49 protein-coding genes and 3 pseudogenes (1 of these 52 running past the window's edge) are annotated in these 57,671 nt (G+C 63.4%); 27 read left to right on the top strand and 25 right to left on the bottom strand.

Annotated features, from left to right (window positions below; genetic code table 11):
* A protein-coding gene (locus K7H91_RS16530; protein ID WP_230721359.1) for a PhoX family protein crosses the window boundary here: on the bottom strand, positions 1-1,675 show its 5' portion. 218 nt of this gene lie to the left of the window's left edge; only the first 1,675 of its 1,893 coding nucleotides appear in the window; its start codon is at positions 1,673-1,675; its stop codon lies beyond the left edge, outside the window.
* A 483-nt stretch (positions 1,676-2,158) separates the two neighbouring features.
* Between K7H91_RS16530 and K7H91_RS16525 the strand changes: the two are divergent.
* From K7H91_RS16525 to K7H91_RS16500, 6 genes and pseudogenes are all read left to right on the top strand, one after another.
* Positions 2,159-2,269 (top strand): annotated as a pseudogene (locus K7H91_RS16525) (metal ABC transporter substrate-binding protein); the annotation flags it as partial.
* A gap of 1,266 nt (positions 2,270-3,535) precedes the next feature.
* Positions 3,536-4,138 carry a ZinT family metal-binding protein gene (locus K7H91_RS25720; protein ID WP_419197487.1) on the top strand — a complete coding sequence of 201 codons (603 nt, stop codon included), beginning with the start codon at positions 3,536-3,538 and terminating at the stop codon, positions 4,136-4,138.
* A gap of 100 nt (positions 4,139-4,238) precedes the next feature.
* Complete coding sequence (locus tag K7H91_RS16515; protein WP_230721357.1) at positions 4,239-5,309, top strand: CobW family GTP-binding protein; 1,071 nt, start codon at positions 4,239-4,241, stop codon at positions 5,307-5,309.
* Positions 5,306-5,593: a hypothetical protein gene (locus K7H91_RS16510; protein ID WP_230721356.1), complete on the top strand. Its 288-nt coding sequence runs from the start codon at positions 5,306-5,308 to the stop codon at positions 5,591-5,593. The genes K7H91_RS16515 and K7H91_RS16510 overlap by 4 nt, the downstream gene beginning before the upstream one ends.
* Before the next feature lie 152 nt (positions 5,594-5,745).
* Positions 5,746-6,087, top strand: coding sequence for a hypothetical protein (locus K7H91_RS16505; RefSeq protein WP_230721355.1), 342 nt, complete (start codon positions 5,746-5,748; stop codon positions 6,085-6,087).
* Between the two features lie 62 nt (positions 6,088-6,149).
* Entirely contained in the window at positions 6,150-7,160 is a 1,011-nt protein-coding gene (locus K7H91_RS16500; RefSeq protein WP_230721354.1) for a DUF1775 domain-containing protein, read from the top strand.
* A 69-nt stretch (positions 7,161-7,229) separates the two neighbouring features.
* On the opposite strand, the gene K7H91_RS16495 is transcribed toward K7H91_RS16500, so the two are convergent.
* Genes K7H91_RS16495 through K7H91_RS16475 form a run of 5 tightly spaced genes read right to left on the bottom strand, consistent with a single transcriptional unit; the run spans position 7,230 to position 12,441 of the window.
* Positions 7,230-7,973 carry an amino acid ABC transporter ATP-binding protein gene (locus tag K7H91_RS16495; protein ID WP_230721353.1) on the bottom strand — a complete coding sequence of 248 codons (744 nt, stop codon included), beginning with the start codon at positions 7,971-7,973 and terminating at the stop codon, positions 7,230-7,232.
* Positions 7,970-9,058: an amino acid ABC transporter permease gene (locus K7H91_RS16490; RefSeq protein WP_230721352.1), complete on the bottom strand. Its 1,089-nt coding sequence runs from the start codon at positions 9,056-9,058 to the stop codon at positions 7,970-7,972. The genes K7H91_RS16495 and K7H91_RS16490 overlap by 4 nt, the downstream gene beginning before the upstream one ends.
* The gene (locus tag K7H91_RS16485; RefSeq protein WP_230721351.1) at positions 9,058-10,164 is read right to left on the bottom strand and encodes an amino acid ABC transporter permease; all 1,107 of its coding nucleotides are present in this window, start codon (positions 10,162-10,164) and stop codon (positions 9,058-9,060) included. Before K7H91_RS16485 ends, K7H91_RS16490 begins: the two co-directional genes overlap by 1 nt.
* A gap of 50 nt (positions 10,165-10,214) precedes the next feature.
* Positions 10,215-11,237, bottom strand: a complete 1,023-nt coding sequence (locus K7H91_RS16480) for an amino acid ABC transporter substrate-binding protein (protein WP_230721350.1) — start codon at positions 11,235-11,237, stop codon at positions 10,215-10,217.
* A 22-nt stretch (positions 11,238-11,259) separates the two neighbouring features.
* The gene (locus K7H91_RS16475; RefSeq protein ID WP_230721349.1) at positions 11,260-12,441 is read right to left on the bottom strand and encodes a trans-sulfuration enzyme family protein; all 1,182 of its coding nucleotides are present in this window, start codon (positions 12,439-12,441) and stop codon (positions 11,260-11,262) included.
* Positions 12,442-12,534: 93 nt separating this feature from the next.
* On the opposite strand from K7H91_RS16475, the gene K7H91_RS16470 reads away from it, so the two are divergent.
* On the top strand, positions 12,535-13,434 hold the full coding sequence (locus K7H91_RS16470; protein ID WP_230721348.1) for a LysR substrate-binding domain-containing protein: 900 nt from the start codon (positions 12,535-12,537) through the stop codon (positions 13,432-13,434).
* Positions 13,435-13,516: 82 nt separating this feature from the next.
* On the opposite strand, the gene K7H91_RS16465 is transcribed toward K7H91_RS16470, so the two are convergent.
* The 5 genes from K7H91_RS16465 to K7H91_RS16445 are packed head-to-tail and all read right to left on the bottom strand — an operon-like array spanning position 13,517 to position 17,781.
* Complete coding sequence (locus tag K7H91_RS16465; protein WP_230721347.1) at positions 13,517-14,290, bottom strand: ABC transporter ATP-binding protein; 774 nt, start codon at positions 14,288-14,290, stop codon at positions 13,517-13,519.
* Positions 14,287-14,973 (bottom strand): ABC transporter permease, encoded by a 687-nt coding sequence (locus K7H91_RS16460; RefSeq protein ID WP_230721346.1) that lies wholly within the window; start codon positions 14,971-14,973, stop codon positions 14,287-14,289. Before K7H91_RS16460 ends, K7H91_RS16465 begins: the two co-directional genes overlap by 4 nt.
* Positions 14,973-15,692 carry an ABC transporter permease gene (locus K7H91_RS16455; protein WP_230721345.1) on the bottom strand — a complete coding sequence of 240 codons (720 nt, stop codon included), beginning with the start codon at positions 15,690-15,692 and terminating at the stop codon, positions 14,973-14,975. Before K7H91_RS16455 ends, K7H91_RS16460 begins: the two co-directional genes overlap by 1 nt.
* A 7-nt stretch (positions 15,693-15,699) precedes the next feature.
* On the bottom strand, positions 15,700-16,554 hold the full coding sequence (locus K7H91_RS16450) for a transporter substrate-binding domain-containing protein (protein ID WP_230721344.1): 855 nt from the start codon (positions 16,552-16,554) through the stop codon (positions 15,700-15,702).
* A gap of 39 nt (positions 16,555-16,593) precedes the next feature.
* Entirely contained in the window at positions 16,594-17,781 is a 1,188-nt protein-coding gene (locus tag K7H91_RS16445; protein ID WP_230721343.1) for a M20 metallopeptidase family protein, read from the bottom strand.
* A gap of 256 nt (positions 17,782-18,037) precedes the next feature.
* Between K7H91_RS16445 and K7H91_RS16440 the strand changes: the two genes are divergently transcribed.
* Entirely contained in the window at positions 18,038-18,685 is a 648-nt protein-coding gene (locus tag K7H91_RS16440; protein WP_230721342.1) for a TetR family transcriptional regulator C-terminal domain-containing protein, read from the top strand.
* Positions 18,686-18,700: 15 nt separating this feature from the next.
* Complete coding sequence (locus K7H91_RS16435) at positions 18,701-19,900, top strand: pyridoxal phosphate-dependent aminotransferase (protein WP_230721341.1); 1,200 nt, start codon at positions 18,701-18,703, stop codon at positions 19,898-19,900.
* Positions 19,901-19,961: 61 nt separating this feature from the next.
* On the opposite strand, the gene K7H91_RS16430 is transcribed toward K7H91_RS16435, so the two are convergent.
* The 3 genes from K7H91_RS16430 to K7H91_RS16420 all read right to left on the bottom strand — a co-directional run bounded on the left by K7H91_RS16430 (position 19,962) and on the right by K7H91_RS16420 (position 22,720).
* Positions 19,962-20,696 carry a class II aldolase/adducin family protein gene (locus K7H91_RS16430; protein ID WP_230721398.1) on the bottom strand — a complete coding sequence of 245 codons (735 nt, stop codon included), beginning with the start codon at positions 20,694-20,696 and terminating at the stop codon, positions 19,962-19,964.
* A 52-nt stretch (positions 20,697-20,748) separates the two neighbouring features.
* Positions 20,749-21,663, bottom strand: a complete 915-nt coding sequence (locus K7H91_RS16425) for an NAD(P)-dependent oxidoreductase (protein ID WP_230721340.1) — start codon at positions 21,661-21,663, stop codon at positions 20,749-20,751.
* 535 nt (positions 21,664-22,198) lie between these two features.
* Positions 22,199-22,720, bottom strand: a complete 522-nt coding sequence (locus tag K7H91_RS16420) for a DUF6653 family protein (protein ID WP_230721339.1) — start codon at positions 22,718-22,720, stop codon at positions 22,199-22,201.
* A gap of 445 nt (positions 22,721-23,165) precedes the next feature.
* Between K7H91_RS16420 and K7H91_RS16415 the strand changes: the two genes are divergently transcribed.
* Entirely contained in the window at positions 23,166-24,509 is a 1,344-nt protein-coding gene (locus K7H91_RS16415) for an efflux RND transporter periplasmic adaptor subunit (protein WP_230721338.1), read from the top strand.
* Complete coding sequence (locus K7H91_RS16410; protein ID WP_230721337.1) at positions 24,506-27,640, top strand: efflux RND transporter permease subunit; 3,135 nt, start codon at positions 24,506-24,508, stop codon at positions 27,638-27,640. Before K7H91_RS16415 ends, K7H91_RS16410 begins: the two co-directional genes overlap by 4 nt.
* A 173-nt stretch (positions 27,641-27,813) precedes the next feature.
* Here the strand turns inward: K7H91_RS16410 and K7H91_RS16405 are convergent, their stop codons facing one another.
* Both K7H91_RS16405 and K7H91_RS16400 read right to left on the bottom strand, forming a co-directional pair.
* Positions 27,814-30,369 carry a membrane-bound PQQ-dependent dehydrogenase, glucose/quinate/shikimate family gene (locus tag K7H91_RS16405; protein ID WP_230721336.1) on the bottom strand — a complete coding sequence of 852 codons (2,556 nt, stop codon included), beginning with the start codon at positions 30,367-30,369 and terminating at the stop codon, positions 27,814-27,816.
* A gap of 283 nt (positions 30,370-30,652) precedes the next feature.
* The gene (locus tag K7H91_RS16400; RefSeq protein ID WP_230721335.1) at positions 30,653-31,486 is read right to left on the bottom strand and encodes a PRC-barrel domain-containing protein; all 834 of its coding nucleotides are present in this window, start codon (positions 31,484-31,486) and stop codon (positions 30,653-30,655) included.
* Between the two features lie 497 nt (positions 31,487-31,983).
* On the opposite strand from K7H91_RS16400, the gene K7H91_RS16395 reads away from it, so the two are divergent.
* The 4 genes from K7H91_RS16395 (at position 31,984) to K7H91_RS25715 (ending at position 36,843) form a co-directional block, all read left to right on the top strand.
* Positions 31,984-32,811, top strand: a complete 828-nt coding sequence (locus K7H91_RS16395) for a response regulator transcription factor (RefSeq protein WP_230721334.1) — start codon at positions 31,984-31,986, stop codon at positions 32,809-32,811.
* Positions 32,812-32,915: 104 nt separating this feature from the next.
* Complete coding sequence (locus K7H91_RS16390) at positions 32,916-34,712, top strand: ShlB/FhaC/HecB family hemolysin secretion/activation protein (protein WP_230721333.1); 1,797 nt, start codon at positions 32,916-32,918, stop codon at positions 34,710-34,712.
* Between the two features lie 77 nt (positions 34,713-34,789).
* On the top strand, positions 34,790-36,364 hold the full coding sequence (locus K7H91_RS16385) for a serine hydrolase domain-containing protein (protein ID WP_230721332.1): 1,575 nt from the start codon (positions 34,790-34,792) through the stop codon (positions 36,362-36,364).
* A gap of 170 nt (positions 36,365-36,534) precedes the next feature.
* Entirely contained in the window at positions 36,535-36,843 is a 309-nt protein-coding gene (locus tag K7H91_RS25715) for a transposase (RefSeq protein WP_330166014.1), read from the top strand.
* Positions 36,844-37,046: 203 nt separating this feature from the next.
* On the opposite strand, the gene K7H91_RS16375 is transcribed toward K7H91_RS25715, so the two are convergent.
* The 6 genes from K7H91_RS16375 to dsbD all read right to left on the bottom strand — a co-directional run bounded on the left by K7H91_RS16375 (position 37,047) and on the right by dsbD (position 44,578).
* Complete coding sequence (locus K7H91_RS16375) at positions 37,047-38,954, bottom strand: heavy metal translocating P-type ATPase (RefSeq protein WP_230721331.1); 1,908 nt, start codon at positions 38,952-38,954, stop codon at positions 37,047-37,049.
* Positions 38,955-39,186: 232 nt separating this feature from the next.
* Entirely contained in the window at positions 39,187-40,017 is an 831-nt protein-coding gene (locus K7H91_RS16370; protein ID WP_230721330.1) for a universal stress protein, read from the bottom strand.
* A 106-nt stretch (positions 40,018-40,123) separates the two neighbouring features.
* A complete protein-coding gene (locus K7H91_RS16365; RefSeq protein WP_230721329.1) occupies positions 40,124-41,107 on the bottom strand; it encodes a zinc-dependent alcohol dehydrogenase family protein in 984 nt (327 codons plus the stop codon).
* A 289-nt stretch (positions 41,108-41,396) separates the two neighbouring features.
* Positions 41,397-42,125, bottom strand: coding sequence for a L,D-transpeptidase (locus K7H91_RS16360; RefSeq protein ID WP_230721328.1), 729 nt, complete (start codon positions 42,123-42,125; stop codon positions 41,397-41,399).
* A complete protein-coding gene (locus K7H91_RS16355; RefSeq protein ID WP_230721327.1) occupies positions 42,122-42,751 on the bottom strand; it encodes a DsbA family protein in 630 nt (209 codons plus the stop codon). Before K7H91_RS16355 ends, K7H91_RS16360 begins: the two co-directional genes overlap by 4 nt.
* Positions 42,752-42,772: 21 nt before the next feature.
* A complete protein-coding gene (dsbD, locus tag K7H91_RS16350; RefSeq protein WP_230721326.1) occupies positions 42,773-44,578 on the bottom strand; it encodes a protein-disulfide reductase DsbD in 1,806 nt (601 codons plus the stop codon).
* A 106-nt stretch (positions 44,579-44,684) separates the two neighbouring features.
* On the opposite strand from dsbD, the gene K7H91_RS16345 reads away from it, so the two are divergent.
* Positions 44,685-45,347, top strand: a complete 663-nt coding sequence (locus K7H91_RS16345; protein ID WP_230721325.1) for a response regulator — start codon at positions 44,685-44,687, stop codon at positions 45,345-45,347.
* Positions 45,344-46,678 carry an ATP-binding protein gene (locus tag K7H91_RS16340; RefSeq protein WP_230721324.1) on the top strand — a complete coding sequence of 445 codons (1,335 nt, stop codon included), beginning with the start codon at positions 45,344-45,346 and terminating at the stop codon, positions 46,676-46,678. Before K7H91_RS16345 ends, K7H91_RS16340 begins: the two co-directional genes overlap by 4 nt.
* An 18-nt stretch (positions 46,679-46,696) precedes the next feature.
* Here the strand turns inward: K7H91_RS16340 and K7H91_RS16335 are convergent, their stop codons facing one another.
* Complete coding sequence (locus K7H91_RS16335; protein ID WP_230721323.1) at positions 46,697-47,473, bottom strand: SDR family oxidoreductase; 777 nt, start codon at positions 47,471-47,473, stop codon at positions 46,697-46,699.
* A gap of 209 nt (positions 47,474-47,682) precedes the next feature.
* Positions 47,683-49,872: a putative bifunctional diguanylate cyclase/phosphodiesterase gene (locus tag K7H91_RS16330; protein WP_230721322.1), complete on the bottom strand. Its 2,190-nt coding sequence runs from the start codon at positions 49,870-49,872 to the stop codon at positions 47,683-47,685.
* A 446-nt stretch (positions 49,873-50,318) separates the two neighbouring features.
* Between K7H91_RS16330 and K7H91_RS16325 the strand changes: the two genes are divergently transcribed.
* From K7H91_RS16325 to K7H91_RS16300, 6 genes and pseudogenes are all read left to right on the top strand, one after another.
* On the top strand, positions 50,319-50,951 hold the full coding sequence (locus K7H91_RS16325) for a TetR/AcrR family transcriptional regulator (RefSeq protein WP_230721321.1): 633 nt from the start codon (positions 50,319-50,321) through the stop codon (positions 50,949-50,951).
* Positions 50,952-50,964: 13 nt separating this feature from the next.
* A complete protein-coding gene (locus tag K7H91_RS16320; RefSeq protein ID WP_230721320.1) occupies positions 50,965-51,654 on the top strand; it encodes a DUF899 domain-containing protein in 690 nt (229 codons plus the stop codon).
* A pseudogene (locus K7H91_RS16315) lies at positions 51,596-51,871 on the top strand (hypothetical protein); the annotation flags it as partial. The gene K7H91_RS16320 and the pseudogene K7H91_RS16315, both read left to right, overlap by 59 nt.
* A gap of 50 nt (positions 51,872-51,921) precedes the next feature.
* Complete coding sequence (locus K7H91_RS16310) at positions 51,922-52,344, top strand: VOC family protein (protein WP_230721319.1); 423 nt, start codon at positions 51,922-51,924, stop codon at positions 52,342-52,344.
* Between the two features lie 32 nt (positions 52,345-52,376).
* A complete protein-coding gene (locus K7H91_RS16305; protein WP_230721318.1) occupies positions 52,377-53,240 on the top strand; it encodes an alpha/beta fold hydrolase in 864 nt (287 codons plus the stop codon).
* A gap of 62 nt (positions 53,241-53,302) precedes the next feature.
* On the top strand, positions 53,303-53,425 hold the full coding sequence (locus K7H91_RS16300; RefSeq protein ID WP_419197486.1) for a VOC family protein: 123 nt from the start codon (positions 53,303-53,305) through the stop codon (positions 53,423-53,425).
* Between the two features lie 105 nt (positions 53,426-53,530).
* Here the strand turns inward: K7H91_RS16300 and K7H91_RS16295 are convergent, their stop codons facing one another.
* Positions 53,531-54,946 (bottom strand): PLP-dependent aminotransferase family protein, encoded by a 1,416-nt coding sequence (locus tag K7H91_RS16295; protein ID WP_230721317.1) that lies wholly within the window; start codon positions 54,944-54,946, stop codon positions 53,531-53,533.
* A gap of 88 nt (positions 54,947-55,034) precedes the next feature.
* Between K7H91_RS16295 and K7H91_RS16290 the strand changes: the two genes are divergently transcribed.
* The 4 genes and pseudogenes from K7H91_RS16290 to K7H91_RS16275 form a co-directional block, all read left to right on the top strand.
* Positions 55,035-55,733, top strand: a complete 699-nt coding sequence (locus K7H91_RS16290; RefSeq protein WP_230721316.1) for a glutamine amidotransferase — start codon at positions 55,035-55,037, stop codon at positions 55,731-55,733.
* Positions 55,730-56,410 (top strand): MOSC domain-containing protein, encoded by a 681-nt coding sequence (locus K7H91_RS16285; RefSeq protein WP_419197485.1) that lies wholly within the window; start codon positions 55,730-55,732, stop codon positions 56,408-56,410. The genes K7H91_RS16290 and K7H91_RS16285 overlap by 4 nt, the downstream gene beginning before the upstream one ends.
* Complete coding sequence (pdxY, locus tag K7H91_RS16280) at positions 56,407-57,252, top strand: pyridoxal kinase (RefSeq protein ID WP_230721315.1); 846 nt, start codon at positions 56,407-56,409, stop codon at positions 57,250-57,252. Before K7H91_RS16285 ends, pdxY begins: the two co-directional genes overlap by 4 nt.
* A 128-nt stretch (positions 57,253-57,380) precedes the next feature.
* Positions 57,381-57,671 (top strand): annotated as a pseudogene (locus K7H91_RS16275) (substrate-binding domain-containing protein); the annotation flags it as partial.

The following is a 57,671-nucleotide window of genomic DNA, read 5'->3' as shown; positions in this document are numbered from 1 at the left end:
TGCCCATGCCGGCGAAATCGCCCTCATTGCTGTCCTCGCCGTCGGTCTGGATCCAGACGAGGCCGCTCGTGTCGAAGGCCATGCCGTCGGGCGAGTTGAACAGATTGCCGCTGTTGATGTTGGACGAGCCGGCATAGGCGTCCGAATGGACCTCCGGATTGCCGGCCATGACGAACAGGTCCCAACGGAACGTGTCGGCGGCATGGTCGTCGCCATCGGGATACCAGCGCACGATCTGGCCGTAATTATTGGCCTCGCGCGGGTTGGGCCCGCCGACCGGGGTGGCGTCGCCACCGGCATTGGCCTTGACGCCGCGGTTCTTGTTGTTGGTGAGACAGCAATAGGCCTCGACGGCATAGGGGTTGACGGCGACCCATTCGGGCCGGTCCATGGTCGTGGCGCCGACCTTTGACCCAGCCATACGGGCGAAGATCAGGATATCGGCGGGTTCCATGCCGGTGGTTTCCGGCGTCAGCGCCAGCCATTCGCCGGTCTGGTCGTCGTTGAACTTCGCGACATAGAGCGTGCCGTCATCGAGCAGGCCATCGGTATCGCCGCCGGCGACATAGGGATGGGTCGAGACGAAGCGGTACAGGAATTCGCCGCGCTCGTCATCGCCAAGATAGACCACGACGCGGCCATCGGGAGCGAGCGTCACTTCGGCGTTTTCATGCTTGAAGCGGCCGAGCCCGGTGCGCTTGACCGGCGTACTGTCAGGATCGGTCGGGTCGATCTCGACCACCCAGCCGAAGCGGTGCGGCTCGTTGGGGTTCTTCGACGTGTCGAAGCGCGGATCGAACTTTTCGTAGCCGTACTGGCTTTCGGCAGCCATGCCATAGCGCTCGTAGCCGGCGGCGACGTCATCGCTGTAGCTCGTCTCTTCGGTCGCGCCGAAATAGCCGTTGAAGTTCTCTTCGCAGGTCAGATAGGTGCCCCAGGGCGTCTTGCCGGCGCCGCAATTGCCGAGCGTACCGAGGACGGCGCGACCATCAGGGTCGGCTTCGGTTTTCAGCAGGGGATGGCCGGCAGCCGGACCCGAAATCGCCATCGGCGCATTGTGGTGCAGGCGGCGGTTGAAGGGGCTGGAACGCACCACGGACCAGCCGTCCGCGCCTTCCGCGATCTCGACCACGGTCACGCCCTGCAGGTTCTGCAGCTTCAGAACATCGGCCGCGCTCTGCGGCACGCCGTCTTCGGTGTGCGGCAGATTGATATCGCTGTTCACATATTCGTTGTTGACCGCGAGAATCTGGTGACCACCGATCTCGAAGGTTTCCATGCCATCGGTGTTTTCACCGAAGACCTTGTCAGATTCCTCGACCGAGCCGCCGGTCTCGTGGTTGAATTCGGCCACGCCGTCATAAAGCGGATCGCCCCAGCTCACCAGAACCCTGGCTTTATAGCCTTCGGGCACGTGAAAGGCGTAATCGGTCTGGGCGGCGATCGGCGTGAACGGAAAACGCGATTGCGGCGCTGCCGCTTCCGCCGCGCCGCCCGGCAGCAGGCCGGCGCTCATGGCTACGGCGCCCGAGCCGAAGGCAACAACGCCGCCGAGGAAGCCGCGGCGCGAGATCGCGCGTTCGACAACGCGGTCAAAATCGTTTTCTTCGGGCCGGGGAAAATTGAGTTCATCCCACGCGTCGGCGGGCATCTTGATGGGCGGTATCTTGGTCATGAAAGGTCCTCGTAATTTAATAGCATTACAGGATCGACCCTACAGGGCTTTCTTGACGGCGGCATGAATGTCCCCAGCGATGGCAGCCTAAAAAAGCGGGTGTTCGGCTCCGGGAAACGCTGCGATGGCCGAGACAGAGATGCGGCGTGGGAGCCGGCATGCGGAAGGGTGCGCGGAAATTTCCGCAGTGAAGCAAATCCACACGGCCGGCGCCCCTATTTTCGGGCGCGACTCTGAAACCCGAGGCAGGTTTTCAACAAGGCGGAAAAAGCGGTTGCCTTCGCATCGTCGCTTCGATAATCGTAATGATATTACATTACTTATTTGCCGCACCGGAGTGAGAGGCTTTCGATGACCGAGGCTTGCCTGAACTTTTGCGATCTTGCGCCTGGATATGCCCGACATACGGCCGTGCATGACCTGACCGGGGATGTCGGCAAGGGCGGCCTGATAGCAGTCATCGGCGGTAGAGAACGGAAATCCGGAACACTTTATTCGGATGCGTTGTCTTCAGCCAACGGTCCCGCGCCGAGTTATCTCGACATGCTGCAACACAAAGTCGAAACGCTCGCCGCCGCCATCAACAAGGGCTGACACAAATAAACAAGGCAAGGCCGAACCTTGCCGTTCGATGTTATGTTATACCATCAAGGAGAGACGGATATGAAACAATGGATCCTGGGTGCATCCGCACTCGCGATTTCGCTCGGTGCATCGGCGGCCTTCGCCGAGGACCACGAGGACAGCGTCACCCTCTACAGGGTTTTCGTCGGGGACCATGCTGACGCCAAGGTCACGGCCTTCGACCTTGCCGAACCCGACCATCGCTGGTCCTTCGACACCGCCGGCCAGAACAAGCTCTACGCGGTCGATGACGGCGCGGCCATTGTCGCCGTGCAGTCGGACAGCGATGCGGTTCACTTCATCGACAGCGGAATCTCGCTGCATTCCCATGGCGATCACACCGATATCGACATTGAAGAGCCGGGCGCCATCGAGGGCAGCCTCACCGGCCCGCGCCCGTTCCATCTCATCGATCATGACGGCAAGGTCGTCATCAATTTCGACAAGGGCGGCTATGCCGCAATCGTCGATGCCCATGAACTCTCCCATGGCGAGATTGAAACCAGCGAACTGAAACAGGACCGCGCCCATCACGGTTTTGCCGCCCCCGTCGGCCAGTACTGGGTCACGACCGTCGCCACCGATACGCCGGTCGACGGCACCCGCATCGGCCTGCGCGCCGTCACCGAAGACGGCGAGCCGACCGGCGATGTCGCCACCTGCACCGGCATTCACGGCGAAGCTTTCTCCGGCGCCTTTCTTGCCGCCGGTTGCCAGGAAGGCGTGCTGACCGTAACCCCGGGCGAAGACGGCCCCGTCTTCGAGATGCTCACTTACCCCGACGATCTTCCGGAAGGCGAGACCACGGGCACCCTGCTTGGCGCGAAAAGCATGCAGGTGTTTCTCGGCAATTACGGCAAGGATGGCCTCGTCGTCATCGACCCGGCCGGCGAACCGCATTTCAGCTATATCGAGCTGCCCTTCCGCCGCGTCGACTTCGCGCTCGATCCGGCCAATGCGCGCTTCGGCTATGTCCTTACCGAAGACGGCAGCCTGCACCAGATCGACATTCTGGCCGGTAGCCTCACGACAAGCGCCAAGGTCACCGAGCCCTATTCGATGGACGGTCACTGGAACGACCCGCGTCCGCGCATCGCCATGGCCGGCGATGAAATCGTGATGAGCGACCCGAATGCCGGTCTCGTCCGCCGCATCGCCAAGGAGGACCTGACGGAAGTCGGTACGATCGACGTCGGCGGCATGCCCTACAACATCGCCGTTGCCGGCGGCAGCGGCATGATGCATGAAGGCGAGCACGATGATCACGCCCATGCCCACGAAGCGCATGCCCACGATCATGGCGATCCGCAGATCTACAAGGGCTATTTCGAGGACAGCCAGATCGCGGACCGTCCGCTTTCCGACTGGGAAGGCGACTGGCAGTCGGTCTATCCCTATCTTCAGGACGGCACGCTCGACCCGGTAATGGAGCACAAGGCCGAGACCGGCAGCATGACCGCCGAAGAATACAAGGCCTATTACGACACCGGCTACAAGACCGATGTCGGGCGCATCACCATCGACGGCGACATGGTCACCTTTTATAGGGATAGCGCGGCCGTTGAAGGCCGCTACGAAAGCGACGGCTATGAAATCCTGACCTATGCCAAGGGTAACAGGGGCGTCCGCTTCATCTTCGAAAAGGCCGGCGGCGACGAAGCCGCGCCGCAGTTCATCCAGTTCTCCGACCACCGGATCGCACCGGCCGACGCCGATCACTATCACCTCTACTGGGGCGACGACCGCGCGGCCTTGCTGGAAGAGCTCACCAACTGGCCGACCTATTACCCGTCATCGCTCAACGCCGACCAGATCGTCGACGAAATGCTCGCGCATTGAGCCGTGTGTGAAAGGCAGAAACAAGCGCTCGGCCGACATGGCCGGGCGCAGCGGTTTGTCGGCAAGCCGGACCTCACACTCCGCTGCAAGGAGTAATGGATTGAAGCAGTTCTACGACCCTGTTGCGGTAACGCTGCTGACCGGCTTTCTCGGTTCCGGCAAGACGACGCTGATCAATGCACTGGTCAACGATCCGCGCATGGCCGACACGGCCGTGATCATCAACGAGTTCGGCTCCATCGCCATCGATCACGATCTGGTCCGCACCGGCTCGGAACGCTACCTTCGCACCACGACCGGCTGTCTCTGCTGCTCCGCCACCAGCGATATTCGCACCTCGCTTCACGAATTGCACGAGGCCCGGATGAAAGGCGCAATCGGCCCGATCAGCCGGGTGGTCATCGAAACGACCGGACTTGCCGATCCCGCCCCGATCATCAACAGTCTCATCCCGGGCGGCGCGCCGGCGACTGCGCTGCGCGACCACGCCATTGCGCGTCACTTCTATCTGCAAGGCGTCATCACCGCCTTTGATACGATTGACGGGCGCGCAACGCTTGCAAGCTTCATCGAGGGCTGGAAACAACTTGCCTTTGCCGATGAGGTGATCCTGACGAAAACCGATATCGCCGAGGAAAAACGAAACTGGGCGCAGGAACTGGCGGTGCTCAATCCGGCAGCGCGCTTTCATGACCGGCATGCGCCGGGCTTCGACCTCGTCTCGCTGTTCGGCGCCGCGCCCTACTCGGTGTCGCACAAGGCAGACGACGTCAATGGCTGGCTGGCGATGGAACGGCTCTCCCCTCACCCGGAACACAACCACGACCCCAATCGCCATGGCGACGAGATCGAGGCGTTTTACCTGACGAGCGAGACGCCGCTGGACCCGGATGCGATCGGCATTCTGCTGGGCGTTCTCGTCAGCCCGCAAAACCGCGGCCTCATCCGCATGAAGGGGCTGGTTGCGCTCAACGACGATCCCGAAAGGCCAATGGTGATCCACGCCGTGCAGCACAGGATGGACCCGACCGTGCGCCTGCCGCAATGGCCGGGTGAGGAACGCGGCACGCGGATCGTCCTCATCGGCATGGATCTTCCGCAACAGCAGATCCGCGCGCTTTTCGCCGCCCTTGTCGCCCGCTCAAAGAAAAGCAGGAGGAAAACCGCTTGAGCAATGCGTTCGTGAACCCGCTCGCCCGGAAACAGCCGGGCGTCATCGAGGCAGCGCGCAGGATCAAGAGCTGGACGCGCGATCTGCTGGCGATCGATGATGCAACCATCGTCTCGGTCAACGAGCTCGCCTGCCACCTCCCCGGCTGCCCGCCACGAGAAACGGTCATTCTGGTGATGGCGGGGCCAAACGACACACGTCAATTTTCCATTCACAAGGCGATGGCGGATGTCACATTCGAGGACGTCCGGCAGGTCGTTGTGAATATTCAAGACAGCGCATGAAACCGGCGCGCCCGGCCGACGTTTCGCTTGCGTCAAATTGACAAGTTGCAATAAATTGCGGCTTCCATTCTTGTTTCGCCGAGCTTATGCACGCTTCGGCGGAACTGCTGGATGAGAGGGAGGCATTGGGTTTGCGGGGATTGAAGGCAGCAATGCGGGAACTGGCGGCGGCACTGGCCGCGATCGCCGTTTTTGCGCTGTCTTTCGTCTATCAGCCCTATATGCCGGCTTTGACACACCATGATGCCGGTGCGCTTCTGGTCTCTTCCCAGAGCGTTGTCTGCGGCAGCGGTCCCGCCGATCACGGTGCCGCAAGCCATGGCCCTTGCCATGCCTGCCGCCAGGATGCCGCCATCCTGCCGCCGCCGCCGGACGATGCCGTCCCGGCTTACACTTGCCTTGTGGCGCATGTATTCACGGTGAACGACCAAGCTCCAACGCTTGTCCTCCACACCGATCATTACAATCCGCGCGCACCGCCGTTTGTTGTCTGATTTCGCAAAGCGGACCTTTCAGGGTCCGTAAAATCACGACAATTCCAAACGGAGTATTTTCCATGACCACGTTCATGACCCGTCTCGCATGGGCCGGCGCGATCAGCCTTGCCAGCCTTTCCGCCGCCAACGCCCACATGACGCTTGAAACCGCGGAAGCGGCCGCCGGCGGCAGCTACAAAGCCGTTATCCGCGTGCCGCACGGCTGCGATGGCGCGGCGACCACCGAAATCCGCGTTCAGGTGCCGGAGGGTTTTTACAGCGTAAAACCGATGCCGCATGCCGGCTGGGTGCTCGAAACCGTCACCGGCGACTATGCCAATACCTACATGAACCACGGCAGCCCGGTCAGCGAAGGGGTCACCGAGGTGGTCTGGAAGGGCGGCGAACTGCGCGACGCCCACTACGATGAATTCGCGATGCGCGGCTCGCTCTCTTCCGATATCGCGCCCGGTACGGCGCTCTATTTCCCCGCCGTCCAGCTCTGCGCCGATGGCAGCGCCAACCACTGGACCGCCACGGGCGAGGCCGGCGACGGCGAGCCCGCGCCGAAGCTGACGGTCACCGCTGCCAAGGGCGGCAACGACCATCACGGCCACGACGACGCGATGGCGCCGGACCATGTGACGCTCGGCGATCTCGCGATCGACGGCGCCTTTGCCCGCGCCACCCTGCCCGGCGCGCCCGTCGGCGGCGGCTTCATGACGATCACCAATAATGGCGATGCCGACGACCGCCTCATTGCCGCCTCTTCCGATGCCGCCGGCGAATTGCAGCTTCACAACATGCGCATGGATGGCGAGGTGATGAAGATGTACCGGATGACCGACGGCGTTCCGGTTCCGGCTCATGAAACCGTGACGCTCTCGCCCGGCGGCATGCATGTGATGTTCATGCAGCTCAACGGCCCGCTTGCCGAAGGCAGCGTCGTCGATGTCGAACTGACCTTCGAAAAGGCCGGCACGGTGACCGTGCCCTTCGCCGTGAGAAGCATCGCCGCACAAGATGCCGGCCACGACATGCATGGCATGGATCAAGACCATATGGACCGTGGCGACACGAACGCCAACTGAGCTTCAGACCTGTCGCCGCCCCTCCACCGGGCGGCGATGTTTTTTCCTGAGGGGCACGGATCCCAACCGTCAGTGGATCATCGTCCGGATGCTGGACAGAAAACGTCGGGTTCTCTCGTCTTCCGGCGCATCGAAGAACTGATCCGGGGCGGCGGTTTCGACAATCCCGCCGGCTTCCATATAGACGACGCGGTCGGCGACCTGGCGGGCGAAGCCCATTTCATGGGTGACGACCACCATGGTCATGCCGTCATCGGCGAGTTCCACCATCACGTCGAGCACTTCCCGGATCATCTCCGGATCGAGCGCCGATGTCGGCTCATCGAACAGCATGATCCGCGGTCGCATGCAGAGCGCCCGCGCTATGGCGACGCGTTGCTTTTGCCCGCCGGAAAGCTGCCCGGGAAATTTGGGCGCCTGGTCGAGAATGCGGACGCGCTTCAGGAAGGTTTCCGCAGCCGTCTCCGCTTCCGCGCGCGGCGTGCGCCGCGACAGGATCTGCGGCAGAGCGCAGTTTTCGAGCACCGTCAGATGCGGAAACAGGTTGAAATGCTGAAACACCATGCCCGCATCACGCCGGACCGCATCGAGATTGCGCAGATCGTCGCCAAGCTCGACGCCGTTGACGACAATCCGGCCCGCCTGATGCTCCTCGAGGCGGTTGATGCAGCGGATCAGCGTCGATTTGCCCGATCCCGACGGCCCGCACACCACCACTTTCTCGCCGGCCGCAACCGTCAGCGAAACGCCCTTGAGCACGTGAAAATCGCCGTAGAATTTGTCGATGTTATCGATTTCGATCGCAGGTTTCATCCGTGTGTCCTTGCGGCTACGCCCCGTTCGAGATGGCGCGAATAGATTGAGATGGAAAAGCAGATGATGAAGTAGATCGCCGCGACGAACAGATAGGCCTCGGTGGAAGGCGCCGGCCATGCCGGGTCGGTGCTGGCGCTGCGGGCCGCGCTCAGCATGTCGAACACACCGACGATCAGCACCAGCGAGGTGTTCTTGATCATCACGATGGCGGTGTTGGTCAGCGGCGGGATCACGTTCTGGATCGCCTGCGGCAAAACGATGTGCCAGATCATTTTCCAGTAGGGAATGCCGAGCGCCTCGGCCGCCTCGATCTGCCCGTCGTCCAGCCCCTGAAGGCCGCCGCGAATGACCTCCGCCAGATAGGCGGCGGCGAAGATCGTCAGCGCGGCAAGCGTGCGGCCGAGCTTGTCGACCGTCCATTCCGGCGGCAGCAGCAGCGGCAACAGGATCGCCGCCACGAACAGCAGGCCGACCAGCGGAAGACCGCGCACAAGCTCGATCACAAAAATGCTGATCGCTCGCGCCACGGGCAGTTTTCCCCGTCGGCCCAACGCCAGCAAAACGGCCAGCGGAAAGGCAAGGCCGAGCGACAGCACCGCCAAAAGCAGTGTCACCGGCAGGCCGCCCCATTTCGACGTCGGCACGTAATCGAGCCCCAGCACGCCGCCGCCCATCAGCACCAGCATGGCGGCAATCGCGGCGGCCCAGACCAGCAGCAGCCGCGCGTTCCACAATCTCGGCGACAGCGAAACGAGCACCATGGCGACGATCAGCACGATCACGATGGTGGCCCGCCATTGCTCCTGCGGCGGATAGAGACCGAACAGGATCAGCCGCGCCTTGGCGCCGATAAAGGTCCAGCACGCCCCGCCGCCCTGGCAGGCCGCCGGGCCGCCGACCCAGTGGGCATCAAGAACGGCCCAGTTGAAGGCCGGGATAAGGCCGAGGATGATCAGGATGGCGAGAACCGTGAGGAATGCCGACAACAGATCGCCGAACAGCAGCTTCAGCAGCGGCTTGCGCTTGGCCCTTGGCGGTTTCTGCGGCGCATCGGCTGCGGTGTTGAAGGTAATATCGGTCATCAGCGCACCACCAGCGCAACGCGCGCATTGTACCAGTTCATGAAAGCGGAAACGGAGAGCGAAATGCTGAGAAAGACCGCCAGCATGATCAGGATGCTCTCGATCGCCTGACCGGTCTGGTTGATCACCGTGTTGACCACGAGGCCGAGTTCTGGATAGCCGACCGCCACGGCAAGCGTGGTGTTCTTGACGGTGGAAAGATATTGCGACGTCATCGGCGGCACGATGATCCTCAGCGCCTGCGGCAGGATGATCCGGAACATGATGTGGCGTTCGCTGAGCCCCAGCGCCCTGCCGCCTTCCCACTGGCCCTTCTCAACGGCGTCGATGCCGCCGCGGATGATCTCGCCGATGAAGGCGGAGGTATAGATCGTCAGGCCGGTGATGATGGCGGCGAATTCGGGCGACAGCACCATACCGCCTCTGAAATTGAGCCCCTTCAGGGCCGGCGCCTCAAGACCGACCGGATGGCCGAGCATGCCGGAGAGCCAGACGACGACAGCCACCCATACACACAGGAAAATGCCGACAGATGCGGCCTTTGCCGGCAAACGCCGTCCGGCCGCAGCCTTGAAGCCGGCGACGATCGCAAGCACGAACAGAAACGTCGCAACGATCAGCAGCATGCTGGCGCCGGGGCCGAGCGTCAGGGCCGGAGCATAGACGCCGCGAATGGACAAGAACACGCCGGGCAGCGGATTGAGCGCCTCGCGCGGAACCGGAAACAGCGAGGTGGCGATCGCATACCAGAAGAGAAGCTGGACGATCAGCGGAACGTTGCGCAGCACGGTGACATAAGTACCGGCAAAGCGCGACAGCAGCGGATGGGCGGAGCGGCGCGAGAGGCCGACCACCAGCCCGAGCAGCGTTGCAAACAGGATAGACAGGAACGACAGCCACAGCGTATTGGCGAGACCGACAACATAGGCCCAGAAGAAGCTGTCCGATGCATCGTAGCGGACGATGCTTTCGGAAATCGGAAAGCGCGCCGGCCGCCAGAGATAGTCGAAGCCGGTGCGGATGCCGCGTTCGGTCAGGTTTTCATGCGTATTGCCCGCAAGCCACCAGACGAACAGGACCAGACCGCCCAGAAGGGCGATCTGCATGGCCCAGGATCGGGCCCGTTGTGAATACCAGAGCGACAGCATAACCGGCTTTACTGAAAGGCCAGCGGGAACATCAGCCCGCCGTCGTTGAACAGCGCATTGTAACCGCGCTCCAGCTTCAGCGGGCTGTCCATGCCGACATTGCGATCATAGACCTCGGCGTAATTACCAACGGATTTCACGATCCGGTAGGCGAAGTCATCGCTGAGACCGAGGGCCGCGCCATTGCCCGGATCCGTGCCCAGAAACCGGCGGATGCGCGGATCGTCGCTGTCGAGATAGTCGTCGATATTCTCGCTGGTAAGCCCGAATGCCTCGGCGGCGATCATCGCCTGGATCGACCATGTCACGATATCGAGCCACTGGTCGTCGCCATGGCGGACCGCAGGCGTCAGCGCATCCATATAGGGCGTTGCCGGGAAGATGACGTAGTCGTCCGGATTGTCGGCCATCGTCGCGCGCACGGAGGCGAGCGCCCCGGCATCGGTGATCAGCGCATCGCAGCGGCCGGAGAAGAAGGCCTGACGGCCGGCGGTGGTGTTGTCGAAGACGACGGGCTGAAGATCGAGATCGTTCTTGGTCGAGACGTCGTTGACGACAACCTCGGTGGTCGAGCCGGTCTGCACGCAGACGGACGCGCCCGCCATGTCCTCGACGCTGGTGATGCCGAGCGATTTCGGCATCATGAAGCCGGTGAATTCGTAATAGTTCGGCGACGTGAAATTGATGCCATTGGCATCGCGCTGCAGCGTCCAGGTAAGCGTGCGCGGCAGCATGTCGATCTCGCCGGTCTGAAGGGCCGGAATGCGCTGCTGGCCCGAAAGCGGCACGAAATCGACCGCATCCTTGTCGTCAAGCACAGCCACGGCGACGGCCCGGCAGGTTTCCACGTCGAGGCCGCGCCAGTAGCCATTGTCATCCGGCGCGCCGAAACCGGGCGTGCCCTGGCTGGAGCCGCAGATCAGCCGCCCCCGCTCCTTCACGGTGTCAAGCGTCGATGTCGATTGCGCCAATGCCGGCGCAGTTAGCGCGGCGATCATCGCCATTGCGGTCAATGTGGTCTTGCAGGTCATGTTCCCGTCTCCTTGTTGGATTTTATATGCTGCATGTGACTTGTGAGCCACCGAGCGCAGTGAAGAAGCCGTCGAGGTCTTCCCTGAGATCGGAGGGGTCTTCCACGCCGATATTGACGCGCAGAATGATGCGGTCCTTGTGGGGATGCGGCATCTGCCGCGATGTCTTGACGCTCATCGGCGCAATCAGGCTGCGGGTGCCGCCCCACGAGGCGCCGATCGCGAAATAGCGCAGACCATTGAGCGCGGCATCGAGGCGCGCTTCATGCTCGACCGGCAGGACGACCGAAAACAGGCCGCTGGCGCCGGTAAAATCGCGCTTCCAGATGGCATGTCCGGGACTGGAGGCGAGCGCGGGAAACAGAACCGGCCCGACATCGCGGCTTTCCAGCTCCGCCGCGATTTCGCCGGCCACACGCCCGACATGGGCGAGACGCACGGCCATGGTTTCCAGTCCGCGCAGCACCAGTTGCACGGCATCCGGCGAAACGCCGAAGCCCAGCATGCGCATGGTGTCGCGCAAGGCCTTGCGCAGGTCCAGATCGTTGACGCTGACCGAGCCCATCAGCAGGTCGGAGTGACCGCCCGGATATTTGGTCAGGGCCTGCATCGAGAAGTCGACGCCATGGTCGAGCGGCTTGAACAGAAGCGGCGTCGCCCAGGTATTATCGATGCCGGTCAGGATGCCGCGCCGTTTCGCAATCGCGGTGATGGCCGGCACATCCTCGATTTCCATGGTTGTGGAACCGGGCGATTCCATCCAGATCAGCCTTGTGTTGTCGCGCACATCGCCTTCGATTCCGGCGCCAATACCCGGCTCGAACACGGACCATTCGATGCCACGCGGCTCCAGGAAATTGCGGCAGAGACCGATGACCGGGGGATAGGCGTTGTCGGCCACCAGAACATGGTCGCCGGGCTTCAGGCACGAGAGCATCACGACCGCGATCGCGGCCTGGCCGGAGGGTAGGATGACCGTCTTCAACCCGTTTTCGAGTGCTGTAAGCTGCGCCTCCAGCACGCGCTGCGTCGGCGTGCCGTGCAGGCCGTAGGAATAGCTGTCGAGATCCCGTTGCGAACGAGTGGCATAGGCTTCCGCGTCCGGAAAGACGATGGTCGAAGCCCGGTGGGTCGGAACGCCGAGAGCGGCATAGCCCTCTTCGCTGATCTTCGGGTGGTGAACGCTCTTGGTTGCGTCGCGCATGTGAACTCCTGAAATAACGACGCCATCATTGCCTTTTGTTGGCAGCAGGAATACTGATCAGGACACATAGTTCTATGCGGAAACCTTATAGGCATGAATTTTCGCCAGCTCGAAGCCTTCAACGCCGTCATGATCTCGGGCTCGACCGTCCGGGCCGCCGAGCTGATGGGCGTCACCCAGCCGGCCGTCTCGCGTCTGATCGCCGAGCTGGAAGCGGCGGTGCGGTTTCCGCTGTTCGATCGGGTGCGCGGTCGGCTGATCGCGACGCCCGAAGGAACGCTGTTCTTCCGGGAGGTCGAGGTCAGCTTCAAGGGGCTGGACCGGCTACAGGCAACGGCGGCCAGCATCCGCGACTACGGGGCCGGCACGCTGAAGATCGCCTCGCTGGCGGCGGCCGGGGCTATTCTGGCGCCCGCCGCCATCCGCGCCTTCCGGAAACAGAATCCGGGCGTCAGGATCACCTTCCACATCACCTGGTCGTCGGCGATCCGCAACGGCATCACCGACGGGCAGTATGATCTGGGGCTCGCAGCCGACGAAATCGACCGCTCGGGCATCGACAGCCAGTTATTCGGCAGCTTTCCGGGCCTCATCGCCATGCCGAAATCCCATCCGCTGACCCTTCACAAGTCGATCACCCCCGATCTGATCGCGGAATGGCCACTGATCGGCCTCAGCCCCGAGGACCGGGCGCGGCAGCGCTTTGACGAGACGATGAAGAATGCCGGGCACGAGCCCAAATATGTGATCGAGACCCCGAACGCCGCCACCATCTGCGCACTGGCGCAGGAGGGCGACGCCGTGGGACTGGTGAACCCGCTGGTCATCGGCGAAGCGGAAAGCAGAACCGTCGCGCTCCGCCCCTTCACGCCCGACGTGATGTTCCGCGTCTACCTTCTCTTTCCCGCCGACATCCAGAAGTCCACCCTCGTCCGCGGCTTCACGGCCGAGTTGTTCCGGCTTCGCAACAGGTTCGAAATGCCGACGGCGTAGCCTATTCACGCCGAGCGACCACCTGGCGGAGAAACCCTTTAAGAACGCCCTGATCGAAAATAGCAAACCCCAAACCGGTTTGTCATGCGCGATCGAAATAGCCGCTGAGGAAGGCGGTGCAGCGTTCCGATTGGGTATTGCCGAAGACCTCGTCGGGCGTGCCGTCCTCTTCGATAATCCCCTGGTGCAGGAAGACCGTGCGGGTCGAGACCTCGCGGGCAAAGCCCATTTCATGGGTGACGATGATCATGGTGCGGCCCTCGTCGGCGAGGTCGCGCATGACTTTGAGCACCTCGCCCACCAGTTCCGGGTCAAGCGCCGAGGTCGGCTCGTCGAAAAGCAGCGCGCGGGGCTTTTGCGCCAGCGCGCGGGCGATGGCGACGCGCTGCTGCTGCCCGCCGGAGAGTTCGTTCGGCCAGGCATCCGCCTTTTCAGGCAGGCCCACCTTTTCGAGGAGCGCCAGCGCCTCCTCCCGGCATTCGGCCTTGTTGCGACGCTGCACGATCAGCGGCGCCTCGATCACATTTTGCAACACGGTGCGATGCGGCCACAGGTTGAAGTCCTGGAACACGAAGCCGAGGTCGCGGCGCATGGCGCGCACGGTGCGCATCTCGGATCGGGTCAGCCCGCCACCGTTGGGTGACAGAGACGCGTCGCCGACAGAAATATAGCCGTTGTCCGGGATTTCGAGCATGGGAATGCAGCGCAGAAGCGTGCTCTTGCCGGAGCCGCTGGCGCCGATCAGCGAGATAACGTCGCCATCATGCGCCGTCAGATCGATGCCGCGAAGCACCTCGTTCTCGCCGAAGCTCTTGTGCAGGCCCTTGACGGAGACTGCGGAAAGATTGGAAGTCATTGTCTTGCTCCGAATTGCCAGGGAGAAAGGGTGCGTTCGACAAGGGATGTCGCGCGGGTGATAATCAGCGACATCGCCAGGTAGATCAGACCGGCGCACATGAAGATCTCGACCGCGTGCCAGGTCTCCGCCACGGCCTCGCGGGCGATGCCGGTGATGTCCATCAGGCTGATCATGCTGACGAGCGCCGTGGATTTCAGCATCGAGATGATCTCGTTGGAATAGGCCGGCAAGGCCTGCCGGAACGCAATCGGCAGGGTCACGCGGCGCAGGACCTGAAGGCCCGACATGCCGCTGACGCGTGCGGCTTCCTGCGTCCCCTTCGGGACGGCGCGCAGTCCGCCGCGCAGGATCTCGGACGTGTAGGCGGCGTCGTTTAGCATCAGCGCAATCAGGCCGCACCAATAGGGTTCGCGCAGCAGCGGCCACAGAAAGCTGGACCGGATGAACTCCAATTGCGGCAGGCCGAAATAGATCATGAACAGCTGCACCAGCAACGGCGTGCCGCGAAAGATGTAAACGTAGAACCCGGCGACGGCGTTGCCGACCCGCGTGGTGCGCGCAAGGTTCAGCAGCAGACCGATAATAAAGCCGCCCAACAGAGCGAAGAATGCGAGATTCAGCGTTAGCGGCAGGCCGGAGAGGAGCGCCTTGAAGAGGGAAACGAAATAGGAAAAATCCATCAGCGTGCCTCTCCGGAATAACCCGCCATCGTGCGCCGTTCGAGCAGGCGGAAGACCTGGTCGGACATGGTGGTGATCACCAGATAGATGACGGCTGCCGCGGCGTAGAAAAGGAAAGGTTCCTGCGTGGTGCCGGCGGCGATCGAGACCTGACGCATGGTTTCAACCAGACCGGTGACCGAGACCAGCGCGCTTTCCTTGATCACGGATTGCCACTGGTTGCCCATGCCCGGGATCGCGGTCACCATTGCCTGCGGCGCGGTTATGCGGCGGAAAAGCTGCCAGCGCGTCATGCCCACCACGCGGCCGGCCTCAAGCGTGCCGGTCGGCACGGCCTGGTAGGCTCCGCGCAGCACCTCGGACTGGGCGGCGCCCGAGATCAGGCCGATCGCCAGCATGCCGGCGACGAAGCCGCTGATGTCGAACGGGCCTTCGAAACCGAGCGCCGTGCCGAAGAAGGCCACCACCTGGCGACCGCCGAAGTAGAACAGGAAGATGACCAGAAGGTCGGGCACGCCGCGCAGCACTACCACATAGGTTTCCGCGAGCCGGCGGGCCCAGATATTGCCCGAAACCCGTCCCCAGACGGTCAGCGTTCCCAGAACGGTGCCCAGCAGGAAGGCCGCGATCGAAACGGCGAGGGTCATGAGACCGGCGCGCACGAGCACCGGCCCCCATCCCTCGGGGCCGAAGCCCAGGAGATACAGATTTGAAGTCATGCGCCCGTCAGTATTGTTGCGGGGTCACGACCAGGCCGAACCACTTCCGCGACAGATCGGCCAGCGTGCCATCGGCCACAATGCTTTCCAGCCCGGCATTGAGCGCGTCGCGCAGCTCGGCGTCGCCCTTCTGCACAACGAGACCGGAACCATTGCCCATTATCCCGCCGCCAAAGGCCGGGCCGGTCGCGGCGGCCTTGTCGGCATTCTTTTCGAGGAAGGCCGAGACATTGGTCAGCGAGGCGATGCCCGCATCGATGCGTCCGACGCTGAGGTCCTGGTAGACATCGGGGCCGTTCGGGTAGGTGCGCACGTTGACGCCGCGATCCTCGAGATATTCCTCAAGGAACTTGGACTGGATCGTCGCCTGCTGCACGCCGACCGTCTTGCCGGCGAGAACCTCGGCAACGGCGTCGATCGCGGGACCGATGCTCTCGGGATTGTCGAGGCGCGCGGACTCGCCATCCATCGGCAAATCGATGCCGGACGATCTCATGACCACAAAGGTCGAGCCGCCAAGCGTGTAGTTGTGGGTGAAGTCGACCACTTCCTGGCGAGCTGGCGTGATGCTGACGCCGTCGACGATGGCGTCGTACTTGCCGTCGATGAGGCCCTGGATCATGCCGTCCCAGGCCTGCGAGATCAGCTCGATCTTCAGGTTCTGGCGCTTGGCGATCTCATTCACCATGTCGATCTCGAACCCGTAGAGTTCGCCGTTGGGGCGCGTCATGTTGGAGGGCGGGAAGGAGCCTTCGGTGGCCATGACGATGGTCCGGTCGGTGACGTCGGCCTGGACGCCGGAGGCGGCCAAAAGGGCGGCGGAAAGCGCGGCGCCGGCAAGGGCGCGTGTGATCTTGAACATCAATAGTCCTCTCTGTTGGTTTTCTGAATTTGGAACCGCTCAGGCGAGCAGTTCGGTGGCCATGCGGGTCAGCACGATAGCGCTGTCCGCGATGCAACTTTCATTGGGCTGGTAGTCGGAGTTATGGACGCGGTCGTTGCGGCCGGGCGTCTGCGCGCCGACATGAATCTGGATCGAGGGCATGCGCTCGCTGAAAAGCGAGAAATCCTCGGCCCCGAAACTCGGCTCCTCGGACGCGAGCGGCGCCACGCCAAACTGGGCCTCGATGGCGGCGGCGGCGCGGTCGACCATGGCGTCGTCGTTGATCAGGGCCGGCACGCCGCGCACATAGTCGATCTCGGCTTCGAGATTCATGGCCGCGGCCGCATTGGTGCAGATCCGGCGGAAGGAGTCTTCCACGCGATCGCGCGATTCGGCGCTGCGGCAACGCGCGGTGCCTTCGAATGTGCAGCTGTCCGGAATGATGTTCTGCGTCTCGCCGCCGAAAATATGGCCAATGGTCAGAACGGCCGACTGCGCCGGGTTCATCTCGCGCGAGATGATGGTCTGAAGCTGGGCGATGACATGGGCCGCGCCGACGATCGGGTCGATCGCGGCATGGGGCCGCGCGGCATGGCCGGATTTGCCGCGAATGGTGACCTTGAACTCGTCGCTGGACGCGGTGCCCGCGCCCCGGTTCAGCCGCACCTTGCCTGCCTCCAGTTCGGGACGGTTATGGAAGGCGATGGCCATGTCCGCCCCCTCGCCCGCGCCATCGGCCAGCATCGCGGCGGCCCCGCTCTCCAGCGTTTCCTCGGCGGGCTGGAACACCAGACGGACAGTGCCGCGCAGCTTCGGCGCCAGTTTTTTCAACGCATGGGCCGCCCCCAGAAGAGCGGAGGTATGCAGGTCATGGCCGCAGGCATGCATCTTGCCCGGCACGGTCGAGGCATAGGGCAGGCCGGTCTTTTCCTGGATCGGCAGGGCATCCATATCCGCGCGCAGGATCAGGCATGGCCCCGGGGCGCCGCCCTTGATCTCGGCCACGACGCCGGTACGCCCGACTTCGGTCTTCGGTTCGAGCCCGATGGCGCGCAACTCCTCGGCGACCCTAGCGGCGGTGCGTACGGTCTCGAAGCCTGTCTCGGGGTGCGCGTGAATATCGCGCCGGATCTCGATCATCCGCGCCTCGACCTTTCGGACGAGCGCTTCGATCTCGGGTCCGGGGTCATTCGAAATCTTGTTCATTTGTATCCTTCCGCCCATGCGGAGACCGCCTCTCCAACACGGGGCATTGGGTATTTCAGGTTCGGGTGCGGTAGGCTATTTACCGCAATGTTGTACGAATGTATAGTAACGGAAACAAATTAGCGACCAGCCGGTTCCCGACGCGTTGTTTCCCGGGGCGGTTCGGTCTGAAAAATGAATAAAAGAATGACTTGGTTGCCGCCACGAAAGCCCCCAAAGCTGTCGCAGAGGCATCAAAAGGCAGGAGGACATCAGGGTGACAAGGCGGAGCTACCAACGTCTGGGCGTGGATGCGCGGCGCAGCGCACTCCTCGAGGCAACGCTGGACTGTCTGGCCGAAGACGGCATGGGCGGCGCCAGCGTGCGCAAAATCGCGGATCGCGCGGGCGTTTCGCCGGGGCTGATCCGGCACTACTATGCGTCCAAGGACGAAATGGTCCATGAAGCCTACGCCTACCTGATGGACAATCTGACGGGGGCGGCGGCGGCCTCCGCCCATGCGGCCTCGGAAGGACCGGCGCAGGCGTTGGCGCATTTCATCGCGGCCAATGTCAGGCAACCGAACCTTTCCGCGCGCAAGGTTTCGCTGTGGGCGACATTCATCGGGCGTGTCCGCTCCGGGCAGCGCTACGCCGATATCCACCGGGAAAGCTACCGCGAGTTCCTCGATCTGCTGGAGGAACTGGTCCATCCGGTTCTGGTGCAGCACGGGCTGCCCGCAGATCCGGCGGCGTGCCACCGCCATGCCATCGCACTCAACGGGCTGATCGACGGCCTCTGGCTGGAAGGCTCTCTCGGGCACGGGCTTTACGATCCCGCGCGCCTGCCGGGCATAGCGCTCGCCGCCGCCGAGGGCATTCTACGCCTGCCCGACCAGACACTGGTGCGCGCTGTCGCACTCTGACAATAAGGAAAATACATGCACTACGCATCAATCACCCGCAGGCTCAGGGATCTGGGCGGCGATAAATGGGCCGTTCACAACGCCGCCCGCGACCGCAATGCGCAAGGCGAGGCGATCATCATGCTGACCATCGGCGAGCCGGACATTCCCACAGATCCGGACCTTGTCGAGATCTGCGCGCAATCGATGCGTAAGGGCCGCACCCGCTATTCCAACGGCCGCGGCGAAACCGGGCTGGTCAGCGCGCTGGAGGCCACCTATGCCCCGCGCCTGCCCGGTATCGGCCCGGAGAACATCCTGTGCTTTCCCGGCACCCAGACCGCGCTTTTCGCCGTAATGCTGGCGCTGGTCGAAGACGGCGACGGCGTCCTGATCGGCGATCCCTATTACGCCACCTATGACGGCGTGGTCGAGGCGACCGGGGCCAGGGTGCAGCCCGTGCCGCTGAAGATGGAGCACGGTTTCGTACCGCAGCCCGAGGATCTGCGGGAGGCGATAACGCCGCAAAGCCGCGTGCTGCTGCTGAACACGCCGCACAATCCCAGCGGCTCGGTCATCGATCGCGACACCATGAAGGCCATCGGTGACATCGCGATCGAGAAGGATCTCTGGATCGTCTGCGACGAGGTCTATGAATCCCTGATCTTTATGGGCGACTTCTGCTCGCCGCTGGAATTTGCGGCGCTGCGCGAGCGGACCATCGTCGTGTCCTCGATCTCGAAAAGCCACGCCGCCACGGGCTTCCGCAGTGGCTGGGCCGTGGGCCCGGTCGAGGCGATGCGCCTTGTCCTGCCGATCTCGGAAACGATGCTTTTCGGCAACCAGCCCTTCATCGCGGACATGACCGAAGCGGCGCTGACCAATGACTATGACACCGCCGAGCGCCTGCGCAACGCGCTTTCCCGTCGGGCGCGCGCCTGTCAGGCGGCCTTCGAGGCAGCGAAAGGGCTGTCGTCCTTCCCGCCGCAGGGGGGCATGTTCATGATGGTCGATGTCTCACAGACCGGCCTTGGCGGCGAAGCCTTCGCCTGGCGGCTATTGGAAGAGGAAGCCGTGGCGGTGATGCCCGGCGAAAGCTTCGGCACCGAAGCCGGACACCTGATCCGCCTTGGCCTGACGCTGCCCGATGATGAACTGGACGAGGCCGTGCGTCGCATCGCGGCGCTGGCGTCCCGGCTTTGTGAGGCAGGAGCCGAGGCCGCAACCCCGGCCTGAACAAAGAAGGGCCGGCGCTTGCCGCGCCGGCTCTTCTTTCAATCGTTCGGTTGAGTAACGCTCAGTCCCGGTAGTCCGGCGCAATCCGTTCCAGCAGGCGCAGATGCGCGGCCCATTCTAGCGCCACATCGTCCTCATCGCCCATCGAGCTTTCATACTGCCTTGCCACATGGGCGGCGATATCGGCGGGCACGGCGCGAATCGGCTGCCCCATGGAGAGCGTGGCAACCTGAATCTCGCAGGCCCGCTCCATGTAGAACATCGTGTTGAACATCGAGGCCGCAGTGGATCCGGTCGTCAGCAGGCCGTGGTTGCGCAGCACCAGCACGGGATTGTCGCCAAGGCTCGCCACCAGCCGGTCGCGCTCGGCGAGATCCAGCGCGATGCCCTCGTAATCATGATACGAAATCCGGTTGTGGAACTGCAATGCGATCTGGTTGAGCGGCAGCAGCCCCTCCTCCAGCGTCGACACGGCCACGCCCGCCCGGGTGTGCGTGTGCATGATCCAGGCGGCGTCGTGACTGGCGCGGTGGATCGCCGAGTGAATGGTGAAACCCGCCGGGTTCACCGGGTAAGGACGGTCCCCGACCTTGTTGCCGTCGACATCGATCTTGACCAGCGATGTGGCGGTGATCTCCTCCCAGGACAGGCCATAGGGATTGATCAGGAAATGGCCTTCCTCGCCCGGAACGCGGGCGGTGATATGTGTGTAGATCAGGTCGGTGAAGCGGTAGTGCCAGGCCAGCCGGTAGCAGGCCGCAAGGTCACAGCGCGCCTGCCACTCGGCCTCGCTCATACCCGCAGGGGCTGGGTGGGCTGCTTCAGTCATTACGCTCTCCTTCATCAGGTCAGTAGCCGCGCGCGCGTTCAACGCCGAGGCTGAGGGGAATGCCGTCGCGCAGTTCGCGAGCGGTTGCCACGATCTGCTCGCCAACCACCTCAGGCATTGAATCACTTGCGATATGGGGCGTGATCCGCAGGCGCGAATCCTGCCAGAACGGGTGATTTTCGGGCAGCGGCTCCTCTCGGAAGACATCGAGCGTGGCGCCGGCAAGCTGCCCGGCATCCAGCGCCCGCACGAGATCGGCCTCGACCAGATGCTCGCCCCGGCCGATCTGGATCAGCCAGCTCTCCGCCGCCATGGCCGCAAACAGGCGCTCGTTCAGCACGTTCTCGGTAGCAGGCGTGAGCGGCAGGGCATTGATGACGAAATGGGCGCCCGTCGTCGCCTCGATCACGCCATCGGGACCACTGAAATACCGGACACCGTCGATCGGCTCGGCAGGCGCGGTGCGGCAAGCGACCCGCAGGCTGAACCCCAGCGCGCGCAACGCTTTCGTAACGGCCGCGCCCATCGTGCCATTGCCCAGCACCGCAACGATCGTATCTTCCGGCGGGCGCATCGGCAGCGGCGCCCAGCGCACCTCGGCCGCCGAGCGCGCAAGCGCGGAAAATCCGCGCGAGACATGCAGCACCTCATGAGCGGCATAACCCGCCATCAACGCCGCCTGGTGCGGATCGCGCACCCGCGCAATAGCAATCTCCGGTCGCAGCCCTGGGTTATCGAGCAGGTCGTTGACGCCTGCGCCAATCGACATGGCCAGTTTGAGGTTGGGATAGGCCTTTAGGCTCTCAGCCGTCGGCAGCCAGCAGACGGCAAAGCTGATCCGCTCCGGGTCTGAAACCTGTTCGGGGCGGCGCAGCACCACCTCCTCTCCGGCCGCCGCGACAGCGGAGCCATAGAGATCTTCGAGATCAAGCATGGGGCTGAGATACACGCCATGAACTGGCCGAGATCCGGTCATCAGATGTCCTCTTCTGGAATACGAACGCGCCCCTTATTGCACGTTCGTATAGTATCAAGCAACCTCAGAAACGGGCCGGATAAAACCGCGAAAACCGCAGCCAGGCGCCGCGTGATCAGCGCCGAACCCTCTAGCCGGACATCAAGCAGGAGAAGGCGAATAATCCCGGCGGTGGCAAGCATCATGAATCTGCTGCCAACCGCAGCCATCGCGGGAAATGACGCTGCTCTTGTCGAATGGGATCGGGCGTCTGTTCCGGGGCTGCAGCATAAACCGGAAAGCAAGAGCCGGCGTTATGTTGCGAGGTGGAAGGCGGATGCTGAACTCCAGGGGCTGGCGACGATCCGGTTCTGTTTGTCGCGACATCGCTTGGGCGGGACTGTTTCGGCCTCGACGTGGCAATGGAACCGAGATTGCAAGGCGAGGCAAACTTGTTCCATCCGATAACTGCGCATGCGCCGGAGAGTTTGTCGCGCAAGGATCGTTGCGATATTCAGCCCGTCCGATCGCTTTGCGACCATTCGGCATAGTCGGCGTTGACCTTCTCCATATCGCTGTAGAGCCAGGCCATGCGGTCGAGGAACCAGAGCTTCAGCAGCATGGTCAGCGCCATGCCGGAAAGCGTGACCCATAAATCGAGCCAGATCAGACCGGCAATGAACAGCAGGCCGGAAACAGCCGAAAGCGCGTTCAGCACATTGCCGGCACGCTGATGGCCGGCTGGGATGGGCACGCTCTTGCGCTTGAGCCAGACCCGTTCGCCGAAAATCCCGCGCGTCATCCAGTTATCCTTGCGGCTGGGTGGAGGAAAAAGCCTCGGGTTCAGCCAGACCCAGGCAAGGGCGACACTGGCTGGCAGGATGGCCCAGGGGCCGATCAGCACCCGGCTCCAGGCGCTAAGGGCAATCACTGGCAGAACGGTCAGCCGGCTCCAGCCGCTCCACGGGTTCGCGTGGCGCTGCCATGTGCTGTCGTTCATTCCCATCAGCTTTTCTGCGTATTCCGCAAATCTCATCGGCCGACGCTCTCCCTGGTTGCTCGTGCGGCCATACTATCGTCCCTTCGCTTGCGCGCCAGTCGCCAATCCGCTCGCGCAGCAAATCGGCATCGGCGTTTTTCTCAACGAGGAAGTGCCGCTTCATCATGCCAACAGTAGTCTTTCCGTCAGGTAGCTCTTCAAAAACCCGCCCTTACCGGAGAACACTTGTGACCATCCCGCATCTACACCACGCTGCGGGACAGGATCGATCGTGTTTGTCGGCAGGCTTGCGACATAGGCAACGAGAGCGTTCTCACGGTTCAGGTCGAACGCGGAGCAAGTGTGTGCCCAAATTTCGGAAGAGCGCTTCCCGCTCCGGGACAAACGGAACAATCTGCCGCTCTGCCGGTTCAACCTATGAAAACCCGCTGCGTCAGCGCGGCGCGCACCCACAGGCTATCCTCCACGAGCGAGCGACATCATGCCCGAAGATGGCAAAGGCCGCAAAAACCGAACACAGCTTATCGGCTGGGCAGTTGCCATTGCGGTTCTGCTGGCAGGCGGCGCTGTCGCCGCCTTCAGTTTTTTCTGGTCCTCGGATGAGACCCAGGCGGAGGCGCCGGCCGCGCCGCTGGTCAGGGTCGCCAGCCCCGTTGAACTGGACCAGCCGCTGACGATATCGCAAACGGCGCTGGTCCGTTCGGGCGCGGATGTGGTCCTGGCACCTGAGGTTGGCGGACGCATCGAACGGATCGGCGAAAATTTCGCCGCGGGCGGCCGACTGGCCGAGGGCGATCTTGTCATCGAACTCGATGACGCCCGTTTCCGGTCCGATCTCCAGGCTGCACAGGCCGCAGTTGAAGAGGCTGAGGCCAGCCTTGAGGAAGCCCGCGCCGATCTCGATCGCCAGAACCAGCTTGCCGAGCGCGGCGCAACGCCGGAAGCCACGACCGAGGACGCCGCCGCACGGGTCAAACGCGCCCGCGCCAGCCTGTCTTCGGCGCGCGCGCAGCTTCAAAGCGCGGAGATTGCGCTGGACGATACGCGCCTGGAAGCGCCGTTTGCCGCCGCCGTGCTGAGCGCCGATGCGGCGCGGGGCCAACTGGTCAGCGCCGGCACAAGCGTCGGCACGGCTGCGCTCGCGGGATATGCGGAGGCGGCCGTCGGGCTTTCCGAACGCGATTTCCAGCTTCTGGGCGGTGAGGCCGCGCTTCTGGGCAAGCCCGTCGGCATCCTCCCCGTGCGGGCGGACGGCAAGGACCAGGACGTCCGGATCGGCACGGTCACGGCCGTCATTCCGCGCATCGAGTCATCCGCCAGAACCACCGAGGTCATCGTCAGCATCCGCAATCCCTTCGTCGCCGACGAAGGCGCGCCGGCGCTCAGGATCGGAGAGGTCGTTCGCGTCCATTTCGCCCTTCCCGATGACGAAAGCCCTTTCGCCGCCCCTTCGGGCGTCGTGCAGGCCGGTCAGCAGGTCTGGGGCGTTGACGGTGACGACAGGCTGGTTCGGCTGGAAGCAGAAGTGCGCCGACGGATCGACGACGCCGTTCTTCTGAGCGGCGATCTCGCCGAAAAACGATTGCTGCTGACGCCGGTCGACACGCCGGTCGACGGCCTGAAGGTCAGGGTCGACGGCGATACGCCGGTTACCGTCGGCGATCTTTCCGACGCGGTCGCGGACCGGATCGCCACGGCCCCTTCGGGTCTCGTCGATGTGCCGGATGACATTGCCTCCGGCGCGGCGTCCTCCGCCGCAGGCGCAACCCCGACCGGCGGCGCCAATGCCGCCGGCGCAAACACGGCAGGTGGCGCGGCGCGATGAACTGGCTGATCAGACGCGTTTTCGAGACGGGCGTTTTTGCAAATCTTCTCCTGGTCGGTCTGGTCGCGGCGGGGCTTCTGTCGCTCGCCACGCTGACGGTCAAGAACTTCCCCGACCTTTCGACCGGCACCATCAGCATCACCGTCGCCTATCCGGGCGCGACGGCGCAGGATGTCTCCGATTCCGTGGTCGAGCCGATTGAATCGGCCATCCGCAGCATTGAGGGCATCCGCAAGATCACCGCCACGGCGAGCGAAGGCCAGGCAAGGGTGATCGCGGACCTGACGCGCGGGGCAGACCCCGAGACGGTGAAGGACGATATCCAGACCGAGGTGCGAAGTCTCACCTCGCTGCCCCAATCCGCCGAAGAACCGGTAATCGTCGAGGTCGAGCCGGAGGAACTTGCGATACAGTTTGCCCTTTCCGGCGATCTGCCCGCGGACACGCTAAAGGCGATCGCCGTTTCCGCCCGCGAGGACCTTCAGGCCATCGACGGCATATCGCAGGTGAGGATCAGCGGCGCGCCAGAGGATCGCATATCGGTCGAGGTGCCGCAGGCGCAGCTTCTTGCCTATGGCACGACGCTCGGCGCGCTTGCCGATCGCATCGGCAATGCGACTGCGGATTATTCCGCCGGAACGCTTGACGGGCCGGAGGACCGCGTTTCGGTGCGCACCGCCGGCGAACGCGATACCGGGGCGGCGATTGGGGAGATCGTGATGTTTTCCTCGCTGGCTGGCGCGCAGGTGCGGCTTGACGATTTCGCGACAATTTCCGACGGGCTCGCCGAAGACCCCGTTCTGGCCGAGATCGATGGCCACCCCGCCGTCTTCGTCAATGTTTTCCGCGCCGGAAGCGAACCGCTGCTCAACATCGTCAACCTGACGCAGGACTACCTCGAAAACGAGCTCGAACCGCGTCTGCCGGAAACCGTGACGCTCACCGAGTGGCGCAATCAGGCAACGTCGCTTCAGGGCCGGATCGACCTCCTGGTCAAGAACGGCATCATCGGCGCGGCGCTGATCCTAGTCATCCTGACGCTGGCGCTCGATATCCGCATCGCGGCCTGGGTGTCGGTGGGCATCGCCGTGTCCTTTATCGGCACCTTCGCGCTGATGGCCTTGTTCGGCGTCAGCATCAGCCAGCTTTCGCTGTTTGCCTTCATCCTCTCGCTTGGCATCGTGGTCGATGACGCCATCGTGGTCGGCGAAGCCATCTATACCGAGCGGCAATCGGGAAAAAGCGGGCCCGAGGCAGCGCTGGACGGAACGCTTCGGATGGCGCGGCCGGTTTTCTTTTCCGTGGCGACAACCGTTCTCGCCTTCGTGCCGCTGCTGTTCATTCCGGGCCTTTCCGGCTCCTTCCTCGCGCCGGTGGCCGCCGTGGTCATCATGGTGCTCGGTCTGTCGCTGGTCGAGAGCTTCTTCGTGCTTCCCACGCATCTCTCCCATCTGCGCTCCGGCGAGCCGCGCCGGTTTTCGCCAAGACGTCTGGCCGATCCGCTGCGCCGGCAGGTCGGCGGCCGGATCGACAGCTTTGCCGATACCCGGTTTCGCCGGGTCGCCGAAACGGTCGACCGTCATCCGGGCCCGACGCTGGTGCTCTGCCTCGGCCTGCTTCTCGCCTCGCTGGCGCCGCTGACGCTCGGCTTCGTCCGTTTCGTGTTCTTTCCCGATATCGAGGGTAATTTCGTCTCCGCCGAACTGCAGATGAGCGATGGCACATCCGTGGCCGCCACGCGCGCGGAGGCCGAAAAGCTGGCCGCGGCGATGGACCGGGCGGCCGGCCAACTGGCCGAGCAGACCGGAGAGGATGCGAGCGATATTCGCCAGGCAAGCGCCATCCTGATCGGCATTCCCGCCGTTTCCGGCGGTCCGCCGGGCGGGACGGAAAGTACAGCCGCCAGCACGGCGCGCATCGAGGTCAAGATTGCCGATGCCGAGACCCGCGACTTTTCCGCCGGCGAACTGGTCGATCTCTGGCGCGCGGAGGCAGGCGAGATCGCCGGCGCGCGTTCGCTGAGCTTTTCCACCAGCGAGGTTGGCATCGGCGCCGATATCGTCCTCAATATTGCGGCCGGCACGCCGGAGGCGCGCGCCGCCGCGGTCGACCGGATCAGGAGCGCGCTCGTTGAAAAAGCCGGCGTCACCGCCGTCAGGGACAGCCGGGGCTCTTCCTCCGAAGAAGTCGTCGCCACGCTTTCCGATCAGGGCCGGGCGCTTGGCGTTGAACTGAACTCGGTGGCGCGCGGCCTTCGCAATGCGCTGTTCGGGGCGGTGGCCACGGAGTTCCAACGCAATCGCGAAGAGGTGGAGGTGCGCGTGCGCCTGCCGGCATCGGACCGCGATACCATTGCCGATCTTCAGGACCTGCGGCTGCCGGCCGAGGGCGGGCTGGTTCCGATCGGCACGGTTGCCGACCTCGCCTTCCAGCCGGCGCCATCGACGATCACAAGGATCGACGGTAGTCGCGTGACCACGGTCACCGCCGATGTCACCGGCGGCTCGACCACCGGCAGTGAGGTGACGGACCAATTGATGACGGAAACCGTACCGCAACTGCGCCAGGACTATCCCGACCTCGAAATCACGCTGGGCGGCGAGCAGGAAGAGCAGAGCCGCTTCGCGCCGGCGCTTCTGCGCAATGCCGTTCTCGCGCTTTTGGGGATTTACGCCCTTCTGACGCTCGCTTTCGGTTCCTATACGCGCCCGCTGATCCTGCTGACGGTTCTGCCCTTCGGTCTCGTCGGCACCATACTCGGGCATTGGGCGCTGGGGCTTGAACTGACGCTCCTGTCGATGTTCGGCCTCATCGGACTGATGGGCATTCTTCTGAACAACGCCCTGCTTCTGGTCATCCGCACGTTTGAATGTGCCGAAAGCGGCAGTTCCAGGCCGGTGGTTGACGCCATGGTGGAGCGCCTGAGACCGATCATCCTGACGACCGTGACGACCTTCCTCGGCGTCACGCCGCTTATTCTGGAAACCAGCCTGCAGGCCCAGTTCCTGATCCCGACAGCCGTCGCGCTCGGCTTTGGCATTCTGGTCGGCTCGTTCTTTACCCTCGCCGTCGTCCCTGCCGTCAGCGTGTTCTATCTGAGGCTTTCCGGTCATGGAAAGGCAAAAGGTTGATGCTCGGTCGCTGGCCCACGCGCCGGAAGGTTTGACCGTTTAGGTTAGGCCAGCCGCCGCAATGGCGCTGCGATGAATGGAACTCGAAGCCGCCCAAGAGAAGCCCGCCTCCCTTGAGGAGAGGCGGGCCGGTATCGGCCATTCAAGGCACGTTTATTGCGCGAAAGCTTCCGTCAGCTCTCGGGCAGACCGTAGGCGATGATCGTGTCGCTGATCGGCGTCTCCATGAAGTGATGGCCGCCGGGATAGATGATCACGAACTGTCGCCCCGCGACCTCAACAACGAGCGGATTGGCCTGGCCGCCGCCCGGCAGTCGGTCGCTCCAGAGCGTTTCGCCGGTTTCAGAGTCGATCGCGCGGATCAGATTGTCCGTGGTCGCGGCGATGAAGATCAGCCCGCTGGCGGTGACGGCCGGACCGCCATTGTTCGGCGTGCCGATCGTGATCGGCAGCATGGAGGGAATGCCGAAAGGTCCGTTCCTGGCCGCTGAACCAAAGGGCCGATCCCAGACCGTGTCACCTGTGGCCAGATCGATGGCGCGAATTCCGCCATAGGGCGGCTCCTTGCAGAGCAGGCCGGTGAAGTTGACGCGCCAGCCGGCATTGACGTCGATCGCATAGGGCGCTCCGATCTGCGGGCCTGCCTCGCCGAGCGGGGATTCTCCCTCCGTCGGCGGCTCGTAAATGGCCCGCAGCCCGGCTTTCTCCGCCTCTTCGCGCGGCACCAGCCTGTTGTGGTTCGGCATGTTGTTGTAGTTGGCGATCAGAAGACCGCGCTCCGGATCGACGGCGACCGAACCCCAGTCGTTGCCGCCATTGTAACCCGGATATTGTATCCAACGTTGCGCCGTCGTCGGCGGCGTGTAGATGCCGTCGTAGTGCGACCGCCTGAACTGGATACGGCACCAGAGCTGGTCAATCGGCGACATGCCCCACATGTCTTTCTCTTCAAGCCGCGGGAAGGCCAGCGTATGATAGGCGGAGAAAGGCTGTGTCGGCGAAATATAGTCAGGCTCGACACCGCCGCCAGGGACCGGTCGTTCCTCGACGGGAAACAGCGATTCCCCGGTCTCGCGGTTGAGGATGTATATATCTCCCTGCTTGGAGGCGAGAACCAATGCCGGGACGGAACCCTCGTCGGTCGGAAAGTCGACCAGCGTCGGCTGGCTGCCGAGGTCATAGTCCCAGACATCCCGATGGACCGTCTGGAAGTGCCAGACAGGTCGGCCCGTCGTCACATCGATGGCGACCAAAGAGGTCGAATACTCATTCTCCTCTTCACTGCGGTTGGAGCCGTAATAATCGACAGCCGAATTGCCGAGGGGGAGGTAAACATAGCCGAGTTCCTCGTCGCCGGCGGCAATGGTCCACATATTGGGCGTGCCGCGCGTATAAACCTCGTCGGGTCCGGCCTGGCTTGTGTCGCCCGGGCGGCCCATGTCCCAGGCCCATTCGAATTCGCCGGTGACCGCATCGAAGCCGCGGATGACGCCGGACGGCGAATCCTCCGCATTGCCGTCCGTCACCTGGGCGCCGACAACGACCACGCCGCGCACGATGGTCGGCGGAGAGGACATCGCATACCACCCTGGCACGGTCTCGCCGAGGCCGCGTTCGAGATAGACCATACCGTTATCGCCGAAGTCATTGCAACGCTGGCCGGTTTCGGCATCGATGGCGATCAGGCGGGCATCGAGCGTCCCCCAGATGATGCGCGTCGCGCAAGGATCGTAGGGATCGGCCTCAGGCACTTCGAAATAGCTGACGCCGCGGCAGGTCGCGCCATAGGGGATTGCATCGGCGGGCACGCCCGGATCGAAGCGCCATTCCTCCTTGCCCGACCGCGCATCGATCGAGATGATATTGCCCATGGGGGTGCAGGCAAACAGCTTGCCGCCGATCTTCAACGGCGTATTTTCCGGGGAGTATTTGCCCTCAGCCTCCGGTCCGGGAAGGTCTCCGGTGTGAAATTCCCAGATGCGCTCCAGCTCCCCGACATTTTCGGGCGTGATCTGGGTGAGCGGTGAATATTTGTCGCCGTGGATGCTGCCGCCCCAGGCCGGCCAGTCGGCTCCCGCCTTGCGCGTCGCCAGTGCCGGCCGGGTTTCGCTGGCTCCCGATGCGTCGGTATCGGTTTGCATCGTCGTTCCGTCGCCTAGCTCGTCCGGATTGTTTTCCGGCTCCAGCACAACGCCGCCCGGCAAATCGGCGGGCGTTTCAGGCGCGGATCGCGTTTCTTCACTGGTGTTTGCCTGGGCGAAGGCGGATGACCCTGCGGTCCATTGCGCCGTCAGCGCGCCGATGCCGATTGCCACAAGCACCGCTGTCGCCGCAGTTGCCCCCCGGCCGCCGCGCCAAAGCGCCGGATCGCGGCGGCGCAGCTCAGGCACCGCAAGCGCGACAAGCGCGAGGATAACGGTGGGCGCCACCAGACGCGGCACCAGAGGCCAGCCTTGCAGCCCCACTTCCCACAGGGCCCAGACAAGCGTGAAAATGTAGGTCGCGCCATAGACGAGCGCGCCGGAGACCTTGCCTTTTGTCATCAGTACGCCTGAAGCCACAAGGCCCAATCCGGCGACGAGATAGTACCAGGAGCCGCCAAGCGAAATCAGCCACGCGCCGCCGGCGCCGATCACGGCGCCAAGCAGGACCAGCAGCGCTCCAAGCAGGATGGCATACCAGCGGGCTATGGGATGATGGGATTGTCGATGTTCTGTTTGATGTGTCATGAACCGGTCCCTTCAGCTTTTCCATGCGTGCTGCGACGTTCGAACGCCGTCGAATGCGGAGGTAGAAAAGCCGGGACGCCAGCAGATTTCCGACGCCCGCATTACGCCTCGCGTCCGTTGTTGGCCCAAGGACCCGATGTCTTGCCGATCTGCCGAAGCCGGCGTCGCGGTCTCCTTTGCCGCGTCATGCAGCAGCGCATTCTGCTTGCACGTACAGTCAGTCCGTGCGGATAACGAAAAACCGGAGACCGCACCCGGCGGCTCCGGTTTTCGTCAACGTCAACTATTGCGTCGCTGACCGTTGTTCTTCGTTCTGGGCGGCGGTGGTCGCCTCATCCCTGCCATAGGGCATATCGTAATAGCTGCTGCCCGGCGCATAGCCGTAGCCGTAATAGGGATAGGCGTAGGGCCGGCGAACGCCATAACCGTCCTCGGGGCTGACGACCACGGCGGCAAGCCGCCCGTCATCGATGACGAGATCGTTGATATAACCGTAATCGCTATAGACGTCGCCATCCTCCACCCGTGCGAAGTCTCCGATCAGGTCGGTTGCCCGGAAGGCGACCGGGCCGGTCCTCAGATCATCATCGACAACCCGGGTTTCGCTCGAGGCTTCGCGTGCAGCGAGATAGCTCGGCTTGAACATACCGTAATCCGGGAGGTTGTCCTCGTTAACCGGAACAGTGATGCGGTCGGTTGTAAACTGGACCTCGTCCCAGGGCACGTTCACGTGGGTATCAAACAGATCCCAGAAGCCGCCGACTTCGGCGATGACCGACCGGATCTCGCCGCTTCGGTCGAATACGATATTCTCCACGCTGCCGATTTCCTCGCCCGTCTCGCCATAGACGGCAACGTCATCCAGGATATGGTCCACGCTGACGCCGCTCGCGTAGAGATCGTCCGTGTTCCATTCGGCAAGGGCGATGACATCCGGCGCGCGAACCGCGCCCGCATTCGAGCCCGGAACGCGAACCTTGGCCGCATCGGCGCTTCCGGAACCGTCGGCATCCGCGGTGTCCTGATCGGACTGGGCCATCGCCGGCGTCGCCGAAGCGAGCGTCAGAAGAAGAACGGCCGTGGTTCTTTCCAATCGTTTGATGTTCAAGTTCATCATTTTTTCCTCCTTTCTGTTTCCTGCACCCCGCGAACTTGACGAGCCGGCAAATGTTCCAGGCTTTTGCCGATTTGCGTTTGATACGGGTTAGGCAAACTTTATCTTCGATCTTTCGAGGGTCTTCGATCGGATACGTGTCAGGCCTCAGATTGTGGCCATCGATGACGCCACGGTCCGGTATGCTGTTCGGAAAGCTGGGGTCACATCGGTTCAGAGAGATGCAAGCGCTCGAGCCCCGGCTCTGAATTTCCCTGCCTTGAATTTCGACGTCCGTGTCGCGTCCTGCTCGTCGATCGCTCACCACGGCCCTGTGGCCATGTCGTGCCGTTGCCTTCTCGGTTTCGGTGAATATAAAAGCGTCTTTGTATACTTGATGCCGCTGGGTGGGCATCCGCCGCATCAGTTCACATGATTTCCTGGCCGTTCTTCTCCATAATTTTACCCGTTGCTTACAAAAAAAGAGTGGGAATCTCCGTCCTCCGTGGTCAAATAGGCTCATGCTGGACGAAACAATCGATACTGAACGCATTTATGCACTGTGGGACGAACTGGCGGATTTCGAGGCGTCGCGCATGCCTGAGGCGCGCGTGCATCTGCTGACGGTCGTCAGCGACATGATCGACGCGCGCCAGGCCGACTGGATCGGCGCCGTGCGGCTTGCGGGCAACATGCATCGCGATCCGCTTTTCGGCTGGCGGCCGCGCAGCCTGTCGGCACTTTACCCAGACGCGGAAACCGCAAGGACCATCCAGGAAGCCTTCTCCCTGATGGAAAAGGGCGAACCCGACATTACCACGATCCGCAATGCCGAGCTTGCCGGCCAATTCCGGGTGTTCATGCTGGATGAGCTTGCGACGCCCGAATGGTTTGAAAGTTATTCCTACAAGACCTTCTATCATGGGCTGGACCGGCTGGATTCGATCTGGGTGGGCATTCCCATCAATGCCGATGCCGAAATCCAGATCGGCTTTCACCGCGCGCTCTCGCAGCCGCGATTTACAGAGCGCGATCGGCGGATCGTGGCGCACGCCCTGCGCGGCATCCGCTGGTTTTATCGTTTGCAGATGCTGTCGGAAGGGATCGGGGTCGCTTCCGACCCCTTGACGCCGATGGAAGGCAGGGTGTTGCGCGACCTGCTGCAGGGGCTTTCGGAACGCAAGATTGCCGAGAACAACGGCCAGAGCCCCCATACCGTCCATGATCACGTCAAGCGGATCTATCGGAAATATGGCGTCTCCAGCCGCGCCGCGCTGATGGCGCTCTGGCTGGGCCAGCCCATACCCCCCCGATTAGGGGATTCCAAACGCAGGGCGGCTGGTCGATAAGCTTTGGCAAAACAGGGTCTCGTCAATTCCAGTGCGCCGCGCCGCCGTCATCAGGCTGAATGCAACAGAGGGTCCCTTGTGCAATGATCTGTGTTGGGGGAACCATGCGTCAAACAGCCTTGTCAGAGAATTCCGGTTTCTTCGCGATTACGCGCCTGCAATTGCTCGCACTGCTCGATGATGAAAAGGTTATTCTTCGGGAGCCATCGCGCAAAATCGGACCGCCCGCGCGCCCGGCCTCCTCATGGTGGGGGTTTCTCGCCTGTGGACCGCTCGCCATCGGATGCCTTTTCGCGGGTACCGACACGGCGCTGGCGCAAACCGCGGAGCGGATCGAGCAGACGGTCGCCGGCCAGACGACCATTCTCGAACGGTTCACCCCGCCCCAGCGTATCGGCACGGTCGATATCAAGGTTCAGGATCAACGCAAGCGCACCCCCGAAAAGGATGCCGCCGCGATCCGCTTCACGCTGACGTCCCTGACGGTTGAGGGCGCGGAGACGCTGCCCGGCACGGTGTTTTCCGATCTCTGGCAAGGCATGACCGGCAAGGTCATCACGCTTGCCGATCTCTATCGGATCGCCACGGAGATCGACGCCCGGTATCTGAGCGCCGGCTATCTCGCGATGACCGTCGTGCCGGTGCAGGACTTTTCCTCCGGAAAGATCACGCTCCGCGTCTATGAAAGCTATGTCGAGACGCTGGAAGTCAACAGTTCCATTCCGGGTATCCGCGAGCGTCTTGCGCCCTATATCGACCGGATCATCGCCATGCGGCCGATCCGGATCAAGGAGGCCGAGCGCATTCTGCTGCTGATGAGCGACCTCGGCGGGCTCGATATCGAGGGCACGCTGATACGGCCGGAGACCCCGAAGGGCGGCGGAACATTGCGCCTCGACATCGGCTTTGACCGCGCTTCGGGTGGCGTCGGACTAGACAATCTCGGTACCGATGAGGTCGGGCCGCTGGAACTCTCCGGCAATGTCGCCGTCAACGACATGCTGGGACTTTTCGATACGGCGAGCCTCGTCGGCGTCACGGTTCCCAACACGCCGCAGGAGATGATCTTCCTGCAGGCCTCGCAGGATATCCCGATCGGCTTCAACGGCCTTTCCGCCGGATATGATCTCTCCTACATCACCCAGAAGCCGGGCGGCGATCTGAAGGCGGACGATATTCATATCCAGTCGGTGATCGGCACGGCGCGGCTCGACTATCCCTTTATCCGCACCATCGACCAGAGCCTTTTCGGCAGGCTGGAGGTCAACCTGCGCAATGACCGCGTCGATGTGATGGGCGCCCGGGCGGCCCGCGAACAGACGCGCTGGGCGGCCATGTCGCTCACCTATGACCGGCAGAATGGCGGCACCGCCTTCCTCACAACGGCGGAATTCGGCCAGGGGCTGGGACAGGAAACCGCCCTGCCCGAGGTACCGGAGGATTACCGGTACGCCCGGGTGAACTTCGACATCGCGCATGATCTTGGCGCCGACACCTCCATCCGGCTGCGCAGTGCCGGGCAGTATTCCGCAACCCCACTGCCGGCGGCGGCGCAATTCTCGCTCGGCGGCGATCCCTATGGCTGGGCGTTTGACGGCGGCACGCTGTCCGGCGCCAGCGGCGCAGCAGCCGCCCTTGAGCTCAGCCATGATTTCGAGACCGGCTGGTCGGCGCTTCCGGGCCTGACCTGGACGACGTTCGCGGATTATGGCGTCGTCTGGAATGAAGAGGCGGGCGCAGATTATGCGCGCGATGCGCTGGGCTCCGTCGGCGTCGGGGTCAGCGGCATGCTGGCGGAAAAGATGAGTTTTCAGCTGATCGCGGCCGTGCCGTGGTATAGTCCAGACAATGGCGAGGATGAGGGGCTCAGGGTTTTCTTCAGGCTGGGTCTGCCGCTCTGACGCGGTGCAGACCGCATCAGCATCCAACAACACGACGTTCCGGCTGCGCCGGTGATTGCAACGAGAAGAGGTTTTCCATGTCACAGTTCAAGGCTTCGCGCCGCCATTTCCTGACCACGGTTTCGCTGGCGTCTGCCTCGATTGCCTTGCTCTCGCTCCCCGCGCTTGCTGACATGCTGCCGCCATCGCGCACATCGGGTGTCCCAGTCCCTCCCGGACAGATCGACGAGGCAGTAGCGGCGCTTGATGGCATTGTCGAAGACATCAAGGCCCGCAGCGGCGTGCCGGGCATTGCCGTCGCCGTAGTGCATGGCGGCGAGACCGTCTATGCCAAAGGGTTCGGCACGCGCGATGCCGAGGGAGACCTGCCCGTGACGCCCGACACGGTGTTCCAGCTCGCCTCGCTCTCCAAATCCGTCGGCGCGACGGCCGTCGCCCGTCAGGTCAGTCGCGGCGTGGTCTCGTGGGACAGCCGCATGCAGGACCTGCTGCCGTGGTTCTCGCTTTCCGATCCGGCGGTGAGCGAAAGGCTGACGATCGGCGACCTCTACAGCCATCGCTCCGGCCTGCCGGACCATGCCGGCGATGAACTCGAGGACCTCGGCTTCGACCGCCGGACCATTCTCGAGCGGCTGAGACTCCAGCCGCTTTCGCCCTTCCGCACCAGTTACGCCTATACCAATTTCGGCCTGACGGCGGCGGCTGAAGCTGTTGCCGATGCGTCCGGCATGGCGTGGAGCGAGCTTACGGAAGAAGCGCTATTTCAGCCGCTCGGCATGACCGAGACCAGCGCGCGCTTTGACGATTTCATGGCGCGGGAAAACCGGGCGACGCCCCATGCCAAAACCGCAGACGGCTTTCAAGCACTCTACCAGCGCGAGCCCGATGCCCAATCACCGGCGGGCGGCGTCAGTTCTTCGGCCAATGACATGACAAAATGGATGACAATGGTGCTCGCCGGCGGCGGCAACCTCATCCGGCCGGAGGCCCTGCAGCCGGCGATCAGCCCGCAGAGCTTCTCCAGCCGGCCGCACAGCCCGGATGAGCGTGCGGGCTTTTATGGCTATGGCTTCGGCGTCGGCACCGACCCGAGCGGCCGGGTGATCCTCAGCCACTCCGGCGCCTTCATTCTTGGCGCCGCCACCTATTTCGCGCTGATCCCTTCGCTCGATGTCGGCATCGTGGTGCTCTCCAACGCCGCCCCGGTGGGCGCGGTCGAAGCGATCGGCGCGAGCTTTACCGATATGGTTCAGACCGGCGGCGTGACCCGCGACTGGTTCGCAGGTTATGAGGCGCTGTTTGCCGGCCTATACACGCCGCTCGGCGAAACGGCCGGAGAGCCGTTCCCGCAGGCTTCCGCGGCTCCGCCCCCCGCAAGCTATCTGATTGGCCGCTACAGCCACCCCTATTTCGGAACCGTCGAGGTGGCCGAGGACGAGACCGGCGACCTCGTCTTGCTTGTCGGCCCCAAGCCAGAGGTGTTCCGACTGATGCCGTGGGACGGCGCGATGATGGTGTTCGACATCGACACCGAAAACGCGCCAGAAGGCTCCCGCTCCGCCGCCACGTTCTCCGGCGGTCCGGACAAGGCCGAAACGCTGGAGATCGAACTGTTCGTCATGGACGGCCCTGCACTGTTCAAGCGGAGATAATGCCGTTCACGGCCGATCACTCTCAGGTGCAGCGTTATAGGCAGCAGTGAGACGTCCCGTGAGTGACATAGTTCCAGAAGGCTGGTCGGGAGTGTGAAGACCAACATGACGCCGCCGAGCGGACCCAGCCGGACGGGACAAAGACTTGTTGTCGACGCGCCTTTCGGCAAGTGGAACACACAGACCTTCATCGCCGGTCTGCGGTGCGACGAACTGATAGCGCCAGTGTTCGAGGACGCCATCAACGGCCTGGCTTTCGACACCTATGTCTCAACCCGGCTTGCCCCGACGCTTTCAACGGAGATGTCGTTGTCTGGGACAATCTCAATGTTTACAAGAGCCCACGCGCTGCCGAGGCGATCAGGGCGCGCGGCGGATGGGTGCTCTTTCTCCCGCGCTATTCACCGGATATGAACCCGATCGAGAAGGCGTTCTCAAAGCTCAAGGCGCTTCTCAGGAAGACAAAGGCGCAAACCTAAGACGACCTGTGAGAGCTGTAGGCCACGTCTGCTAACTCTTCACGCCACTGGAATGCTGGAATTACTTCAAATCAACCGCATGCGTTGCAGACTAATCGCCCGGTGCTTGTCAGTATCTCGGGCGGATGGGTTTGGCACCGAGAACGACCGCCCACACCCGGCCGGTCGAATCACCATGTGGATTTCGGAATGCAAGAGCCGGTTCATGCCTTGGCTTCTTGCGCGCTATCGAAATGACCGGGCGCGTCTTCCCGGCGCCGGAGCGGAGCGGGCGGGCGCGGCGCGATACTGAGAGCGCGGAGCGCATTCAGGATCACGGCGACGTCAATCGCCTCCTGCAAGAGCGCGCCCTGCACCGGGGTGAGATAGCCGAAAGCAGCGGCGATCATGCCGAGCACTGAAAGGCTGATCCCGGCAACCACGCTTTGGACGGCGATGCGGCGCGCACCGCGCGCGATTTGGATACCCGAGCCGAGCCGGTCGAGGTGATCCACCAACAGCACCACGTCCGCCGCCTCGGCGGCAGCTGCCGCACCACGTGCGCCCATCGCAACGCCCACGTCGGCGGCGGCAAGCGCCGGGGCATCGTTGACGCCGTCGCCCACCATCATCACGGGCCCGCGCTTGCACTCGGTCAGCACGAGAAGAACCTTCTGGTCCGGCGTGAGGCCGGCGCGCAGTCCATCGATGCCAAGCCCCTCGGTCACCCGTTCGGCCACTTCCGCGCGGTCGCCGGTGGCAAGAAGAATACGCGCTACTCCCTCGCGACGCAGACCGTCCAGCATCGCGCCAGCGCCTTCGCGTAAGGGATCGGACATGACGAGGTGACCGGCCATGCGCCCGTCGACAGCGACAGCCACGAGGACCGACCCGGCGGCGATGGCGGAATGATCGCCGGGTCGCTGTCCGACGCGGGAGGCGACAAAGGCGTCTCCGCCCACAATGACGTTGCGGTCCTCAACGTGACCCACCACGCCTTCGCCTGCGATCTCCGCCACGTCCGATGGAACGGGCAGAGAGAAGCCACGCTCTTTCGCGGCGGCGACGACGGCCTGCGCCACCGGGTGCTTCGATGCCTGGTCAAGCGATGCCGCAAGCCGCAGGATATCGTTTTCCGCCATGCCCTCATGGCTGTCGATCGAGACGATCTGCGGACGGCCCTCCGTCAGCGTGCCGGTCTTGTCGAGGATCAGCGTGCGGATGCGCGCCATCGTCTCAAGGGTCCCCGCGCCCTTGATGAGCACGCCGAAAGACGCCGCGCGCGAAAGGCCCGCGACGAGTGCCACAGGCACGGCGAGGATCAGCGGACAGGGCGTGGCGACAACCAGCACGGCAACCGCCCGGACCGGATCGCCGGAAACCCACCAGGCGGCAAAGGCGATCCCGACGGTGACCGCGAGAAAACCCAGCGACCAGCGATCCGCCAGCCGCGACATCGGCGCTCTCGATGCCTGCGCCTCCTCGACCAGCCGAACGATCCCGGCATAGGTGCTGTCCTTCGCCTCGTGCGTGGCCGTCAGGTCGAAGGCCTCGCCCGCGTTGGTCGACCCGCTCATGGCATCGTCCCCGTACGCCAGACGTACCGGGAGGGACTCGCCGGTCAGCGCCGAGGTATCCAGGAAGGCCGTTTCGGAGGCCACCGTGCCGTCCACCGGCACCACGTCGCCCTGCCGGATCAGCAGGCGGTCGCCGGGCATGATCGCGTCGAGAGGAACCTCTTCGATCCCGCCATCGCGATGCCGGGCAGCCGTCCGCGGCACGCGGGACAGGAGATCATACATCTCGCGCCGGGCGCGACCCTCGGCGAAGGCTTCGAGGAATGTGCCACCGGAATACATCACTGCGATGACTGCCGCTGCGAGCGTCTCGCCAAAGACGAGTGCCGCCGACATGGAGAGCGCGGCGACGATGTCGAGGCCCGCCTCGCCAGCGCGCAGGCCGCGCAGGATCTCGACCACAAGCACAATAAGCGCGGGAACGACACCGGCCGTCCAGACGAGGTCGGCGATGTCGGCCCGAGCCGTGAAGTAGAACACAAGGCCCAAGGCCAGTCCGACAGCGGCCAGCAGAAGAACGACAGTCTTGAGGCGATCGGTTCGGGTGGTTTCCATGGGGCCCATCTTTACCCGGCTAAAGCTTCCTCTGAAAAGCGTGTCGCACAAGGCCACTCACCTCGCGCCGTGTACCTTCATCGAGGTTAGGTGACGTGCCCGTGAACAGCGGGACATTCTGCAGGCAGTTTCAGCGCGATCATTGAATGCGGCCCCCTACCGGCCGCATCAGAGCATTTGTTTTTACGCGCGTCCGGACGGAAAACCGGTATCCGCCTTTCCTGGACGCGCTCTAGTGTCCCATCAGAACGGGAACTTCCGATCTCTTCAGGACCTCCCGCGTCGCGCCGCCAAGCACCCATTCGCGCAGACGCGTATGGCCGTAGCCGCCCATGACGATCAGGCCGGCGTTGAGCAGTTCGGCCTCGTCGAGCAGGGTGGCGCCAACGCCCTTCCCCTCCGGCAGGGGGTTGAGTTCGACCGGAACTTCGTGGCGGGCGAGATGGCGGGCAATGTCATTGCCCTGGGTGACCCGCTCGATCCGGCCCAGTTCGTCGTCGCCGATCATGCAGACCGACACGCGTTCGGCCCGTTTGAGGAACGGCAGGGCCTCGTCGACCGCCCGCGCGGCCTCCCGCGTGTTGCGCCAGCCGAGCACAATGGTTGAGAAGTCAAGGGCGGAAACGCATTTCGGCGGTACGAGCAAGACCGAATGCCCGGCACCGAACAGCACGGATTCCACCAGCGCCGCGGCTTCATGGTCGTCCTCCTGCGGCATCGTCGTGACGAACAGATCGTATAGCCTTGCCTCTGCCAGGATGGTCTGCTGCCACCGTGACGAGAGCACATCGAAACGACGCAGCTCGTTCCGGACATCAAGGCCGGAAAGCAGGTCTTCCAGTCCGGCGGCAATCCTGTCGCCCTTCTCCCGTGCCTTTCTCTGCATGTCGTCGAGAGCGGACGCCGAATAGCTGTAAATCTCCGCCGCCGGCATATCGGGCAGGCGATTGACGAAGACGCCGGAAAGATGGGCATCGAACATCACCGCGATCTGTCGCCCGGCTTCAAGGCGGTCCTTGTCGCCATCGCTCCCATCGAGGTGAACAAACAAATCCGTAATCATGTCGGCCTCCATTGTGCGCGTCGAATGAATCCAGTCGACCATACTCCGCTGGCAAGGGCTTTGATCATTATCAATAAACGAGGCGGCAAACGCCGGCTCCGTTTCATCAGGGAACAAGAACCGCAGCGCCCTGAAAACGACCATGCCGCAAATCATCGAGAGCGCGGTTGGCCGCTTCGAGCGGATACCGGCTTATTGTGGTCGAAACGCGGGCGGCCTGCGCGATCTTCAGAAATTCATGTCCATCCTGCCGGGTGAGATTGGCCACCGACAGGATATGCCTTTCCTCCCACAGCAGGCGATAGGGAAAGGCCGGAATATCGCTCATGTGGATGCCGCCGCAAACAACCCTGCCGCCCTTTCGGGTGGCGCGGAGCGCCAGAGGCACGAGCTCGCCGACCGGCGCGAAGATGATGGCGGCGTCGAGCGCCTGCGGGGGCGCGTCCTCCGACACCCCGGCCCAGGCCGCACCGAGGTGCCGCGCATGGTCCTGGCTCGCGGTATCGCCCGCGCGCGTAAACGCATAGACCTCACGGCCCTGCCAGACGAGCACCTGCGCGAGGATATGCGCCGCCGCGCCGAACCCGTAAAGCCCGATGCGCCTGCCCTCGCCCGCCATCTTCAGCGACCGCCATCCGATCAGGCCGGCGCACATCAGCGGGGCGGCGGCCGCCGGATCGTCGAACCCGTCCATGGGAAAGGCAAAATCCGCATTGGCGATCACATGCGTGGCGAACCCGCCATCCCTGGTGCAGCCGGTAAACTGCGGGTCGTCGCAGAGGTTTTCGCTGTCTTCCAGGCAATAGGCGCAATGGCCGCATGTTTGACCGAGCCAGGGAATGCCGACCCTCTGCCCGACGGCGAGCGAAGCCACCCCCTCGCCGAGCTGTTCGACGATCCCGACGATCTCATGGCCGGGAATGACGGGCAGCCGCGTTTCCGGCAGATCGCCATCGACGACATGCAGGTCGGTCCTGCAGACGGCACAGGCCTCGACCCTCACCCTCACCTCTCCTGCACCGGGCACAGGATCAGGCCTTTCTTCGAAAACCAGTGGCGTCCGCAACGCCCGCAGAACCATCGCCTTCATGTCATCGCTCCGAGAACGGACTGGCACGCCAGCCAGCCCTTCATGTTTCAAAGAACGGCTATCCGGTCGTCGACGTGTCCGACGCCCGCCGCCGTCAACGCAGCGCACTCCGTGGCCTGGCGCTCGCGACAGGCTCTCACCTTACCTTCAAGCGTGACCAACGCGAAGGCCGTCATTTCCTCTATCCTTGCAAGGTTCGGCGGTTCACCTGTGAAGAGCCCTGCGAACCGTGGGGCACGCCCCGCCTGGCTTCAGCGCGGGACCGAACAAATTCGAGTCTTCCGCCCGCTCAGACAGAATTTCTACTCTTTGCCCGACCATCATTGCCCTGGTTGTTTTCTGCACCGACAGCCGGTTCCCCCTGCCCCGTGACGGGCAGAACGACGACCTTTGCGCCGTCCGGGACGCGGCGATAGAGGTCCATGACGTCCTGGTTCATCATGCGGATACAGCCCGACGACATTGCCTGACCGATCGACCACGGCTCGTTGGTGCCGTGGATACGGTAAAGCGTATCCTTGCCATCCTCGAACAGATAAAGCGCGCGGGCACCGAGCGGGTTCGTCGGCCCGCCTTCCATGCCGCCCGCCCATTTCTGATAGGTGTCGGGATCGCGCTTGATCATGTTCTGCGTCGGCGTCCACGTCGGCCATTCGCGCTTGTAGGCGACATTGGCCGTGCCGGACCATGCCATGCCCGCGCGCCCGACGCCGACGCCGTAGCGCATGGCCTTGCCGTCCGCCATGACGAGATAGAGGAACCGGTTTTCGGGATCGACCACCAGCGTGCCCGGCAGCTCGCCGGTCGGATCGTCGACAAGTTGACGTCGGAATTCGGGATCGAACTGTTTCAGATTGACGGCCGGCACATTGAACGGCTCGTCGGTGACGGCGGCGTAGCGCGCGTCCTCAAGCACCGGCTTCGGCGCGGGCGGCTGCGGCGGATTGTCGGTTGAGGCACAGGCCGAGAGCACGGCGACGACGACGAACGGAAGGAACTTTGCTGCAATGTTTCTCATTCGACGCGCTCCCCGGCAGCGTGACGCCGTCTGGCCTCCGCCACCGTTTCCTTGAAGCCGTCATAGTCGAGCGTCGTCGTCATCATCGGGCCGATCAGATAGGTCGGCGTCGAAATCAGGCCGAGCGCATCGCCCTGCTCCATCGTGCGCCCCAGAAGCGCCGCGATCTCGGCGTGGTGGCCGGTCACATCGTCCTGCAATCGCTGCATGTCCACGCTGGTGGCGCGCACGGCTTCGAGCATCTGCGCCTCGGTAACCTTGTGGCCCGGAACGCCCATCAGCGCATGATGAACCTCTTCATACTTGCCCTGAAACTTGGCCGCGAGCGCCAGTTGCGCGCCATAGACGGAGGCTTCGGAAAGCACCGGCCAGTCCTTGTAGACGAGCCTGATATTGCCGTCCTCCTCGACGATACGGTCAAGGTCCGGGGCCGATGTCTTACAGAAAGGACAGTTATAATCGAGGAAGGCGACGATGGTGACGTCGCCCTCGGGATTGCCCGCCTCGGGCGCGTCGGGATCGTGCAAAATGGCATTGACGTCGATAGTCTGGGCCATTGCGGGCATGCCGCCTGCAAGGATAAACGCCGCCAGCGCGGCAGCGGCCAGGACGGTCCTGCGCTTCATGTCTGTCTCCTTCATTGGTCCTCAGGCGCCGGCCCGGGACAGGTTTTGTGCGATGGTTTCAGGGGTGATGGCGCCGGTGATCCGCGAATTGCCGATCTCCCGGCCATCGCGATCCACCAGAAAAAGCGTCGGCGGGCCGACAACGGAAAACCGGTCTATCAGCGCCCGCGCGTCGCCATTCTGGCGGGTGACGTCGACCGTGATCATGGCAACGTCCTGAAGCCGCGCGGCAATCGCCGGTTCGGCCATGATCTTCTCGTTGGACTTGCAGATCGTGCACCAGTCTGCGGTGAACGAGACCAGCACAGGCGTTTGGCCGGAGCCGGCAAGCGCTTCGTCGAACGCCGCTGACGCGGTGACCCGCGTTTCAGCGACCTGATGGCTGGGTTGCGGAGCGCCGGCCAGAAACGCCAGCGGTTTGAGCGGGTCGCGCTGGCCGGCGGCCGCGCCGACCAGCATGACCGCGCCGGCGATGAACGTCACGAGGCCGCCGGCCTTGGCTGCGCGTTGCCCCCAGCCGCTTCCGGCGGAAATGCTGTCGAAGGCGCCGATGAAGACGGCAAGACCGATGGCCGTCGCGCCCCAAAGGGCAAGGGCGGCGGGCGGCGGCAGAAGCCGCGCGACGAGCATTACGGCCACACCGAGAAACACGACGCCGAAGGCCTGACGGATGGCCACAAGCCAGGGGCCGGATTTCGGCAGGATACGCGCGCCGAATGTGCCGAAGGCGACCAACGGCAGCCCCATGCCGAGACCGAGCGCAAAGAGCGCGACGGCGCCCCTGGCGGCCTCGCCGGTGTTGATGGCATAGAGCATCGCCGCCGCCAGTGGCGGGGTAACGCAGGGTCCGATGATGAGCGCGGAGCCAAAGCCCAAAACCGCGGCCCCCGCCACGGAACCGCCACGCCCGCGACCGGCAAGACGGGATGTGAGCGCTGACGGCAACTGAAGCTCGAAGAGGCCGAACATGCCAAGCGCAAGCACGATGAACACGGCCGCCGAAAGGCCGAGTGCCCAGGGCGTCTGGAGCGCCGCCTGCAGATTGGTGCCCGACAGACCGGCGACCAGACCGACCAGACCGTAGGCGGCGGCCATGGCGAGCACATAGGAAAGCGACAGGATGAGCCCGCGTCCGGCGGAAAGCTTCGTGCCCGCGCCGGCCAGAGTGGCCGACAGGATCGGGATCATCGGGAAGACGCACGGGGTCAGCGACAACAGCAGGCCGAAGCCGAGAAAGCCCGCCGCCATCAAGAACACATTGCCGTTGAGATAGGATGCCGCCCGCCCGGTCTCGTCCGGCCCGGTTTCCGCAGCATTCGTGTCCGAAGCGGCGGGACGCACAGGCGAAGCCGTTTGCCAGGGGCCGGATCGGGCAGCGGCGCTCAGCCGGTTGTCGCTTCCCGATATCGAAAGGCTCGCCATATCGATCGTCTTTTCGACCGGCGGATAACAAATGCCCTGTTCAGCGCAGCCCTGGTAGCGCACCGTCAGCCTGTCGGCTTCAAGTCCTTGCGGGAGCTTAGCCCGGACATGGTTGTGGTAGACATCCACAGTGCCGAAATTCGGATCGTTCTTTTCAACGCCGCCGGGCAGAGCAAGCGGAACCATCTCCGCGCCCTCGCTTGCCTTGATGCTGTCGCGATAGAGATAGGTGCCCGGCGCGATCGTCCAGTCGAGCATTACCGCGCCGCTGCCGTCACGGCCGGCCTGAAGCCGGAAGACGTCGTCGGCGGGCGGCGGCATTTGCGCGAAGGCGGCGCTCGAAAGACCGGCGAGCAAAAGGGCGGCGACGAAATGGGAGAACAGAAACCGGATCATTGCGGCCATTCGCGATTCTTGATTATCAAAGCAGCGCGTCAGATCGTCCCGCCAGCTTAAGTCAGCCTTAAGCTGGCGGGAAAATAACGGCCACGTTCAAACGGAAAGACAGTCCATGCGCATACTCGTGATTGAGGATGATCCGGTTCTGGCCGATGGCCTTGCCGTCGGCCTCAGGCTCAACGGCTACACCGTCGACGCCGTGGCGACCTGCGCCGACGCCATTGCGGCCATAAAGGCCGGTGCATACGACGCGATCATCCTCGACCTGATGCTGCCGGACGGCTCCGGGCTCGACCTGCTGGCGGATGTCAGACAGGCCGGAAACCGGACGCCCGTTCTGATGCTGACCGCGCTCGATGAAACGGAGGACCGGATTCGCGGGCTCGATGTCGGCGCCGACGATTATATCGGCAAACCCTTCGATCTGGACGAGCTCGCGGCGCGCCTGCGCGCGGTCACCCGCCGCGGCCACGGACAGGCCGCGCCGGTTCTGAACGCCAATGGCGTGGCGCTCGACCCTTCGAAAATGCTTGCAAGCGTCGAAGGCCAGGAGATCGTCCTGTCGCGCCGCGAATTCGCGATCCTGATGGCGCTTATGGAACGTCCGGGCGTTATCCGCTCCCGGCAGGCGCTTGAAGACCGTCTCTATGGCTGGCAGGAGGAAGTCGAAAGCAATGCCATCGAGGTCCATATTCACAATCTGCGCGCCAAGATCGGCCGCGCCAGCATCGAGACCGTGCGCGGGCTTGGCTATCGCATGAGGACGGAAACATGAACTCACTGCGTCGCCGTCTTTTCATTCTGCTTGTCGTCGCCTCCGGCATCATCTGGGTTGCCGCGGTGATCTGGATTTCGAGCTGGAGCCGTTTCGAGGTTCAGCATGTGCTCGATACCCGGCTTCAGGAAGCCGCCCGCATGGTTCACTCGCTGGTCTCCGGCAGCGATATCGACGCAGCGCGGAAAAACGGAACATTCGCCTCGGTCGATTACGAGAAACAGTTGTCATGCCAGATCTGGTCGCTCGACGGCGATCTCGTGGCCCGCTCCAGCGGCGCGCCGGATGAGAGCATCGCGCTCAATGAGGAGGGTTTCGGAGACCGCGAGGTGAATGGCGAGGCGTGGCGGGTCTACACCATCATCGACCCGGAAAAGGGTGTGCGGGTGGTCGTCGGCGACCGCGTCGGCCTTCGCGACCGTCTGGTCCGCGACCTTGTCGCCGGGCTGTTGATACCGGCGGCGCTGGTGCTTCCGGTGTTCGGCTTTCTGATCTGGTTCAGCCTCGGTCGCGGCCTTCGTCCGCTGAACCGTATCGCCGGCGACATTACCGCCCGCGACGCTGAGGATATGCGCGCGATTGACGCTGAAGACGCCCCCTCCGAGGTCCGGCCTCTGGTGGATGCGCTGAACGGCCTGTTCGGCAAGGTGGATGCCGCACGCAGACACGAGCGCGAGCTGACGGCCTTTGCGGCCCATGAACTGAAAACACCGCTTGCGGGCTTGCGCATGCAGGCGCAGGTGGCACGTGCGGCCAAAGAGGACGCGATGCGCGATCAGGCCCTCAGGCAAATTCTTGTCTCTGTGGACCGAACCGACCGTATGGTCCGACAATTGCTGACATTGGCGAGACTCGAGGCTGGATCAGAGCCGATCCGCCGGGAGCCGACGGTTATCGGCGAGGTGCTGCGCGATGTGATCGCGGGCCTGCCCGAAGGCGGGAAAACGATCATCGATCCGGCTGTGGGCCGGTTAAGCGCCGAGACAAACGCCGAAACACTGCATCTGATCCTCAGAAACCTGCAGGAAAATGCGGTCCAGCATGCAGGCGCGAATGGCGAGGTCCGCTGGCGCATGACACCCGAACGAAACGGACTAGCCGTTGAAGATAACGGCCCGGGTGTGCGAGAAGAAGACCTTGAGCTTCTGACACGCCGGTTTTATCGCGGTCGCGACAACAAGGCGCCCGGCACCGGGCTTGGGCTGACGATTGCAGCCATGGCCGCGAAACGTCTCGGCGCCTCTCTCTCCTTCGAGAACCTGCCGGATGGTCAGGGTTTCCGCGTCTCGATCCGTGGCGATTTTCGAGTGGCTCATGATGCGCCCCTTTAAAAAGGTCAGCAAAAACGTTCAGCGCAGCAGCCCCTGACCGCCATCCACCCAGACCGGGGTGCCGGTGACGTGCCTGGCCTTTTCCGAGATCAGGAAAGCGATGACGGCTGCGACATCTTCGCTGCGGCCGGGCGCGCCGCCTGTCAGCGGAATTTGGCCTTCGGGCCAGTGGCTTGGGATGCCGCTCTTTTCGGCATGGCGGATATTGGTGTTGTCGTCGATCTCGGTGTCGATGGCGCCGGGGCAGACGGCGTTGATGCGGATCGACGACTGGCCCAGCTCCGGCGCCAGCTGCTGGACCATGGCAAGCTGCGCGGCCTTGGTGGCGGTGTATGCCGTGGCGCCGGGCGAGGAGAAGGTGCGCGTGCCGTTGATGGAGGAGATCACCACGATCGACCCGCCGCCGGCCGCCTTCAGGTGCGGCACGCTCGCGCGGATCGTCAGGAACGTGCCGCGCAGATTGATGGCGATGGTGTGGTCGAACTCCTTTGGCTCGAGTTCATCGATTGGCGCCCAGACGCCGTTGACGCCTGCATTGGCGACGACGGCATCGAGTCGGCCGTGTTTCGAAACCAGTTTGTCCACGGCAGCGGCCATCTCCTCCTCATGGGCCACATCGGCGGAAAGCTCGATCGCCGTGCCGCCACTGGCTTCGATTTCCTCGACCGTTTTTCGGTTTTCCTCCGGCGTATGGCCCAGGACGCCGACGACATAGCCGTCGGCCGCCAGCGCCAGTGCCGCCGCCCTGCCAATGCCGGAACCGGCTCCGGTGACCAACGCTACTGAATTTGCCATGGGTCGTTCTCCTGTTGCATTGTCCGGCCCTGGAACGCCGGGACCTCGCGGCCATTGCCTGCGGCTCTAACCGACGCGTCGCTGTATTGGTTCCCGAAAAAGCGCGTGACAGATCGGCGAAACGGCTTTTTCGGTTCGGAACAAAGGTCAGGATGACCGGCTCGGATGCAAACCTGTTCGCGGCCCGAGCCGCAGCTCCACGCTTGCTCTCAGCTTGGCGAGCCGGCAGGAGAGGAAATGTGCTCAATGTCACGAAGAGGAACCGGCTTCGAGTAGAGAAAGCCCTGCAGGCTGTCACAGCCAATCTTGACAAGGCCTGCGTCCTGCAGCGAGGTTTCAACGCCTTCCGCGGTCGTCTTGAGGCCTCTCGCGTGGGCCAGTTCAACAATAGCCCGGATTATGGCTTCATCGCCGGCTTTCTCGCCGAACCCCTGGACGAAACTTCTGTCGATCTTGATGCGATCGACATTCAGGGTTCGCAGTCGACCAAGCGACGAGAAGCCAGTCCCGAAATCATCAATCGCGATCTGCACACCTATTGCACGCAGAGCGTCGAGATTTGCGACAACTGCCGAAGCCTCATCGGTAGCGACTGTTTCAGTCACCTCCAGTTCAAGAGCCTGCGGCGACAACCCGGTGGATAGCAGTATATTTTTGACTTTGGCGGCGTAACCTTCGTCGCGGAGCTCGACGCCGGACACGTTGACCGCAACGCTCTTGCCTGACCATTTAGCCGCCGCCTTGCAGGCTTCCCGCAAAACAAACTCACCGACGGCTTCAATCATTCCGGTTTCTTCAGCTATCGGAATAAACAGCTCGGGCGAGATCGAGCCGAATTTAGCATGCTCCCAGCGAAGGAGTGCCTCGTACCCTTTGACCCGATGGTCACGTGCGGAAATAATGGGTTGGTAGTGAACCTGAAACTCGTTGCCAGCCTTCAGGGCCGCACGCATATCCCCTTCCATCTCCTGACGCCTGCTGAGCAACTGGTCCATGCTCTCTGAAAAGTACGTATACCGACTGCGACCGGAGTTCTTGGAAAAGTACAAGGCAACATCAGCCCTCCGAAGCAAGCTCACACGGTCGCTGCCATCGCGCGGCGCCAGCGCTACTCCAACACTGACTCCGACAAAGACCTCTTGGCCACCGAGCACAAAAGGACGGCGAGCAGAATCAACGATGCGCTGACAGATAACGTCGACGTCCCTCACACTGGCCTTTCCCCTGAGCATCACGGTAAATTCGTCTCCGCCGACGCGGGCAACGACATCGCCCTGGCGTACGATGGCCTTCAAACGTTGGCCAAACTCGCGAATCAAAGCGTCGCCCGAGGGATGACCGAGCGTGTCGTTGACCTGCTTGAACCGATCGAGGTCCAGAAACAGTAGAGCGCTGCCCTCTCCCTTGGCCAACTCAACATCGACATACTCGTTGAAGTAATTTCTGTTGGGAAGTTCGGTCAACGGATCGTGGAGCGCCATGTAACGGATCTGCTCCTCACTCGCCTCCAGCTCTTTCGAGCGGTTGTGATACAGAAACAAAGAGAACGCGATCGCGAAAAGCGCCAAGCCAATAAAGGCGGACAAAACCGGAATAAGCCTTGATAGCATCGTTTCCCCCGGGTGATGGGGATGCCAGACCATGTAACCCAAAACGGATCCGTCAGCCTTGTGAAACGGCAGGCTGGAATAGTGCGGCTCATCGCTCGCCGACCATGAAAAACGCAGATCTTCGAACAGATAGTCGGTCTTCAATTCTTCGATCAGGCTTCCGTCAAGAAAGCGTACAGCGACGTGAACGGCTTCCTCACCGGGCGTTTGCTGGATATCACCGGTGTCGGAAACAATTGGCTTGACGCTGACGACAGCGGGACGCCCCTGGATGACTGCCAAATCGGATACGCCCGGCGTGAGCGCGGTATCGCTGATTTGACTATCTCCTCCGGCCCGAAGCGTGTCGCGAAGAGCAAGGACCAAAGGCAGAGCTTGGTCGCTGACGATATTGAACGCATCCGGAGCGGCCGTTCCGCCATCTGCAAAAGCGTAAACTGCCTGGTTCGAGGGATCGAGAACATAAGCCTGATCGAGACCGAAGTACTCATGCATCCAGGCTCCGAGATTACTATCCATCCAGGCGCTATCACGCGCGCGCACCTGCTCGACGGCATCGTCCCAGACAGTGACGCTTTCCTGATCGTGCGCGACTTTGGAACGCAGTTGAGAAACAACGAGCTGAACCAGGCTTGCCTGTCGATTGTAAGAGACGCGATCAGCCTCGTGACCCGCCCAAATCAAGAGCCCCAGAACAAAAAGGCCGATGCAAGCGGCCAACGCCAATATTGGCAGAGCGCGCGTCAGTAGGAAGCCTGAGAATTTGAAAGTCTGTTTTTTTCTGCGCATTTTCGAGACCTGCCATGTATTTTAAAACTATGGAGAAACATAAGTTTCTGCACAAGCGAATATCTCGAACCTTTTCTGTCTGGGGTAACGCACAAAGGATGAGGCAGGCATTGCAGAGAGTTCCTTTCGAGGACTGTCTCCTGCCCAGAGATAGCCCGGCCCCTAGAAGCGCCTGGGGCAAGCCGCCCTGTCGCAGGCGCATGCGCGACAAACAATCTTGCCTGTGAGATCATACAGTGCGACCCGGACGTCAAAGGACGCCGGGTTCATCTGACTTGTCTTCGCCCGAACATTTGGTAGCGGCGCCAGCGGTGCCCCAGGATCGGCCGTCATTGCGGCAATGACCTATTCCGGCTCGCGATCGCATTCGCTTGCCAAGCGTGATCACCGCTGAATTTGACAAGAAACCGACTAGTTGGTATGTAAGCCAGAACAGGAGGCGACGCATGTCCAACACGACCCTGAAACCGGATGCGAGATCGAAGCTGCTTGCTGCGGCGCTGTCGCTGATCCGCGCCAAGGGCTATACGGCCACCACCGTCGATGAACTCTGTTCGGCCGCGGGCGTGACCAAGGGGGCCTTCTTCCATCACTTCAAGAGCAAGGACGCGCTCGGTATCGCGGCGGCGGAACACTGGTCGGCCACCACCGGCGCATTCTTCGCCGGCGCCCCCTATCACGACCATGATGATCCGTTCGAGCGGCTGATCGGCTACATCGAGTTCCGCAAGGCGATCATCGAGGGCGATCTCGCCGAGTTCACCTGTCTCGTCGGCACCATGACGCAAGAGGTCTATGGGTCGAACCCTGCGATCCGCGATGCCTGCGCGGCAAGCATTTTCGGGCATGCGGCCACGCTGGAGCCCGATATCGAGGCGGCGATGAAGGCGCGCGGGATCGTGGCGGACTGGACGCCAGCCAGCCTGGCCGCGCATACCCAGGCGGTGCTGCAGGGCGCGTTCATACTGGCCAAGGCGACGGGCGGCCGCGCCATCGCGCGCGACAGCGTCGATCATCTGAAACGCTATCTGCTGCTCCTGTTCGAGATGCCAACGAAGAGCGGAGCGACAGGTTCTTGAGGAGGTTCATAACATGACTGGAATTCCAAACCCTGAAACGAAGACGATCTCTGGAATTGCCCGCCGGACGGTATCGCCGGATGCCTGGCGCGACGAACTCGCCGACCTGCGCGATGCGGAAAAGGACCTGACCCGTGCTCAGGACCGGCTGGCCGCAAGGCGGCGGCGCATGCCGTGGACGAAGGTCGATGGCGACTATGCCTTCACCGGCCCCGAAGGAACCGGCACGCTGGCCGATCTGTTCGACGGCCGGGCGCAACTCATCGTCTATCACCACATGCTGAAGCCCGCGGACCCGAGCCCGTGCGCAGGCTGCTGCATGGTCGCCGACCAGATCCCGCATCTCTCCCATCTGCACGCCCGCAACACCGCGCTCGTCTTCGTGTCGAAAGCGCCGATTAGCGAGATCGAGGCGTTCCGAAAGCGCATGGGCTGGTCGATGCCCTGGTACGAGACACGGGATAATTTCAACGCCGACTTCGACGTGAGCTCAGGCTTCGGCCTCAACGTTTTCTATCGCGATGGCGCGGACATCTACCGGACCTACTTCACGACCGCTCGCGGGGTCGAGACGCTCGGCACGGTCTGGACACTGCTCGACCTGACGCCCCTCGGCCGACAGGAAGACTGGGAGGACGCGCCCGAGGGCACGCCGCAGACCAGGCCGTACCAGTGGTGGCGGAGGCACGACGCGTATGACTGAGACGCGACGCCAATCGATGACCGCCGACTGGCTCGATAGCCGTTTCAGCGCCGGCGACCTGATGACGGCCGATGTTCTGCGCAGGCTGGGCGGATCGGGGCTGCTCTAAAAACATCCCAATCTCGCGGCCTTCGTGGCCCGCGCCGAAGCGCGACCGACCTTCAGGCGCGCGTTCGTTGCGCAGAGGGATTTCTTCAAAGCTGCGGCGGAGCCGTAGCCAATGGCCGCCGTTGAGGGCGGCATTTCAACCACAAGGGAGAGACCGACATGGAACCGACAATCTATCTTTTCTTCAAGGGCAACTGCTTCGAGGCGATGACCCGTTATGCCGAGGTGCTCGGCGGCGAGATCGGCGGCGTTTTTCGCAACGGTGACGCACCCGACCCGGAAAGCCGGATGCCCGGCGGCGACGATATGGTGATGAACATGGCCATGACTTTGGGCAATGCCACGATCATGGCCTCGGACGTCCCGGCGGAAATGTACAGGAAGCCCGCCGGCTTCCGCGTTTCGATCGCGCCGGCCTCGCGCGAGGAATTCGACCGTATCCACGACGCGCTGGCAGAGGATGCGCAGAGCGTCGAGATGGCGCCCGGCGAAACCTTCTGGGCCGAGCGCTTCGCCGTGTTCACCGACAGGTACGGCACGCCGTGGATGCTCAATTTCGAGGGCGACAAGGGCTCCGCCTGAAGAGAATTCACCTCAAGCAGGGAGAGACAATCATGTTCCGAATGGTCATTCTGACCGCATTGCTCGCGGTCGCCGCCCCGGCATTGGCCGAAGACGATCCGGCAAGCGATCGCGTCGAGGTCAACGGTATGACGATGTATTACGAGGTCTCCGGAAAGGGCGATCCGCTGATCGTCCTGCACGGCGCCTACATGAACATCCCCTCGATGGGCGAAATCATCCCGATGCTCGCCGAGACGCACAAGGTCTATGCGCTGGAATTCCAGGGGCACGGCCGCACGACCGACATCGACCGGCCGATCACCTATCCGAACCTTGCGGGCGATGTCGCCGCCTTCATGGATGCAGTCGGGATCGAGAAGGCCGATATATTCGGCTATTCCATGGGCGCGGCCGCCGGGCTGCGGTTCGCCATCGACTTTCCTGAGCGGGTCGATCAGCTTGTCGCAGCATCGGTGGCGTATGATTACGAGGGCTGGCAGCCCGCCTTCAGGGACTTCGTCCCGCAGATGAGTGTCGAGATGTTCCTGGAGATGCCGTTTGCCGCCGAATACCGCGAACTGGCGGCCGATCCGGACGGTTTTCCCGCGCTCGTCGAAAAGCTGATCGCGCTCGAGCACGAACCGATGGCCTGGGGCGAGGAAGTGGAAGCATTGGAGATCCCGGTGCTGATCATCACCGGCGATGCCGATGTCGCGACGCTGGAACATTCGGTCGCGATGTTCCGCCTGCTGGGCGGCGGGGTGATGGGCGACATGGGCCAACCGCTGCCGGTCTCCCGGCTCGCGGTGATGCCGGCGACGTCCCACACCGCGGTCATCAACCAGCCCGCGCTTCTGCACGCATTCATCGAGCCCTTCCTTCAGGGGACGACACCGAAAGGGTTCTTCGAATAGCCCGCGTCGCGCCTTATGCCCGGGGCGGCTTACCCGCCGCAACGGGCATTAGGAGAAGCTTCATGACCGATATCATCAATTGCCTCTGGTACGATCACGGCGAAGCCAGGAAAGCGGCCCCGTTCTATGCCGCCATTTTTCCCGACAGCCATGTCGACCGTGTGAACGCTGCTGCCTCCGACTAGCCGGGCTGCAAGGAAGGCGATTGATACCTCCCCCTGCCCGCCCGCGATACGCCCCGGTCGGGCAGGACCGCCGACCCGCAAGGTCCAACTCTGCCGCCGAGAAGCTCACCTCGGCAGGCTTCGGGCAAGGATTTCGACGGCGTGGACGATCTGCGCCTCGTCCAGCGCCGCATAGCCGAGGCGGAGCGCCTGCGGGGCGGCGCGCCCCAGGGTGAAGCGGGTGGCCGGCAGAAGCGCGAGGCCGGCTTTTCCCGCACGCTCTGCCCAGACATCCGCGGAGGCTTCTCCGCAACCGAGCCACAAGGCCAGCCCGCCCGCCGGCGTATCAAAGGCGATCCGCTTTCCCAGACGCTCCGTCAAGGCTGCGGCCAGAACATCGCGACGGACGCGATAGATGCGGCGCGCCTTGCGCGCGTGACGGCCGAGATCGCCATCGCGGATCAGGTCCGCAAGCGCGGCCTCAAGCGGCGCGTCGCCCTGCCGGTCGATTGCCGCGCGCGCCGCGGCCATGCCGGAGAGCAGCGGCTCGGTAGCCATGGCATAGCCGAGACGAATGCCGGGCGAGAGCAGCTTGGAAAGCGAACCCACGTAGATCAGCGGCAGGTCCGCGGGCGCACGGGCGGCAAGCGGCAGGACCGGGCGGCCTTCGAAGCGATATTCGTGGTCGTAGTCATCCTCGATCAAGGTGATGCCGTGTCGCTCGACCAACTCCAGAAGCTGCAAGCGCCGCGCGGCCCCCATGGTCACCGTGGTCGGATACTGGTGATGGGGCGTGACATAGACCGCGGCGATGCGCGGATCGCTTGCGATCGCCTCCTCAAGTGCCGCGACCGACAGCCCGCCCGCATCAACCGAAACGCCCTGCACGGAAGCGCCCGCAGCCCGAAAGGCCTCCCAGGCCAGCGGATAACCGGGCTCCTCCACGGCAATCGCCTGGCCGGGCTTCACTGCCGCCTTTGCCGCCAGAAACAGCGCCATCTGGCTGCCGCGCGTGATCAGCAGCCGCGCCGGATCGGCGACCACGCCACGATCCGAAGCGAGGTAGGACGAAAGCGCGTGACGCAGGACCGGTGTGCCGCGGGCATCGCCATAATCCACGCCGGTCCGAAAAGCCGGCGACAGCAATGCGCGGCGAAAGGCGCGCGCCAGCGCCTTGTCAGGCAGCAGTTTGGGATCGGGCGCGCCGTCGGTGAAAGCCAGCGGCGGACGGACGATCGCCGGCTCAACCGGAGCCGGGATGGTAACCGGCGGCGTCATCTCATCAGGAAGATCCTGCGCAACGAATGTGCCGCGTGCCGGTTCGGCTTTGAGCCAGCCCTGGGTCGTGAGTTCCTGATAGGCGGCATCGACCGTGTTGCGGTGAACGCCGAGTTCGCGCGCCAGCGCGCGCGTTCCCGGCAGGCGGCTTCCGGGTTTCAGGCGGCCGCGCAGGATGTCGCGGGTAATCGCCTCGGCAATCGCCAGGAACAGCGGTCCATGCGGGTTTTTCGCGATTTCCAGCGCAAGGGGATCAGGGGCCACGACAACCGGCCTATCTCAATTTCAAAAACTGGCTCTTTTTCACAGGCCGGATATTCGCGAGACAAATACCAAAACGCAAGAGGTTCCGATGCCGAAATCCGCCCTGATCCTGCGCCACCTCGCCTTTGAGGACCTTGGCAGTTTTGCTCCCGTGCTCGAGGAGGAAGGCTATCGGCTCATCGATAGCGAGGCGGGCGTCGATCCCTTGCCGGATCCGCTTGACGCCGATCTCGTCGTCGTTCTCGGCGGCCCGATCGGGGTGAATGACGCTGCCGCCTACCCCTTGATGGTGGCGGAGCGCGACTGGCTGGCCCCCCGCCTTGCCGCCCGCCGCCCGACCCTCGGCATATGTCTCGGCGCGCAGATCATGGCTTCCGCCCTTGGCGCGCGGGTCGCGCCGATGTCGCGCAAGGAAATCGGCTTTTCCACGCTGACGCTGACGGAGGCCGGCAAAGGCGGCCCGCTCGACCACCTTGCGGACACGCCCGTTCTCCACTGGCATGGCGAGGCATTCGAAACGCCCGTCGGGGCGGAAAACCTGGCCGCGACCTCCGCCTGCGCCACCCAGGCCTTTGCCATGGGACCGGCCATACTGGGGCTGCAATTTCATCCCGAGGCTGGCGAACTGCCAGCCTTCGAACGCTGGCTGATCGGCCACAGCGTGGAATTGGCCGGCGCCGGCGTCGACCCGGCCGACCTGCGCCGCGCTGCCAGCGCACATGGAGCGGCCCTGCGAGACGCAGGCCAATCCATGCTCAGCGCCTGGTTGCAGGACCTGCCGACATGATCGCGATCACCCTTCTGACCGGCCGCGCCAGGCAGCTTCCGGGAAGCGAAGCGTTGAGCGGCATCATGAAGACGCTGGCGGACGGGCCGCTTCGGCTCGGCCCCGAAGGCTTCGAGGGCGATGAACAGGCGGACCGGCGCGTCCATGGCGGCGTCGAAAAGGCGGTGCATCATTACCCGCTCGATCACTACCCGCTCTGGCGCGAAGAGCTCGGCGAACGGCCGGCGCTGGGCGCTGCCGGCGGCTTCGGCGAGAACATCTCGGCGACCGGCCTGACCGAAAATACCGTCGCCGTCGGCGACATCTTCCGGCTGGGCACGGCGCTGGTGCAGGTCTCCCAGGGGCGGCAGCCGTGCTGGAAGCTCAACCATCGCTTCGATGTGTCCGACATGGCCCGCCGCGTGCAGCAGACCGGCCGGACAGGCTGGTACTACCGGGTGCTGGAACAGGGCATCGTGAAGACGGGCGACCGGCTCACGCTCGTCGACCGCATTGCGCCGGACTGGACCTTGCACCGGCTGTGGCGCGCGCTCTATGTTGACCGGCTCAACCTCGACGAGCTCAAGGACATGGCCGCGCTCGACGTTCTGGCCGAGGGTTGGCGGAAATACGCGGTCCGGCGGCTTGCAAGCGGCCGGGTCGAGGACTGGCGCAAAAGACTGGACGGCACTTCATGACCCCTCCCCCCTTCGTGATCTCGATCCAGAGCCAGGTCGTGTTCGGCCATGTCGGCAATTCAGCGGCGCTGTTTCCGATGCAGGCGGCGGGGCTGGACGTGGCGGCGATCCCGACCGTGATCTTTTCCAACACGCCCGATTATCCGACGCTGCGCGGCCGCGCCCTGCCACCGGAATTCTTTTCCGATCTGCTGCAGGGCGCGCGCGAACGCGGCCTGCCGGAGCGGGCGGATTTCATCCTGACGGGCTATATCGGCTCGCTCGACGTGGCGCTGATGGTGGCCGACTTCGTGGCCGAGGCCAAAGCCGTCAATCCCCGCCTCACTTACGTCTGCGACCCGGTGATGGGCGATGCCGGTCCGGGCCTCTATGTGCCGGAAGCCATTGCCGACGTCATGCGCGACCGCCTGCTGCCGATGGCCGATATCGCGACGCCGAACCCGTTCGAACTGAGCTGGCTGACCGGGCAGACGATCACGACCATGAAGGACCTGGAAGCCGCGAGAACCTTTCTCCGCATCGCGCACGGCGCCCATCTGATCGCCACGGGCTGCGCGCTGGAAGACACCCCCGCCGGTCATATCGAGAGCGTCATTCTCGGCGATGATGGGCCCAGCCGCCATCCGGTGGAGCACCTGCCGATCGCACTGCCCGGTACGGGCGATCTGTTCGCCGGCCTTGTCGTTGCGGGATTGGCGCGCGGGCAAACCCTGCCGCGTGCGGTGGAGATCGCCCAGCGCCTCACCGCGCGCGCCCTCGCTCACGCCAGCGCGCTTGGCGCCGGCGAAGTGGTTCTGAGCGAACCGGAATTCCGCCGCGCGCTGCTGACGCTTGATTATTGAGCGGGGATCACCTCATCTCAGCTGAGAAGGTTCCAATGTTCGATGCGGTGAATTTGCAATATCGAACGAAGGGGCTCGTAAATAGTAGATATCAGCGAGCCTATGCTGTCCTCGAGGCGTTGTAAGAGGCCGGGATCTCGAAGGAGGCGGTGGTCCGCTCGGGCGGCGTGCTCGAGTACCCACGCGGCTTCGAGATCGGCCTCAACGGCGTGGTGGACTTCGATGCACTTTAGACCAAGCCGACGGCGGTCATCGCGACCAGCGACGACATGGCGATCTCGTTCATGAACGGCATGCGCAAGCTTGGATGGAATATCCCGGGCGATGTGCCGATCGTGTCCTTTGACGGCTCCCCCGTCTGCGCCTTCTGCGCGTCGCCCTTAGAGCCGGATTCAAAAGTTCATGACGGGAAACAATAT

The sequence above is a fragment of the Martelella mediterranea genome (assembly GCF_021021415.1).
Lineage (GTDB): Bacteria > Pseudomonadota > Alphaproteobacteria > Rhizobiales > Rhizobiaceae > Martelella > Martelella mediterranea_C.
This window is presented reverse-complemented; position numbering and strand designations above follow the sequence as displayed.

Bases quoted from the DNA above. Each gene is read 5' to 3' on its own strand.
- K7H91_RS16485 (WP_230721351.1), bottom strand. From the start codon at position 10,164: ATGCAGATCGCCCTTCTGGGCGGTCTGGTCCTGTTCGTCTGGTGGCTT.
- K7H91_RS16300 (WP_419197486.1), top strand. From the start codon at position 53,303: ATGACCGATATCATCAATTGCCTCTGGTACGATCACGGCGAAGCCAGG.
- pdxY (WP_230721315.1), top strand. From the start codon at position 56,407: ATGACCCCTCCCCCCTTCGTGATCTCGATCCAGAGCCAGGTCGTGTTC.
- K7H91_RS16465 (WP_230721347.1), bottom strand. From the start codon at position 14,290: ATGACTTCCAATCTTTCCGCAGTCTCCGTCAAGGGCCTGCACAAGAGC.
- K7H91_RS16320 (WP_230721320.1), top strand. From the start codon at position 50,965: ATGACTGGAATTCCAAACCCTGAAACGAAGACGATCTCTGGAATTGCC.
- K7H91_RS16345 (WP_230721325.1), top strand. From the start codon at position 44,685: ATGCGCATACTCGTGATTGAGGATGATCCGGTTCTGGCCGATGGCCTT.
- K7H91_RS16305 (WP_230721318.1), top strand. From the start codon at position 52,377: ATGTTCCGAATGGTCATTCTGACCGCATTGCTCGCGGTCGCCGCCCCG.
- K7H91_RS16500 (WP_230721354.1), top strand. From the start codon at position 6,150: ATGACCACGTTCATGACCCGTCTCGCATGGGCCGGCGCGATCAGCCTT.
- K7H91_RS16410 (WP_230721337.1), top strand. From the start codon at position 24,506: ATGAACTGGCTGATCAGACGCGTTTTCGAGACGGGCGTTTTTGCAAAT.
- K7H91_RS16430 (WP_230721398.1), bottom strand. From the start codon at position 20,696: ATGAGCGAGGCCGAGTGGCAGGCGCGCTGTGACCTTGCGGCCTGCTAC.
- K7H91_RS16390 (WP_230721333.1), top strand. From the start codon at position 32,916: ATGCGTCAAACAGCCTTGTCAGAGAATTCCGGTTTCTTCGCGATTACG.
- K7H91_RS16425 (WP_230721340.1), bottom strand. From the start codon at position 21,663: ATGCTTGATCTCGAAGATCTCTATGGCTCCGCTGTCGCGGCGGCCGGA.
- K7H91_RS16480 (WP_230721350.1), bottom strand. From the start codon at position 11,237: ATGACCTGCAAGACCACATTGACCGCAATGGCGATGATCGCCGCGCTA.
- K7H91_RS16360 (WP_230721328.1), bottom strand. From the start codon at position 42,125: ATGAGAAACATTGCAGCAAAGTTCCTTCCGTTCGTCGTCGTCGCCGTG.
- K7H91_RS16415 (WP_230721338.1), top strand. From the start codon at position 23,166: ATGCCCGAAGATGGCAAAGGCCGCAAAAACCGAACACAGCTTATCGGC.
- K7H91_RS16435 (WP_230721341.1), top strand. From the start codon at position 18,701: ATGCACTACGCATCAATCACCCGCAGGCTCAGGGATCTGGGCGGCGAT.
- K7H91_RS16310 (WP_230721319.1), top strand. From the start codon at position 51,922: ATGGAACCGACAATCTATCTTTTCTTCAAGGGCAACTGCTTCGAGGCG.
- K7H91_RS16335 (WP_230721323.1), bottom strand. From the start codon at position 47,473: ATGGCAAATTCAGTAGCGTTGGTCACCGGAGCCGGTTCCGGCATTGGC.
- K7H91_RS16330 (WP_230721322.1), bottom strand. From the start codon at position 49,872: ATGCGCAGAAAAAAACAGACTTTCAAATTCTCAGGCTTCCTACTGACG.
- K7H91_RS16370 (WP_230721330.1), bottom strand. From the start codon at position 40,017: ATGATTACGGATTTGTTTGTTCACCTCGATGGGAGCGATGGCGACAAG.
- K7H91_RS16490 (WP_230721352.1), bottom strand. From the start codon at position 9,058: ATGACCGATATTACCTTCAACACCGCAGCCGATGCGCCGCAGAAACCG.
- dsbD (WP_230721326.1), bottom strand. From the start codon at position 44,578: ATGGCCGCAATGATCCGGTTTCTGTTCTCCCATTTCGTCGCCGCCCTT.
- K7H91_RS16445 (WP_230721343.1), bottom strand. From the start codon at position 17,781: ATGAACAAGATTTCGAATGACCCCGGACCCGAGATCGAAGCGCTCGTC.
- K7H91_RS25720 (WP_419197487.1), top strand. From the start codon at position 3,536: ATGATGCATGAAGGCGAGCACGATGATCACGCCCATGCCCACGAAGCG.
- K7H91_RS16355 (WP_230721327.1), bottom strand. From the start codon at position 42,751: ATGAAGCGCAGGACCGTCCTGGCCGCTGCCGCGCTGGCGGCGTTTATC.
- K7H91_RS16420 (WP_230721339.1), bottom strand. From the start codon at position 22,720: ATGAGATTTGCGGAATACGCAGAAAAGCTGATGGGAATGAACGACAGC.
- K7H91_RS16340 (WP_230721324.1), top strand. From the start codon at position 45,344: ATGAACTCACTGCGTCGCCGTCTTTTCATTCTGCTTGTCGTCGCCTCC.
- K7H91_RS16375 (WP_230721331.1), bottom strand. From the start codon at position 38,954: ATGGAAACCACCCGAACCGATCGCCTCAAGACTGTCGTTCTTCTGCTG.
- K7H91_RS16470 (WP_230721348.1), top strand. From the start codon at position 12,535: ATGAATTTTCGCCAGCTCGAAGCCTTCAACGCCGTCATGATCTCGGGC.
- K7H91_RS16475 (WP_230721349.1), bottom strand. From the start codon at position 12,441: ATGCGCGACGCAACCAAGAGCGTTCACCACCCGAAGATCAGCGAAGAG.
- K7H91_RS16395 (WP_230721334.1), top strand. From the start codon at position 31,984: ATGCTGGACGAAACAATCGATACTGAACGCATTTATGCACTGTGGGAC.
- K7H91_RS16285 (WP_419197485.1), top strand. From the start codon at position 55,730: ATGATCGCGATCACCCTTCTGACCGGCCGCGCCAGGCAGCTTCCGGGA.
- K7H91_RS16405 (WP_230721336.1), bottom strand. From the start codon at position 30,369: ATGACACATCAAACAGAACATCGACAATCCCATCATCCCATAGCCCGC.
- K7H91_RS16455 (WP_230721345.1), bottom strand. From the start codon at position 15,692: ATGACTTCAAATCTGTATCTCCTGGGCTTCGGCCCCGAGGGATGGGGG.
- K7H91_RS16505 (WP_230721355.1), top strand. From the start codon at position 5,746: ATGCGGGAACTGGCGGCGGCACTGGCCGCGATCGCCGTTTTTGCGCTG.
- K7H91_RS16460 (WP_230721346.1), bottom strand. From the start codon at position 14,973: ATGGATTTTTCCTATTTCGTTTCCCTCTTCAAGGCGCTCCTCTCCGGC.
- K7H91_RS16400 (WP_230721335.1), bottom strand. From the start codon at position 31,486: ATGATGAACTTGAACATCAAACGATTGGAAAGAACCACGGCCGTTCTT.
- K7H91_RS16450 (WP_230721344.1), bottom strand. From the start codon at position 16,554: ATGTTCAAGATCACACGCGCCCTTGCCGGCGCCGCGCTTTCCGCCGCC.
- K7H91_RS16325 (WP_230721321.1), top strand. From the start codon at position 50,319: ATGTCCAACACGACCCTGAAACCGGATGCGAGATCGAAGCTGCTTGCT.
- K7H91_RS16365 (WP_230721329.1), bottom strand. From the start codon at position 41,107: ATGAAGGCGATGGTTCTGCGGGCGTTGCGGACGCCACTGGTTTTCGAA.
- K7H91_RS16290 (WP_230721316.1), top strand. From the start codon at position 55,035: ATGCCGAAATCCGCCCTGATCCTGCGCCACCTCGCCTTTGAGGACCTT.
- K7H91_RS16385 (WP_230721332.1), top strand. From the start codon at position 34,790: ATGTCACAGTTCAAGGCTTCGCGCCGCCATTTCCTGACCACGGTTTCG.
- K7H91_RS16495 (WP_230721353.1), bottom strand. From the start codon at position 7,973: ATGAAACCTGCGATCGAAATCGATAACATCGACAAATTCTACGGCGAT.